The organism is Streptomyces sp. MAI_2237 (genome assembly GCF_054189285.1).
On record NZ_JAJPGQ010000009.1, the window covers coordinates 740,856 to 798,526 of the forward strand.

Here is a 57,671-nt window from a genome sequence, read left to right on the forward strand (position 1 = left end):
GTGTGTGCGGCGCTGATCCTGTCGGCGGGCGATCGCGGCCCGGGACTGGCGCAGGCGTTGGAGGACTTGTCGGGCACCGTGCGCGAGGAGGTCGCCAAGAAGCGTGCCATCGAGGCGGACCGGGCCAAGCCCCGTACCACCGTGCGGTGGATGACCCTGATCACCGTGGGCGTTGTGGTGGCCGGCTTCTTCGTCCCCTCCTACACCACGCCGTACTCCACATTCCTCGGTCAGCTCGTGCTCGCCTTCCTCACGGCCGGCTTCGTCGGCGTGCTCGCCCTGATGCGCCAGCTCGGTACCTTCCGGCGCATCCCGCGCTTCCTCATCACCGACCCGACCAGCACCGTCCGGCCGCCTACGTCTACGTCCGTACCCGACGGGCCGGCCGCCGCCCGCGAGCCGGAAGGAGTCACCTCGTGAACCTGCTCCCCGTCGTCCTGAGCGGCGGCACGATCGGCGCGGGCGTCGCCCTGCTGATGAGGGAACTGCTGCAGCCGCAGCCCGCGTTGGGGCCGGCCCTCAAGCGCAGCGTCCCGGCCGCCTTGACCGTGCCCGAGCCGGAGCTGGACCGTGAGGAGGTCTGGGGCCGGTGGCTGCTCGCCCGCCTGGGGCGCCTGCCGGGCGTGACGGTGCCGACCACGAACCTGGCCCTGCTCGGGCAGGGGCCGGGGCAGTTCATGCTGAAGAAGACCGCACTTGCCACGCTGGGGCTGCTCTGCCCGGTGATCGCGACGATTCCGTGGATCATCGCCGGGGTGGGTCTGCCGTTCTACGTGCCTGCCGGCGTCGGACTCCTCGTCGCGAGCCTGCTGTTCCTCACCCCGGATCTCGCGGTGCGGGACCAGGCCAAGCGGGCTCGGGAGGAGTTCGCGCACGCCCTGTCCGCCTACCTCGACCTGGTCGCGCTCAAGCGGGCCGCCGACGCCGGCCCCGCCGAGGCCCTGGAGAAGGCCGCAGCCGTCGGCGAGGGCTGGCCCTTCATGTATCTGCAGGGCGCTCTGCGCCGGGCGCGGCTGGAGAAGATCCCGCCGTATCAGGCGCTCACCGAACTCGCTGCCGCCTACGACCTGCCGGTCCTTACCGACGTCGCCGACATCATGCGCGGCTCGGCCACCGACGGCACCGCCGTCTACAAGGCGCTGCGGGCGCGCACCGCCGCGCTGAACGCCGAACTCCTGGCCGCCCAAGCCGCGGAAGCCAACACGGCCAGCGAAAAGATGACCGCACCCGGAGCCCTCCTCGCCGTCCTCGTCATGCTCCTGATGGCCTTCCCCGCCGTCATCCGCATGCTCACCGTCTAACCACCCCGCAACCGCCCCGTCTACCACCGACGACCGCACCCGACGCTTTTCGAAAGGCACGGATCATGAAGCACACCGCAGCCCGCACCCGCCCCGCGGAAGCCCACCCGAGCACACCCCCACACGGCGATCCATCGTTGTCCGGCACAGCAGAAGCCAGGCGTCGGGGTGGCCACAGTCGGATGCACCCCCACCGGTTAGCCCGGAGGCTGACCGGCCGCGTCCAGGAAGACCTCCCCCCGGCCGGCCGCCGCCCCGCCTCTTCTGCCGCCCTACCCGCACCCGCGGTCTCGGCCGCGCACGACAGCGCTACGGAACCCGCGCTGTCTCCCGGTCAGGAAGGGCGCACCACGGGTATGTGCGGGCCCGTCGGCCGCACGGCTGTCCGTGTGACTACCCGCCTGCGTGCGGGCGTTGACGAGGCCATGGCGCGGCCGGACCGCGGCGACATCAGCATCACCACCGTCATCATCTGGGTCGCCGCCGTCACCGGCGCCCTGCTGATCGCCGGAACCATCGCGGCCGTGATCGCCAAATACAACGGCCAGCTCAACGGCCTGTGATGTCCTTCCGCCCACGACTCCACGCCTGGTGGCGCAGCCGACGGTGGGCCGAAGACCGCGGCGACACATCCATCCAGATGGCGATCGTGTTCCCCCTCGTCCTGCTCGTCACCCTCGCCGTCATCCAGGCCTCGATGTGGTACTACGCCCGGCAGATCGCCCTGACCGCCGCCCGCGAGGGCGCCACCGCAGCCCGCGCCTACCAGGCGAGCCCGGCCGACGGTGCGGCCCGGGCACGCAGCGTCCTGGGCCGCACCGCGGGAGACAGTCTGCGCGGCTACAGCGTGGCCGCAAGCAGCGACGGGCAGCGGGTACGGCTGATCGTCACCGGCCATGCCCTCTCTCTCATTCCCGGCATCCCGGGCCTGCACATCAGCCAGTCCGCCACCGGAACGGTCGAACGGTGGACCAACCCTGGGGAGTGAACCACGTGCCAGCACACGCCAGTTGGGCCCGCAGTCGGCCTGGCGGCGATGAGGGCAGCGTCGCGATCGAAGCAGCCATCGTCCTCCCGGCCCTGATCATGTTCTTGTGCCTGGCCCTCGCGGGCGGCCGGATCGTCACCTCCGGCGCGAAGGTCGACGCAGCGGCGCAGGACGCAGCCCGGGAAGCATCCATCTCCCGCACCGCGGCCGCCGCCCAGCGCGCAGCGCAGTCGGCGGCCGCAGAGTCCCTCAAGGACCAGGGCATCAGATGCGCCTCAACATCCGTGACCATCAACACCAGCGGCCTCAGCGTGCCAGTGGGGCAGGTCGGCACCGTCACCGCGACCGTGACCTGCACCGTCAACCTCTCCGACCTCCTGCTGCCGGGCGTTGGGGGAGCCAAGACCCTCACCGCCACGGCAACGTCCGTCGTCGACGCCTACCGGCAAAGGGCGGACGGGCCGAGCACCGGCCTGCCGCGGAACCTGAACCCCGCGGCGGAGGTGGCAGGGTGAACACACGAAGGCACAGGCAGGACTACTCACGGCGCGCCGCGTGCGCGTGCGCGGGCCCGGCACACTGCTCGCGCTGCGGCCCAGACGTTTTCGAACTCTGCCGCGCCAAGGTCCTGCGGATCGTGCGGGTCCCACTCGTGGACGGCAACCTCGGCCGTGGCGCCGAAGACCGCCTCATACGCTGCGAGGTTTCCCTCCCGCCGGGCGGCCTCCCACTCCGTCAGCGAGGCCGCAGCCAGCGGCCTTTGAAGTGGTCCTTGCAGTTCGACCTGGCGCGTGACCTGGCTATCGGCGTCGGCCTCGAAATAGAACCAGGTGTCTTCCTCAGCCCAGTAGCTGCGAAACCAACGCGTCATGGCCTCATTGTCCGCGACGGCGAGACGACCGCCGGTTCACAGCTCCTGCGTCCAGATGCCGATGGGATGGTCACCGGGGTGCAGCGACAGCCGGGGCTGCAGAGCCAGCAGGCCTTCACCGCCGGGCTGCCACGGGAAGAGCCCCTCCCGATTGGGCCAGGCGACTTGCAGAAACGGGAACGGCGGCCTGCGGTAGTAGCCGATCGCCGTACCGAAAAACGCCCTATACCAGCGATAGTCGACCGCCTTAAGGACGAGAGGGACGGTGGTGAGGTCGTCGATCTCCTGTCCTGCCGCAAGCCCCGGTCCGACGACGGCCCGCCGAGCGAGGTCGTTCAGGAGTGTATGCATCAGGTGGATGTCCAGGCCGAACATGGCGAGTTCGGGCATGCGGTGGCTGTGCCACAAACCGATGGTGTAGGCCCAGCCCGGCCCCTGGTCATCGGCGGGGACCATCACCACCTGCCACCCATACTCACCGACCTTGGCGACACTCAACCGGGTACGGGCGTCCAGTTCACTGACGTCCTGGCAGATGACGCAGTGGCAGACGGCGTGAGCGGTGGGCATGACCGCGACACTACCCCGGCACACCCCCACCGCCGACCACAAGATCCCGCAACCTGCCGTGCCGGACGCCAGGACCCGGCACTCCCCCGGCCCGAGACACCCTGCACCGGACCAAAGGCCCAGATCGCAGACGGTGCCCGCGCGCTTCACAGCCTCCGCGCACGAGCTGGCCTGTACTCCCGGCACCTGGTTTCCGGCGCCGGGTCGCGCCCCGGATCGGCCGGCAGGGACGGGGCGAGGGTGTGCGAGTGTCCGGCACGGCCGCCCGAGTCAGGCGGGGCGGTGGGCATCGGGCCAGATCGTCGTGGCGTCGGCGGTCACACCGGTGAGGTCAGCGCCGTCCAGGTCGGCGTCTGTCAGATCGGCTCCGCGCAGATCGGCACCGCGCACGAGGGCCTGACGCAGGTCGGCGTGCTGCAGATGTGCGCGGCGCAGGTTTGCGTGGGTCAGCCGTGCGCCTCGCAGGTTGGCGTAGCGGAGATCGGCGTTCACCAACTCGCCGCTGTGCAGATTGCTGTCAGGCATATAGGCCCGGCTCAGATTCGAGTGCCGCAGGTTCGCGCTCTCCAGCTGCGCTTTAGACAAATGCGCGCGGCGCAGATCCACGCGCGAAAGGTACAGAGTGTGTTCCTGCCGATGCCAGGGACGACGACCCAGCACATACAGGGCGGTCTGCACGTCGGGGGCCCGGGAGGTAAGCCAGGGAAGGTGGGGCTCCATTGCCGGGGTGGGGTGCTGCGGCCCCTCAGGGGCGCCGACCGGCCACGGCGCGTGCTCCCGCACGAACACGCACAGGATGTCGGTGACTGTGGGCTGGTCATCAGGAGAGTTCTTCGCGATCCGCTCCAGGGCGTAGATGCCGCCGAGGCGGACATCGAGTGTGGGATGGCCCAGGTGATCGATGGCACGGGTGAAACGCTCGGTGATCTGCCCCTGGCGGGCCAGGCGGAACTGCTGCCAGCCCACACCTGCACCCGCAACCACGACCAGTGCTCCCATGGCCTGCAATACCTGGCCACGGAAGTCGTTTTGCACCTTCAGTTGGGCCTGCTGCAGCTCCACACGCTGCGCCTGGCCAGCCACACCGACCAACTGATCCGAAGGCAGCGGCGGATACATCAGGCGCGGCAGCCAGACAACCGCGGCCAAAGCAATCACCACACCGCCAGTGCCGAGCACACCCCGCAACCCTCGACGAGCCCGCATCGCTCCCCCGTTCGCCCGCAGTCGACACGACTCGACGCCTTACCCTGCCCACCCCCTGCCGGTACCAGTCCCCACCCGCCGGACACCTCCGCACCACCTGCCCAGCCGACCGCTCCTGGCACGTCGCGCCTGACGATGCGGGGGCAGCGATGAGCTTCCGACCCACCCGCCCACGCCGCACGCCATGGGACGACCGGGGCGGTATCACCGTCTTCGTCGCCGTGTGCGTCCTCGCCCTGCTCGGCATCATCGGCGTCGCCGTAGACGGCGGCGGCACCATGCGCGCCGTCGAGCGCGCCGACTACCTCGCCGGTGAGGCGGCTCGCGCCGGCGGGCAGGCCATCAGCCCCGCCGATGCGATTACCGGCACCGCGATCACCGTCGATCCACAGGCCGCAACCGCCGCCGCGCAGGCTTATCTTGCCGCCGCCGGCGTCACCGGCACCGTCAGCATCTCCGCGGACAACACCACCCTGACCGTCACGGTCACCGGCACCTACCAAACCGCTTTCCTGTCGGTGGCCGGGATCGACTCCCTGCCGGTGACCGGCCGCGCCCACGCCACCCTTCTGCACGGCGTCACTACGCCCGGAGATACCTGATGTCCATCGGCTCTTGCTCCACCCACACCGCCGCCCGCACCCTGGCGCGAGCCGCCAAGGCCGTGCTCAGTCTTGTGGTCCTGGCGGCCGCGGTCGGTGGGCTGCCGCTGCTGCTGGCCTGGGCTACCCCCGTCATTTGGGCCGCTACCCACGACGACGTGGCGCACCTGCTGGATAGGCAGGACACCGGCAGCGTCTTTGTGCTGCTGCTCGTCTGCCTGGGCTGGATCGGGTGGGCCCAGTTCACGTTCTGCGCCACACGGGAGCTGATCGCACAGCTTCGGGGCCGGCCCTGGCACGCCCCGCGCGGGATGAGCACCGCCCAGCGCGCCGCGGCCCTGCTGATCGGCAGCGTCCTCATCCTGCTGCCCGCCAACTCCGCTCTGGCCTCCGACGCCCACGCCGCGCCCGCCCCCACCGCAGCCCGCCACCCCGGACAGACGCCCCAGCACACCCCGCAAGCCGGCGTGGAGGGTGACCAGGCCCGCGCGGCCTCACACGCGTTCTCTGCGAGCACACCGGCCTCGCCTGCGTACACGGTCCGCGAGAGTCGTCCTGCGGAGAGTCTGTGGGCCATCGCCGAGCACGAACTGGGGGACGGCGAACGCTGGCGGGAGATAGCGGAGTTGAACGTGGGCCGCACCATGACCGACGGCACGGTCTTTACCGCCAGCAGCTTCCTTCAACCCGGCTGGCAGCTGAAGATGCCCGACACCGCCACGAACCCGCCTGCGGCCGCGGGCGGTATCCGCACAGAGCTGGAGAACCTTACTCCGGCCGACAACCAGAGCAGCGGGCACGTCGTCGCGGTCCACTCCGGCGACTACCTGTCGAAGATCGCCCAGAAGGAACTCGGCGACGGCGACGCCTGGCCGCAGTTGTTCGAGGCCAGCCGGGGCAAGCCGCAGCCGCACGGACTGCCCAAGATCACCGACCCCAACGTCATCTACGCCGGGCAGCAGGTCACCGTGCCCAACCCCCAGAGCGGCCGGCCATCATCGCCAGACCGTGACCGCGAGGAGAACCCGGAGCCGCACGACCCGGATAGGAATTCCCCGGGCACTCACCACCCCGCCACCACCCCCACGCCCGGCGCGGGCACGGGAAACACGCCGGCGCCTGCACCCAGTCAGACGCGGACACCGGCTCCGCAGTCATCGGAGCCCGGCACACCGTCGACGGATACAGCCGAGCAGCCCGGGCAGCACCCGTCTTCGTCCTCCTCCGCTCCCCCGGCGGCGCCAGCGCAGTCGTCCCCTGCTGCTGGCTCCTCTCCCACGTCTGAGGGCCCAACGACCGCTCCGGTGAGCAGCCCGGTGAACCTGCGCATCGTGCTCGGCGCCGGCGCGCTGCTCGCCGCGGCCATCACCGCAGCGCTCGCCCTGCGCCGCACCCTGCAGCGTCGGCGCCGCAAGCCCGGCGAGAAGATCGCCATCACGCCGGAAACCTCCGCCGCGGAAGCCCAGTTGGCGGCGGCCGCCGACTCCGACGGTGCCGCCCGCCTGGACGGAGCGCTGCGCACCCTGGCCCATCACGTGCTCCAGCAAGCCGACGATGCCGTCCTGCCGCCGTTGCGGGCCGCCCGGATCGGCACCCGCACCGTGGAGGTGCTGCCCGAGGACCTCGTCCAGGACCCCCTCGGGCCCTTCACCGCCGGACGGGGAGGCTGGTGGGTCCTGCCCGCTGACGCCGCCCTCCTCGACGACGACACCGCCCGCGACGTGTCGGCGCCGTACCCGGGGCTGGTCACCATCGGTCACACCCAGGCAGGCGACCTGCTCCTACTCAACCTCACAGCTGTGCCCGCGCTCCTGCTGGACGGAAACCTGGTCCACATCACCGAAGTCTGCACCTCGCTCGCCCTCGAACTCGCCATGAGCCCGTGGGGAACGGACCTTCAGATCGTCACCGTGGGCTTCGGCGAGGACCTCCCCCAGCTGTTGCCCACCGCCCGCATCTGTCACATTCGCCAGGCCGCACACGCGCTGCGCGATCTCACTGAACGGCTCCTCGAAGCCCACCAACTGCCCGATACCCAGCAGCAGCCGTATCTGCTGCTGTGCGCAGCGGCCCTGGACGAGGACACCGCCTGGCAGTTCGCCGACCTCATCGACAAAACGGCCCACACCATGCCAGTCACCCTGATCGCCCCAGCCAGCACGGCAGCCGCACACTTCCCTGAGGCGGAGATCCTCAACGCCTCCCTCAACCAGCCGCAGACCCTCGACTGCGCCGGCACGGACATCACCGTGCAACGCCTTCAACACCCCGCCTACCAGCAGATCATCACCGCACTGAAGGTGTCCGGGCAGCCTCCCCATCCAGCCGAGGGTCCCTGGGAAGACGTCCCGGACGAACCCGACAGCACACCCCCGCCCCAGCGTGCGGCGCCGCAGGAGGACACGACGGCACCCGTTGCCGCGTCGATCGTGCCGGCGCCCGCCCCGCAGGTGAGCGGCGAGGTCTTCCCCGCCCTGCTCGCTGCCAGCACCGACCCCTCCGCGCTCCACCTCTCCTCCCCCGCCCCATCGACGCGGCCCGAGGATGACACCACATCGAGCGCACAGAAGGCGGCTCCCCCTGCCTCGGCCCCGGCAGCCACCGCCGACGCCGACGAAGCAGCCCAGACGCAGGTGGGGACGACGGCAGAGGCCGACGAGGCACAGGCCAAGGCGGAGGAGTTTGTCGTGCCGCAGCAGGAAGAACACAAGACGCCGGATCCTCGCGCCCCGGAGATCCGGGTGCTGGGGCCGGTCGAAGTCGACCGGGTGGGCCATGCAGGCCACGGCCCAAGAATGGCCCAGCTCGCGACGCTGTTGTATTTCCGGCCCGGCCGTAGCGCCGACGTCCTGTGCGCCGACATGGACCCCATTCACCCCTGGTCGACCAGCACCCTCAACGCCCGCCTCCAAGGCCTGCGCAGCAGCCTGGGCAGCGACCCCGATGGCAACCCCTACGTCCCACGCCGCAAATCAGGCGAAGACCCCTACCGCTTAGCACCCGGCGTGCGCTGCGACTGGAGTCGCTTCCTGCATCTCGCCGAACGTGGTCTGCCGCTGGGTCCCGCCGGCCTGAACGACTTGGAGAAGGCCCTGGCTCTGGTGCGGGGCCGACCGTTCGGCGGCCGGCCACTGCCGTGGGCCGAGCCTATGCAGCAGGAAATGACCATCCGGATCATCGACATCGCCCACACCGTGGCCACACACCGCACCTCCCCAGGCCCCCACCACGACCTCAGCGCCGCCCGCCGGGCCATCGCCACTGGCCTCGACGCAGACCCGACCGCTGAACTCCTCTACCGGGCCTGGATGCGCCTGGAAGCAGCATGCGGCAACCGCGCCGGACTCCACACAGCCATCACCCGCATCCAGCAGGTCAACCAGGCACTGGACTGCTCACCGGAGACAGAGACCACCCAGCTCATCAACGACCTGCTCCACGCCCACCGCTCCGGCCGGACACCAGCATCATGACCACCCAGACGACGCCCCCGCCACCGTCAGCACCTACATCACAAGCCACACAGACGACGGCGACAACGCCACGGCCAGTGTCTGACACGCAGACGGTGTCGGGGCCAGAGCCGAAGCCGTCGACGTCGGGGCTCGCATCACGGTCGGAATCGGGGTCAGCGGCACAGAGCCCCTCCCCAACTGGGCCCACTAATGCCACGTCGCACCGCACCGGCACCCCGCCGCCGGTGTCCGCACCGCTCAGTCACACCGCCCAACGGTGGCTGACCGTGCTGATCACCGTCGGCACCGCAAGCGTCGCCGGCATCGGCTTCACCGGCTCCTACACAGCCCTGCGACAACTCGCCACCCGCAAGAGCTTCGGTACCTTCGCCTACCTCTTCCCCGTCGGCATCGACGCCGGTATCTGTGTCCTGCTCGCCCTGGACCTCCTCCTGACGTGGATCCGCATCCCGTTCCCGCTGCTGCGCCAGACGGCCTGGCTGCTGACGGCGGCGACGATCGCGTTCAACGGCGCGGCGGCCTGGCCGGACCCGCTGGGCGTGGGCATGCACGGGGTGATCCCGGTGCTGTTCATCGTGGCGGTGGAGGCGGCCCGGCACGCCATCGGCCGGATCGCGGACATCACGGCGGACAAGCACATGGAGGGCGTCCGGCTGACCCGCTGGCTGCTCTCCCCGGTACCGACGTTCCTGCTGTGGCGGCGGATGAAGCTGTGGGAGCTGCGCTCCTACGAGCAGGTGATCAAGCTGGAGCAGGAGCGGCTAATCTACCGGACCCGTCTGCACTCGCGGTTCGGCCGGGCCTGGCGCCGCAAGGCTCCGGTGGAGTCGCTGATGCCGCTGCGGCTGGCCCGGTACGGCGTTCCGCTGGCGGAGACGGCCCCGGCGGGCCTGGCCGCGGCGGGCATACAACCGATCCCGATCCCGCCCACATCTCAGGCGGCGGCCGGCCACACAGAGCCAGCCACCCAACGGGCTGCGAGCGCCCTTCCTGCCAAAGCGGAATCGGCTGGCTCGGAGCCCGACACCCCCGCCCCTGTGCTCTCCACTCACGCGCACGCACGAGACCTCAGTCCTTCCGCAGCCACCCAGCAAGGCGGTACTCCCGTACACGGCTTCCATCCACCAGTCCGTGAACAACGCCGCAACCTGGCAGTTGAGTTACCGCAGGCCCGGCCATATGCAGCCGCAGCCACCACCGACCACCAGCCCGCCCCCACCAACAGCGGAAGCGCTCCCCCACACCGGGCCGACACGACCCCACCTCGTCGGACACCACCAGAGAACAGCCCCGCTCGCCGGACCAACAGCCCCGGTCAGGCGAAGTTGACCGTGACCGACCGCTACTACCTCGCCTGGCAGGACTACCGCATCCACTACGGCGTCGAGCCCAGCGGCCGGGAACTCTCCACCCACCTCGCCGCCCAAGGACTCCTCGGCCGCGGCCAACAACCCGTCAGCCCGGCCAACCTACGCAGGCACTTCCTCCGCTGGCGCATCTACCACCTGTGGGCCCAGCACCGGGCGGACACTCAGGCTCCCGCTGCTGCAGACATAGCCCGCGAGTGCGCCCGCCACGGCATCACCCGCCAATACAACCAACCCGTCACAGCCGAGTACGTCGAGGGATTGACCGCCGACTTCGAACAACGCTGGCACACCCTCAACTCGGCTTCCAGATAGTAGAAACACCCACGTCCGGGCGCCGCCGCCGTCAGCAACGCCTACCGCTTCAAGAGGCGTTGTCCTCGTCGGCACGCTCGCCTTCGGGTGTGCGCCGGATACGCCACACACCGAAAGCCGCTCCAAAGCAACCACCGACCACAGCCGCCGCCCATCCCCAAGCGCTGCTACGCGATAACACCGCCGCCGACAGCGCGCTCAACAAGGCCCCCACCAGCGCATACATCACGACGATGAAGACCACAGCGACATGCCGATTCCGCAGCGGCGGCAGGCCACCACTCACGCTCGCCCTCCACCCTGGACGGCCACACGGTTCAGCCCCACCCGAACGCCTTCCCCAGGCACACCCACGGTGTGCCGGCATCGCCGCACAAACGCCTCCCCCATCCCGGCCGGCCATCTCCCCACCGTGTATCCCGACAACGGCCACGACAAGCCGACTCAACGACGCCGACCGCAGTACGGACGCCGGACGCTGACACCCCGACACCCCGACACCCCGACACGCACCGAACCAAGTTCGTCCTGGCAGCTGTTCTCCCACCCGGATAGGTCACAACTCCGTCACCACCTTTACCGTTCTCTCACATCGGGTGATTTGGCACCGGTAGTTTCATCCAGCACGTAACGACCTGGGGGGACCCGTGAGCTACTACCCGCCGCAACAGCCCATGCCGCCGCAGCGCGGACCGCAGCCTGTCCGCATCGCGCCAAAGTGGGCGCGGAAGCGGTTCGTGCTGCCCGCGCTCGGCTTCGCCTTCTTCCTCGGCATTGGCGCCGGCGCCGGCGACCCGAACACCACCAAAACGGCGGCGGCCGACACCGTCCGCCCCACCGCCACGACCACCGTCACCGCGACAGCCACAGCGACCGCGACCGCGAAGCCGACACCGGCGCCGACCGTCACCAAGACGGTCAAGGTGAAGGTGACCGTCACCGCGCACGCGGCTGCCGTCGGTTCAGGCTCAACTTCGGGGGGCTCGTCGTCCAGTGGCGGCTCGCCCTCCTCGGGCGGATCATCCTCGACCGGCAACGGTGCGACGGCACTGTGCAACGACGGGACGTACTCGTACGCGGCACACCACCAGGGAGCGTGCTCACACCACGGCGGTGTCGCCGTCTTCTACCACTGACCTTCGCCTGAACGCCCACTGACCCATCCCGCGGCCGCGTCGCGGACGGCATCGTCGCGGCCGGGGATGCGGCCATCGCCCGTCAGGCATGCCACCGCCCGCACCGGGCCCACGCGGTGCAGCAGGCGCGCGTCGAACCGTCCGTCGCGGAGGAGGGCCTCGGCGGTCCAGTCCCGTTACACCAGCCGCTTCAGCTTCCTCCACCTTGTTCTTGTCCGTCGACAAGCCCAGGGCGGCGCACAGATGGTGCGCGCGCATCGGATGCACCGCATCCGCCTACCTCCACGATGTCTCGGTATGAGGACGGCAGCACGTCCGCGTCCAGCTCGGCGGACCAGGCCGGCACCAGCCGTACTCCCACTGGCGATCCGCCTGCGGCTACCCGCTCCGCCACCGCACTCTCGCCGGTGTCGGGACCGGTCACCGACTCGTCCGAGGACAGGATCTCGCTCATCGTCTCCCGCGTGATCTCCAGCCGGGGCACCACTGCCTCCTGCTCGACAAGAAGAGCCGTCAACTCCTCTATCTGCCAACGCAGTTCAGCGATCCGCACCCGCGCGGCAGACTCCGGCCGCTCCAGTTCCTCCCGCCACGACACCATCGCCGCCTCCCAGACCCGAAACCTGGACACGACGATCCGGCAAACGATCCCCGGCAGCAACAGCCCACCAAGGCGATCTCACTGCATGAGAGCTACACCCAATTCATAAGGAGGCAGCAAGCTTCGTGCCAGCCGCCCCGGCGGCTCCTGCGCCGCGGCTCCGTTCCTTCGCATTTCCGCGTACATCCGCAAAATAACCGGCAAAATCCCTGGCCGTCCGCTCCTGCGTGTAACTGCCGAGTGCCACACTGAAGGATCGATGAGCGCCGCGGATCGGGGGCTGGGCGGGCGATGAGCAGATGGATCACTGCAGTCTTAGCAGCGCTGGCCACGTTTGTGTGTGTGACAGGGGTGTTGGGCGCTTGGGTGTTGCCGTTGCTGCTGGCCTCCGAAGCGGACCGGTGGGTAGTCGCCGCCGGTGCAGGAACAGCGGTGTCGGCGGTAGCGGTGGCGTGGGGAGAACGGCGGATGGCGGGCAGAGCCGCCGAACACGGGTTGGAGCCCGCCGCGCCGGCGCCCGCCCCGACAGCCCGGGCGTCCCGGAACCGGTCGGTGGAAGTCAAGGGTGACGTTCCGGGAGTGATCATCACCGGGAACCACGTGCACTTCAAGAAGCGGCGATGAGCCTGACGAGGCGAAGACGCCGCCGTGCGGCGGATGTCAGTGCCGAAAACGACTTTCCGCGTCGCACTTCACGATCGGTCTCGATAGGCAGGGACAACAACGGGGTCACCATCACCGGCGACCACACGAAGATCCACCACTCCCAGCCGGCGTCCTCGGCGGTCGTCATCGTGGCCTTTGTCATGACGCTGGCAGTCGTGGCGACCATTCTGTGGGGCACCCTGGACCACGGTTTCAGCAGCAGCGCGGCCAGCGACCCGCGCCAGCCCGCTGCTTCGGCAGGAAGCCTGTCACCGTCGGATGACGTGCAACCCAACGCCACATGGTGTCTGAACGGAAACTCATGCCCCGTCCGAGGAGGTGACTACTACTGGTCGGGCTCTGCCACGCAGTTGAACTCGGCTCTGACCAAGGTGACCCGTCTGGACTCCCTCCCCGGCCTGTCAGCTGTGGGGTCGGATCAGATTGTCATCACGTTCCAGTCGGCGAGCAACGAGTCGGTGCTTCTGACGGGACTGCGGGTCGTGAGCCGGAAGCCGTCACCGAATCCCCAAGCCGGCCTGATCGCCGCGCCCTCATGTGGTGGCTGCGGGGGCCAGCCCAGCGTCTATTACTTCATCACATCACTCGACGACCCCGCACCGTCGGTCCTCCGCCAGGACCCGAAGACCGGCAAGGCGATCCCCGGCAGGACGGGCTTCCCGCTGACGCTGTCCCAGACCGACGTGGACGTCCTGCTGCTGACAGTCAACGACGCACACTGCACATGCTCGTTCGACCTCGATGCGACCTGGACGATCAAAGGCAAGAAGGGGCACACCCTTCTGACCAATGGAGGTGCCCACTTCCGGATCACGGGCTCTCGGGGGTTGCCGCGCTACCACGAGATCCTTTCGGGGGAAACCCGCAACGGGTCCGTGAACAACTCCGCTCATTCAGTGATGATCCCCGGCTAGTCCCCGTCGTGGGGAGCGGCGGCGTCCGCCACTTGTCGCGGCACGTACGCCCGGGGATCACATCCACAACTGCCGGGTGAGGGAGGCGAAGCAGACATGAGGCAGATCCGATTCACACACCGACGCCTGGCCGTGTGGTGCCTCGGCATCATTCTCGTCGCGACTGCCGCCTCGATCGCCATCCGCGCCACGTCCGCGCCCGACTCCCGTAGCACGCCCACGGCAACCGGACCACGGTCGGCCACCACGACGGCACCAAGTACGCCGCGCCCGGCCCCTCGCCGAATACGAACGCTACGACCCGGCAACTGGGTAACGTCACTGGCCTTCAGCCCCAACGGCAAGCTGCTGGCCTCAGCCACGAACTACGGGACGGTGCAACTGTGGAACGTGGCCAACGGCGATCTCTTAGCCACCCTCGACAAGCTCGCCTTGGCCGACGCGGCACCGAACAAAATCACCTTCAGCCCCGACGGGAAGAAACTGGCGGTGTGCTGCGTGCCACGCTTCCAGCTGGTAGACGTGGCGAGCGGGAAGATCCTGCACAGCAGGACGTCCCCGAACACCCACGTGGCCTTCGCTCCGAACGGCAAGCAGCTCGCGCTCGGCGGGCAGTACGGCATGCAGTTCACCGACGCCGACGGGCAGTTCCGCCTCTTCCGCAACACCTACGTGGGCGAACTCGCCTACAGCCCCGACGGCAGCGTCCTGGCCAGCTCAGGTGGAGTCCGAGTCCGTGGCGGCGGGATCCAGATTTGGAACCCCGCGACGGAGTCGGTCCGCTCCGCTCTGCAGGCCCGAGGCCCAGACGATCCCCCGGACGAGGTGGAGTCCCTGGCCTTCAGCCCCGACGGGACGACAATCGCCACCGGCGGCAGCACCACCGACAACGACACCGGTTCTCTGGTCCTGTGGAAGGTAGCCACCGGTGCCACCACCCGGCTCGGCACCGCAATCGCCCATGACCCCGTCCACGGTATCGCCTACGCGCCGGACGGGCACGTCCTTGCCAGCGTCGACGACATCGGCCGACTGCGACTATGGGACACGACCACCAAGCAGCAACTCGCTGTTCTGCCGACCGCCGGCGCACTGCAGTCGGTGGCAGTCAGCCCGCACGGCGGACTACTCGCGACCGGATCCTCCGGCGGCGCCATCACCCTATGGGACGTCAGCGCCTTCATTCCCACCGGAAAGAAGCTTGCCGAGCATCCGCGGCCTCCCTCCCTCGCTCCAGGCCCCACACTGTCGGGGAGCGGCCCCGGCAGCGCCGTGGGAGCACAAACCGACTGCGGCAGCGCACAAGCCGGTTCGAGGGACGACGCATTCCACGTAGTGGTCACCTCCGGCCACGTGAGCTGCGCCGACGCCCGCCGGATCCTCAAGAACTATGCCAAGGCCCGTGGAAAACAGGGCTCAGCCGGGTTGGCCGTCATTGACGGCTGGTCCTGCGGACACAACAGTACGGTCGGACTGGCACAGACGGGTGTCTACATAGACTGCCAACGCGGAACCGACGAGTTCGACACCCAACGATCCTGACGCCCGATACGTCACCACATCCCGCGCATGCAGCAAGCGGGCAACTCCGGCGAAGACGGATGCTGTTGATGCTGTCGACTGAACGATGTCGGTCGCCCACACCATCGTGTGCGCCCACCAGCATGCCGCCGGGCAGAAACCACCTCGCCTGCTGCGCTTCACGGTGCTTGTGTGGATCGGTGCTTGTAGCAGCGGGGCAGGCCCGTGCCAGTGAAGCGGTGGCAACGAGTGCTGGGACTGCACCACTTCACTGGGAGGCGGCACTGGCCCGCTCACGACAACCGACAGAGAAACGGGTCGTGTGAACCTGCCAGTCACGCGGCCGCCCGGTTGCCGCCCTGCTGTCGGCTCGTAGCGTTCACAGTCGACGTTCGACCAACATGAAGATGAGGCCGACGGCCCCGGTGCCGGCGCCGTAGCAGGCGCCGCGCAGCAGGTGCGCGAGGGCGGTGCGTCGCCTGTGCGCGATCCAGCTCCGGGCAGTGCTGAGCCGGTTCGTGTATCGGGCGGGGCTGCGGGGATTAGGGTTCATGGCAGACGTCCCTTTCGTGATGGCGTCCTGACGGGGAGTCCGTCCGGCCGGTGGCCTCGGAACCGGTGGCCGGGTCAGGGACTCCCCGTTGTCTTCGTCGTGCGAAGGCCCTGGGTCAGCGGCGTTCGGTGAACTCCTGGAGCCGGGTGACGAGTTGTTTGTCGGGCCGGGCGACGATGACGGAGGAGTGCGGGGCGCGGGCGGCAAGCCGGTGGACCTCGCTTTCCAGGCGGCCGGTGGGCGCGTGGGCGCCGTAGCCGTTGGCGCGTACGTAGCGGGCGAAGATTTCCAGGCCGTCGAGGAAGGCGGCATCGGGCGGGGCGGTGTCGGCCATGGAGTGGGTGAGCTGGTGGAACCAGTGCCGGGCCCGCTTGGACTCGCCGAGGCTGAGGTGATGCAGGTGCAGGCAGTAGGCGGCGGCGCGGCTGCTGGCGCCGGCGGCGAGCTGCCACCAGAATTGGGCGGATTCGGGGTGTCCGGTCAGGTGCAGCAAGCAGGCGTAGACGAGGGCGCCGTCGACGTCGAGTTCATCCTCGGTCAGCGGGCCGCGGTCGGGGCCTTCAGCGATCTTGGCGACGTGGGCGGCGGCATCGGGTTCGTTGAGCACCCACCGACACACCACGCTCAGGCGCTGTCCGGCCTGGGCGGCGCGGTTGACTCCGGTGGCGGGGGTGCGGCGGGAGGCGTCGGTGGCCAGTCGACGCAGGCCGGCCGCGACGTCCGTGCCGCGGCGCGGGGTGACGGTCAGGCGGGCGTCGGCGAGGAGGGTGTCGATGGCGGCGGTCATGCTCCGGCTCCCTTCTGCTTGGGCTTCTTGGACGTGTCGGGCAGCCCCAGCTTCACGCGCAGGCGTTCCTTGGCGCGGCGCAGGTGGTGGCCGACGGTGCGGTCGTCGATGCCGATGTACCAGGCGACCTTGGCGGTGTCGTAGCCGAGGACGTAGCGCAGCACGATCACCTCGAACTGCCGGTCGGGCAGTTCGGCGATCGCCTCGTACAGGCCGCTGGACGACTCCATCTTGTGCAGCTTGTCGCGGGCGGTCACCAGCGCCTTGTTGAGGGCCTGGGCGATGGGGCCGTTGATGACGAACGCCGGCCCCCGTCCCTCCGCCTCGAGGCGGTCGTGGACGGCACGCCGCACGATCGCCCACGCGCCCTGCTCGAGGTTGCCAGCGCTCAGCAGCTGCGACCAGCCGGCATGGATCTCAAGGAAGACCTCGTGTATGACCTCCTCCGCGGCTTCGCGGGTGCCGAAGTGGACTTCCGCATAGGCGTGGAAGGCCTCCTGGTGCCCGAGGTAGAACGCCTCGAAGTCCAGCGGCAAGTCCAGAGCAACGAACATGGACTGTGACAGTCCGGAGCCGTACTCCGTCGGCGAGGCGCCCACTGGGGCGTCGTCGTGACTCACACGCAGCTCCTGTCGGCCAGAGACATGAGCAAAGATCCTCTCCATTGAGGTCATTGGGGACCGGCGCCAACTTGCCAGCTGGTAACGACTGTTGGGCCTGGCTCCTACCTAAGTGATGCGCGGGGCGGAAGACTCACGTCCCTTTGCAAAGAACACGTAGAGTGCCCAAACAAAGGCGCTGTGCAACTTTCAACAAGCAGCGCTAGTCACCCTACGTAGTCCTCTGACCAGGCGTAACCCCATCGAGGTGTCATGCGAACACTCATCCGCACACAGGCCGTGTTCTGCATCACATCACCCCGCGCACGACAGACACCTATGGATGCTCACGTGGTCCCTGACTCCTCACAGACCGCGCCCCACCCTGATGTAACTGTCGTCCGTCAAAGCCTGTTGTTCTCTCACCGAGATCGAGTACGAGCCGGAGTCGTCGATGGCGCTCCAGCCCATCGGCGATCATTGACAACGAACCTTGCCTGACGCCCGATCACGCCAGATAGCCTGACCCGCATGATTCGCGCAGTGGTCTTTGACGTCGGTGAATGCCTCGTAGACGAAACGACTGAGTACGGCACCTGGGCCGACTGGCTCGACGTACCCCGGCACACCTTCCACGCCATGTTCGGCGCGGTCATCGCCCAAGGCCGCGACTACCGCGAGACCTTCCAGGAGTTCCGTACAGGCTTCGACCTATACGAGGAGCGGGAGAAGCGGGCAGCCGCTGGGAAGCCGGAACACTTCGGCGAGGCAGACCTGTATCCAGACGTCCGCGATGCCCTGGCCACGCTTCGCTCGGATGGCCTGTGGCTGGGCATCGCTGGGAACCAGACCGTCCGAGCTGGCGGCATCCTGCGGCAGTTGTTCACGGGCGACGTCGACCTGATCGGCACCAGCGACGACTGGGGCGCGAGCAAGCCGGACCGGGCGTTCTTCGACCGAGTTGCCGAGGTGGTTCCTGCCGAGGTCAGCGAGATCCTGTACGTCGGCGACCGCGTCGACAACGACATCCGCCCCGCCGCCACCTCGGGGATGCTCACGGCGCTGGTGCGGCGCGGTCCGTGGGCGACGATCCAGTGGCGGACCGAAGAAGCGGAGAAGCTCCCGACGTTCCGGGTCGAGAGCCTCCGCGAGCTCTCCGGTCTGATCAAGCAGTTCAACGAGCGAGAGCGCTGACGGTCGTCGACCAGCCGTAGAGCCGGTCGTCGAGCTCACGGACGCAGCGTTCGTTCTGGTGCGACGTCAGGGCACGCCGCACCTCGCGGACGCGGTCCATGCCCATCGCGTACCAGGTGCGCTCCAACTGGTCGAGGGCGCGGACGGCGTACCCGCATGCTTCCTCAGGGTGGCCGGCTGCTGCTTCGACGGCTGCGAGGTCGCCGAGGACGACGGTCATCTGTTTTTCCTCAGCCGCGTCGAGGTCGTCTAGTACGCCGAGCAAGGTTTCCCGGGCCTGGGGCAGGTGCCCGGCCTTGAGTTGGGTGTTGCCCTTGAACGCACGTAGCCGGACAGCGGTGAACCAGTCGAGCCACTCGGGATTCGTGTGCTCACTGCCTCGGGCGAGGATCTCTTCGGCGTGCCCGATCAGGTGGAGCGCCGTCCTCGTGTTGCCGCAGCGGGTCTCGCACTCTGCTTCTACGGCGTCGAGCCAGGCGAGGAACTCGGCGGAGGCTGGGCCGCGGCGGGCGTAGGTACGGGCGGCCACCATGCGTTCAACGGCGGCTTCGCGGTCTCCGGCCCATGCAGGGGCGAACGCAGTGTGCGCGAGCACTGCGGCGCCGAGGAGTGCGTCGTTCGCTTCGCCGGCGGCCTGGAGCGCGCGGAGCAGGGTCTGTTGGGCGCGGTCGGCGTCGCGCATGTCGAAGAACTCGATGCGCCCGGCCAGCAGCCAGGTCTCGGCAAGGGCGGCGGCGACCAGCTGCTTGGTGTGCCCTGCGGTCTCGGGTAGGAGCGTGCAGCCGAGTGTGGCGTGGGCGAGTGCGGCGGGGTGCAGGGTGGCAGGGGCGAGGGACCAGTACAGGCGACGGTGTGCTCGGGTGATGGCTGAGTAGTCGTCGGCGACGGAGGCGGGCTGCAGTGTGACGGCTTGGGTGGGAACGGCAACGAGCCCTGTTTCGGCTGCCGGGGCGAGCGCCGTACGTCGAGCGCGGGTTGATGCCATGCCCCCTGGTGGGGTGAATCCGAGTGATTCCAGGCTTTGTCCGAGGATACGCTCGATAGCCTGACCCACGGTCGGCTGTGGCCAGGGTGGTGTGTCGGTCATCCACCTGCCGACCTGGCGGGTGCCGACGCCGATGGCTTCGGCCAGGGCCTCGTTGGTGGGGTAGCCGGCAGCTACGGCCGCGGCTTTGAGCCTCGGGTTCCCTACGCGCCGTGCCATTGTGCTCCTCCGGGTCGGGTCTTCTCCCAGTAAGTGTGGGCAGAAGTCCGGCGGAATGTCACCCGTCACTCCTTGGCGGCAGCGAAAGTCCGGTTTAGAGCCGCAAGAAGTCCGATGGAAGTCCTCGCATGAGACGCGCGCGAAGAACAGTCTTGTGGCATCCGATCACGCCACGAGGAGCCGCTGATGCAGAGCGCTGCCTTACCAACTTCGGCTGGCTGCAGCCTGATAGGCGCTGGCCAGGACTGGGACGCTATTCGTGTCCCTGTATCGCTGGGACTGGCGGCCATGTCGATCCTGGGCGCACGCTGCGGCGCGGTCCTCGAGGACCCAATCTCCTCAGCGGTCTACTACTTCGTGCCCCGCGGTACGGCCAAGCAGTGGAGTGTGCCGGGTACTGAGCCCCTCGGATCGGGCTCGAACGTAGCCGTACCGCCGCTGCGAAGGGCCACCGGCCCGGGTCCGTACTGGCGGGTCTGCCCGGGTGACGACGGCTGGGTCACGGACGCGGCCGCGTTGCAGGCGGCCCTCGAGGACTGCATGGGCTCAGGGGAGGCCGTGCCGGCATGAGCAGCGCGACAGAAGCGATCCCCGTCGAAGTCCTCGAAGCGCTGGCGATACCGGCACTAGACGGGCTGAGCGAGGAGCAGGTGGGTGGCAGGGCGTGTATCTGGTGTGCCAGCCTGCTGACGATCGAGACGGCTGTGCAGCTCGGCGAGCACCTGACCGACGCCGGTGCGTCCACCGCGGTCACCAGGATGAGGACCTCCCCAAGAGGCTGCCGCAGCTGCGTGGAAGGCCGAGCTCACCGTGGTCTGTTTGCTCACGGTTCGACGTGCGCCCTGTGCCGCGACGAGCAGACCGCCGGTGAGTGCGTAGTCGGCCGTGGCCTCTATCGGCTCGTCCGGGAGACCAGCCGGCACGTGATCTTCGCGATTCCATGCGAGCCATGCACGCTCGCCAGGATTTTCCCCAGGCAGACCCCGAAGCACGAGTGCACTGGTCTGGCTGCCCTGTCCGACGGGACCGTGCCGTGCCCCTGCTGCCGGTCGACACCACCGCCACCGTGCGCGCGCTGTCGGCGCCCGATAAAGGCAGGTGGGGAATTCGATCTGCCGCGCTATGAGCAGCAGCTGTCAGCGTCCTGGAACCTGTCCGGCCGCTCCTTGCACACGCCAAGGGCAGCCCGCACGCACGTCACCAACACCTGCCAAATCTGGCACGTGCCCCGTCAAGCCGTGGAGGGCCTGGCACTCATCACCAGCGAGCTGGCCACCAATGCGGTCGTGCACGCGCATGCCGAAGAAGTCACCGTCATGCTGGGGCTGGCCTCTCACCACGTCTGGGTCAGCGTCACTGACCGCGGCCGGCCCCGCTCCCCCGTCATCCGCCGCACCGTAGCCGCGGACGCCGAGGACGGGCGCGGGCTTTGCCTGGTCGAGGCCCTTGCCACCCGCTGGCACGCGACCACAAGCACCAGCGGCACCCACGTCTGGGCCTGTATTGCCTTACCCCGTCGCGGTGCCACCAGGGATCAAGTAGCAGCCTCTGCACCGCTAGACGATCCGGCGAACCGCGTCGCCCCCGGCCACGCAGAGGACCCGCCGCACAGGCAACTCCTCCCGTCCACCTCACCTACCCAGCGGATGCCTTGATGCCCAGGCCGTTAGCGACCAACGCCGTTCTTCCCGCCGTTCAAAGAAGCACAGAAACCCATCCAGATCTGATCGTCAGTCCGGTCGGCGCCGACATGGATCTGCGGGCCGCAATCGAGGATTTGAAGCTGGGCCGCTACCGGGCCGCGCGGGATCTTTTGGCGCGGACGGGCCCGAACTGGCCCCTGCGTACCCGCCGGAGCCAGCTGCTGGCCGCGGGATCGGGAGACGGCGGCGTCTTCAAGACATGGCTGGAGGAAGAATCCGGCAGCGCGGATGCGTCGATGATGTGGACTCGGGTCCTCACCCGGGCCGCGCTCGTCGCCCACCGCTCCGGCAGGACCAAGGACTTGGTGGCCCGGGCTGCGGGGCTGGCCCGGCAGGCTTGTATGAAGGCGATGGCGATGCGGCCGGAGTGTCCGGTGGCGTGGGTCTGCCTGCTGCAGCTGACGCAACTGCCCTTTGATCCCTACCACTTCGACCCCCAGTGGCGGTCGCGTCCGCTGCCGTGGGATCAGCTCAGGGATCCGACTATGCCGCTTCGAGGGCCGTGGCCACTGCTGGAGGAGATCAACCGGCGTGATCCCGGCAACCGGGAGGGGCATCACCGCATGCGTGAATTCTTCCTGCACCGCGGCGGGCCCACGGCCGCCATGAGCTACTCGGCATGGACTGTAGCCAGCCAGCCCACCAGCGGTGAGTTGGATCTATTGCCGCTGTACGCGATGCGTGACGTGTACGCGGCCCGGCACGGGAACGGGCACGGCAGTGCCCTGCAGTTCTGGCAGACCGCGCAGGTGTCGCACTATGCGTGCCAGGCCCGGGACCGCTGGTTCGCCTCCGTCCCTCCGGTGCATCACGGGTGGCTGTCGGTGCTGGATCTCAATCACCTCGCGCATGCTCTGGTGGCGTGTGGCGAGGACGCACGGGCGGTGTTCGAGGCGATGGGCCCGTATGCCACCCCCGAGCCGTGGCAGACGATCAACCGCAGTCTGGGCCGCAGCTACGACTGGACCACCGAATTCCTGCGCATCCGCAGCGCCGCCCTGCGCGAGCGCTCCCGTTGGTGAACCTTCCGCCCCTCCCTCGCCCCGTGCGGCGTGGTCGACGCCCCCTGCGTCTGTGTCCCTCACTCCTTCGATTGTGAAAGTGGATCTCTGGTGTTACGCAGAAGAAGCAGCACTCTTGCCCATGACGGCAGTGACGATGACGTCCTGGCCGCCCTCGGGATCAAGCCCGAACTCTCCCGGAAGATGGGCGTGTTCGGGAACTTCGCGATCTCGTTTTCGGTGATCTGCATCCTGGCCGGCGGCATGAGCCTGTTCGGCTTCGGCCTCGCCCACGGCGGGCCCGTGGTGATGCTCGGCAGCTGGATCGTCATCGGTGCGATGACCCTGCTGGTCGGCCTGTCCCTGGCGGATGTCGTCTCCGCCTACCCGACCTCGGGCGGCCCTTACTTCATGGCCGACAAACTCGGCGGGGCCCGCTGGGGCTGGATGACGGGCTGGCTGAACCTGCTCGGGCTGCTGGGTGCGATCGCCGGCATCGACTACGGCGCTGCCGTCTTCACCGGCGCGTTCGCCCAGATGCAGTGGGGCATCAGCCCCACCGGCGGCGTCACCATGACCATTTTCGGGTGCATCCTGCTGCTGCACGGCCTGCTCAACTCCGCGGGCGTGCGTCTGGTCAACGCCCTCAACGCCTTGTCCGTGTGGTGGCAACTCGCGGGCGTCGCCGTCATCGTCGGCGCGCTCACCCTCGCCCCGACCGCGCACCGGTCGCCGGCCTTCGTGTTCACCCACTTCCACAACGACACCGGCTTCACCCACCCCCTCTACGTCGCGCTCATCGGCAGCCTTCTGGCGGGCTACACCTTCTGCGGCTATGACGCCTCCGCCCACGTCGCCGAGGAGACCAGCGACGCCCAGACTGCCGCGCCCCGCGGCATCGTCCGCTCCATCTGGGTCTCGTGGGCGGCCGGCTTCGTGCTCCTGGCCGGCCTGCTGTTCGCCCTGCAGGACTACACGGCCACGCAGAACACGCCGACCGGGGTGCCGCCCGCTCAGATCTTCCTCGATGCCCTCGGCGCGAACGGAGCGAAAGCACTGCTGGCAGTCGTCGTGGTGGCGATGCTGTTCTGCGGCAACGCCGAAGTCGCCGCAGCCAGCCGCATGGTCTATGCATTCTCCCGCAGCCGCGCCCTGCCCGGCTGGCAGGCCTGGCGGCAGGTCAACGAGCGCACGAAGACGCCAACTCGAGCCGTGTGGTGCGTCATCGTCGTGCCGTTCATCCTGGCCCTGCCCGCTCTGTGGTCGCCGACCGCCTACGGCGCGATCACCGCCATCAACGCCGTCGGCATGACCCCGGCCTACGGCATCCCCGTCTACCTCGCCCTGCGCAAAGGCCGCGCCTACCAGAGCGGCCCGTGGAGCCTGGGCCGCTGGCGAAAACCCGTCAGCGTCACGGCCGTCGCCTACGTCGCCATCATCACGATCGTGTTCTGCCTGCCGCAGTCCACCCCCATCACCGCCGGCTCCTTCAACTACGCCGGGGTGACCCTGCTGGCCGCGCTGCTGCTGGCCTGGGCCACCTGGATCACCCGCGGCAAGCGGGACTACCAGCTCACCGCCGCCGCGACCGCCCAGCCCAGCGAAGCCCTGCTCAGCGAAGGTTTCTGATGAACGTCACCACCGACCCCACCGCGACACCGTGGCCCGCAGGACCGGTAACCCGCAGCTCACTGCAGCGCCTGCTCACCGACCGGGCCGTCACCGACATCATGCTGGCCGTGCCCGACCTGCACGGGCGGCTGATGGGCAAACTCTTCAACGCCTCCGTCTTCCTGAGCCGGATGACCGGCGGGGCGGAGATGTGCTCCTACATCCTGGCCACCGACGTCGACATGACCCCCCTGGACACCTTCGACGTCACCGGCTGGGACCAGGGCTTCGGAGACTTCCTCGTCATCCCCGACCTGGACCAGGTCCGCCTGCTGCCGCACCGGCCCGGCACCGCCCTCGTCTTCGGCACGCCCGTCCACGACGACGCCTCCCCCGTCGAGGTGGCGCCCCGGCACCTGCTGGCGACGCAACTCGATCGCCTGCGCGCTGTGGGATACGAGGCGAAGGTCGGCGTCGAGGCCGAGTTCGTCCTCTACACCGACGGAGCGGAGGGCCCGGTCCCGGCCTGGACGGCGAACCTGGACTACGCCCTGCAGCATCCGCCCGAGATCAGCGACTTCCTCCACCACCTGGGCCAAGCGCTGAGCGACGCCGGGATCGGCTACGAGGCCTTCAAGACCGAGGGGGCGGCCGGCCAGTGCGAGGTGACCTTCCCCTACGGGGAGGCCCTCGCCGCCTGCGACCACTACACCCTCTTCCGGCATCTCGTCGGACAGATCGCCGCCCGGTACGGGCTGACGGCCGTGTTCATGGCAGCCCCTCAGACCGGGGTCGGCAGCGGCCTGCACCTGCACCTGTCCCTGTGGAACGAGCACGCACCGGCGTTCGCCCACCGCCGCGGCCAACAACCACCACCCGCTCTGGCACAGGCCACCGCCGGCCTGATCTCCGCACTCCCCCACATGGCGCCCCTGTACGCGCCCACCGTCAACTCCTACAAGCGCTACCGGCCGCACTCGTTCGCCCCCACTCGCTTCAATTGGGGCTTCGATCACCGCGGCTGCGCCGTCCGCGTCACCGGCCACGGCCAGGGCGCCCATCTGGAGGTGCGCCTGGCCGGCGCCGACGCCAACGTCTACCTGGCCCTCGCCGCCGACACCACCGCCATCGCACACGGCATCGAGGAAAAACTGACGCTGCGGCCGGCCTGCGACGGCGACGCCTACCAGGACCAAGGCGCCATCCCGCTGTATCCCGACCTCGCCGAAGCACTCGCCTACTTCGAGCACAGCACCATCGCCCAGCTCCTGCTCGGCAAAGACGTCGTACGGCACTACGCCCACGCCGCCCAAGCCGAACTCACCTGGTACCGCCACCAGGTCACCGACCTGGAACGGCAACGCGGGATCCGCTGAGACTCCCTGCCGCCGGGTGAACTCCCCCTCGGCGGCAGGGCCCAGCTCCTCGCGGCCCCGGCCAGACGGTGACCGGGGCAGCGAGGACACGACCTTTCAAGCAGCGGCAGCGAACAGTCCGCCGCACCCTGCTGCCCCCGACGGCCGGCCAGCGCATCGCCGTCTGACACCACGCCATCCGCCCGGTACAGACACGCCATCCCACAAACCCCCGCCGCCGGCCCCAACTCCCCCGACGGCCGTACCCACCGTGAAACTCCGACTTGAGGAGACCTATGTTCGTCCACGCCGATCGCCTGCCCACAAGCCCGGCGATCCCGCAGGGAACCATCACCCCTGCCCCCTGGGGGCTCACCCGCATGGCGCCCTACCCGACCATGGCTGCAGAACACACTCGGGTAGAGCTTGACCCGAGCACTCAGACCGCCGTGTTCTTCGACCGCTCCGGCCAGGTGATGGAGATGCCCGGCCACGGCACCAGTACCGGCACCTCGCCGGCCACCGGGACCAGCCCCGACGGCAACGGATCCACTCAGGACAGCGACACGGGAAGTGACAGCGACCAGTGAGTGATCTGCGCCCGGTGCTGGTCGTCACCAGCCTGTACGACCCCACCGCCGACGTGGTGATAGCCGAGCTACACGAGAGGGGCATCCCGGTCGTGCGGTTCGACGCAGGGGACTTCCCCGCATCACTGTCGGTGGAGGCCGAGATCACTCAGGACGGCGTCCGGGGACGCCTTGCAACCCCCTCGCGCACGGCTGACCTCGGCCATGTCCGCGCTCTGTACTACCGGCGTCCGAGTGGCTTCGCTTTCCCGCACCTCGACCAGCAGGACGCACGCTTCGCCGTCACCCAGGCCCGGTACGGCCTCGGGGGCGTCATCGCATCGCTCCCGAACTGCCTGTACGTGAACCATCCGCACTACACGGGCGACGCCGAGTTCAAGCCGTCCGGTCTGGCCGCCGCCGCCAAGGCCGGCCTGCGGGTGCCACGCACGCTCATCACGTCGAATCCTGACGCTGCCAAGGCGTTCATCAAGCAGCACGGTCCCACGATCTACAAACCCCTGTGGAACCCCGTATATCGGATCGGCGACGTCTCCTCCGTGGTCAAGATCGCCGAGGTGAGCGCGGAGGACATCGACGACCGGGTTGCCGGCACTGCCCACCTGTTCCAACAGCGCATACCCAAGACGGCCGACATCCGCGCGACCGTGATGGGGCGGCACACGTTCAGCGTCCGGATCGATTCCGATCTCCTGGACTGGCGAACCGACTACAGCCGCCTGCGCTACACCCCCGTAGCGACGCCCACAGACGTCGAACTGGCCCTCCACGAGTACCTGGACCACTTCGGGCTCCACTTCGGCGCGTTCGACTTCGCCCTGGACGCAGGCGGGCAATGGTGGTTCCTGGAATGCAACCCCTCCGGCCAGTGGCACTGGCTGGAGCACGAGACCGGCCTGCCCATGTGCGCGGCCCTGGCCGACCTGCTGGAAAGGAAGCCGTGAGCGACCACGAACAGCACCTCAGGCAGCTCATCGACACCATGACCGCCGGTGGTTCGCTGCGATCACAACCGTGGAAGGAGGCCGCGGCGGCCGTACCGAGGCACGAGTTCCTCCGCAACGGCTTCTTCCGCATGGTGCCCGGCACGTCACCGACCGCCTGGATGCCCATCTGCGAGGACGGCGAAGGATGGCTCGAGGCCTGTTATGCCGATGAATCCCTGGTCACGCAGATCGCGGGCACGATCAAGCCGACCGACATCCGCGGCGAGATCATGCGGGAACCGACCAGCTCGAGCACACTGCCCTCTCTCGTCCTGCGCATGCTCGAAGACCTCGAAGTCCAGCCCGGAATGAAGGTCTTGGAGATCGGCACCGGCACCGGCTACTCCACCGCGGTGCTCTGCGCGCGCCTGGGCGACCACAACGTCACCTCGATCGAGTACGACGAAAAAGTCGCCTTGCAGGCCCGGGAGGCGCTCGGCCGACTCGGTATGTATCCCCACCTGTTGACCGGCGACGGACTCCAAGGAGGAGGCCCCGGCGCACTGTACGACCGGATCATCGCCACGTGCGCCGTACGCACCGTGCCCGCAGCCTGGCTGCAGCAGACCCGGCCAGGCGGGCAGATCCTGACCACCATCGGCGGCTGGCTGAACGCCTCCGAGCTGGTGCGTCTGACCGTCCACGAAGACGGCACAGCCTCCGGGCCAGCGCTGGGCGGGCAAGTCAGTTTCATGCTCGCCCGACCTCACCAGGCGCCCTCACTTGGCCTGCTTCCGGACCTCGGCGCGGGCAGACAGCGCGAGGCCATCATCGGCGGCGATGGACTGGATGATTGGGCGAGCCGGTTCGTCGCACAGTTCGCCGTACCGAGCGCACAGCGTCTGAAACTGCGCGACGGCCAGCACAACACCGACGTCCTCATCGACACCGAGACCGGATCATTCGCGGCGCTGTACAAGGAGTACGGCCGCTGGATCGTCCGGCAGGGCGGCCCTGAACCGCTCTGGGACGCCGTCGAGGATCAACTCAGCCGCTGGCATGCAGCAGGCGCACCGGCACTGGAAGAGGCCACCATTCACGTGACATCGGCAGGCCAGAGCATCCACTGGTAGACGGACCGGCGTCGCGATGGTCAAACTGGCCTGCGCTCCGCAGGCTGTCCTCTCTCCCCTCTCCCTTTTCCCGCAGGAGCCGCAGGACGTCGTCCTCGCCTGTGACGAGGATGCGCTCCTCGCCGATGCCCTTCCCGGCCGCGGCGCCCCGTACCACGAGAGACCCATCCCGCCGAGGGCCGCGATCAATCGTGGCCCCGGCACCACCCCCGCGCGAAAGGCCCCACCATGTCCACGCAGCGGCTCACCGAACTGCCCAACGCCGTACTGCGACTGATCGAAAAGGCCAGCGGCAGCCCCGTCGTCGACATCGCCATGATCCGCGCAGGCCTGAACAGCGCCATCGCCGCCCGCGTGACCACCGCCAGCCGCACCATGTTCGTCAAGGGCCCGCCCCGCGCCTGCTGTGGCATTGCGAGGCCGACGGCTGGAGCCTACTGGCCTTCGAATACCTCCAAGGACACCACGCCGACTACACTCCCGCCTCCCCCGACCTGCCCGCCGTCATGGCCAGCATGATCCAGCTCTCCCACATCCCAGCCCCGGCCCTTGACCTGAAAACCATGCCGCACCGTCTGCGCGGCTACGTGGACGACCCCGCAGACCTGGCCTGGTTCGCCGGCAACCACCTCCTGCACACCGAATGGAACCCCCACAACATCCTCGTCACCGGACACCACGCCCGGCTCGTGGATTGGGGCTGGGCCTCCACCGGCGCCCCCTGGATCGACCCCGCCCTTTGGCTGCTCTGGCTCATCGCCCACGGCCACACCCCCGAACAAGCCGAACAAGCCGCCGCCACACACCCCGCCTGGCAGCAAGCCCCCAACGAAGGCCTCAACGCCCTCGCCCGCACCCAACGACGCCTCTGGGACTCCATCGCCGCCCAAAGCTCCGACAACTGGGCCACACCCATGCAAGAGGCAGCCATCTCCTGGGAGGAATACCGCAGCTGATCTGACGCCGGCCCCTCCGGCAGAGCAAGGCCGGCGGTGTCGACCGCATCGCCCGCACACCGGACTTCACCGCCAGACTTCGCCAGGTCCTCATCTCCCAAAGCCCGAAACCCTCCGCCATACTGCGGCTGCCGGTCGACCGCTCCGCTGGTGAAGGCCCGCGGTCGACTTATGGGTTGCCCCGTAACCGGCGGTGTCCCCTCTCAATGAGGTTCAGTCGAGGCCGTGAAGAGCGAGGGAGTGCTGAGCTACATAAACGAGGTCGACGTAGGTCACTGCGTTAGTCGATCATGCGTTCATGCCCCTGCGAGAGACCCTTGCCCGAGTCGATGCGGACCTGGCCGCCAGCCGGGTTCCCGTCGCGCGCCAGCGCCTGCGCGGTCTCATCTCGTCCTTTCCGCACGATCTGACGCTCCGCCGTCGCCTGGCCGAGGTGTACCGGCTCTACGGCGATGCCGCCGAGGCTGGACGCTGGATGTACCTCGAAGAGGACCGGTACGTCGACGAGACCGCTGCCTTCGAGGCGCGGTACGGGTCTCCCAGGCGGCGGATGAGGGCCCTCGCCTGGCACGGCCCCGAGGCGGGGGCTGCCACCGCTTTCGCACAGGAGCAACTGGTCGCGGTGCGGACCGCCTGCGCCGAGCAACTGGGACACCCCGTCGACTGGGACGATCCCGTCTCCTACCGGGACGGCCCGGGAGGGGACTACGAGGCGGCCTCCGAGCCGTGGTCGGTCGGCGGCGTGCTGGCGGCCGTCGGCTGCCTGGTGACGGCCCTTGTGTTCCTCGCGATCTGGGTGAATGGGCTCGTTGCCCTCTTCGACTGACTCACAACACCGGGGCTTGTGAGGAGCACCGTTGAAGGTTCGGTAAGACTCCAACGGCCGTAAGCGGGACCGACCCCTCGGCGGCGCGGCTCGCGCCCCCATCCCACCGCGCCGGCTCACGGGCCTCGCGCGCTCCCGGCGATGCGGGGCCCGCCGTCCGCGGTGGCCGCCGAGGCCCCAGACCGTCCCGGCGCCGCCCCACACGCCCAGTACGCGTCCCCGCAGGTGGGCGGGCGGATCGGTCTGCAGGACGGCCGTGCACGGGCCTGTCTGCTCCGATGGCATGTCGTGGACTGGATAGGGCGTCGGGCTGCGGCGCGCATGCCCAGCCGTGGACCGGTCGATGCGGTGCTGCTGTGACCGCTCCCGAGTCAGCCGCGGCCTGTCAGGGGCGGTGGAGCGATTGCCGACGGTCTGACACGGAGTGCACGAGCGGTGTGAACAGCCGGCACGGGGGACGTCTGTTACTCACTTTCAGGTGAACGCTGTCGTCGTGCCGGGGTGGCGGGAGCTGGCGGTTGGTCGGCTCAGGCGCGAGATTTCAAGGAATCCCTCGACGGAATGCCGTCAACTTGGTGCATTCAGCATGTAGATGGTCGTTACATGCGAGAGTTGCAGGAATATGGTGGATGCGTAATCTCCTTCGCATTTCCTTCAAATCGTGAGGGATTGGGGTGCAAGGTGTGGCTGTGCGGTCAACCGGCCGCACACCAGCACAACCCACCCGGCTGACCAGCAGCTTTCGCTGTATCGGCGGGGTGTGGGCATCCGTGAAGGGGGACTTCGTGTCCGTTTCTTCTTCCGTCCGTCGCCTGACCGCCGTCACCGCTGTCGCGGCCGCTGCCGTGGGGGCCGTAGCGCTGCCGGCCGCGGCCGTCGACCACCACTCCAGCTACCCCCGCCACGCGGCGGTGTACATCAGCGGTGTGCAGGCCGACTCCCCGGGTTGGGATGATCGCTCCAACCGGTCGCTGAACCGGGAATGGGTGGACATCACCAACAGCACCCGCCGGGCGGTGAACCTCAGCGGCTGGACGCTCTCGGACGAGGATGGCCACACCTACACCTTCCGCCACGTGTGGCTGGACGGCCGGTCCACGGTCCGCGTGCACACCGGAATCGGCCGGGACGTGGAGTCCGACGTGTACCAGGACCGCCAGGCGTACGTATGGGACAACAACAGCGACACCGCCACCCTGCGCAACGACCACGGCCGCTTCATCGACGCCGTCTCCTGGGGGCGCCTCGACCGCGACCACCGCGGCGGACACCACCACTGGCACGCCGCTGACGGTGCATGACGCCGGACCGCACACCAAACGTGGCGGGCCGGGAACAGTTCGGGTGAGTTGACCGTTCATCAACACGTGGCTGCGGAGGGAACAGTGTCCCTGGGCCTCACCTTCCGCCCATGGGGACGATCGTCCGGCTGAAGCCCCATGGAGCACCCCGCCGAAAGGCGACCGCCCTCCGCACGCCACCACCTACGGCCCCGGCTGGTCTCCCCCGTCCAGCCGGGGCCTTTCCCGCACCTGCCGTCCCGCGCCCAACCGGACGCGTTTGAGACGTGGGTGTGGCGCTCCCGAACTCTGGTTCAGCCGAGGTGGAGGGTGGTCAGGGCGGTGTTCCAGTCCGTGACGATCGCCTGCTGCGCGGCGGCGAGGGTGATCTGGCCGGCGCACACCGCGGTGTGCAGCTTGGTCTCCACCGGGTCCTTCCGGTTGTTCACCCCGGCACCCTTCCGGTGACCGGGGTCAGCGGGCTCCACCCACAAGTTGCGCGGATCGTTGGGATCACCGCCGAGCTGCAGGCTGATGAGGTGGTCGTACTCTGCATCCGCCATGCGGCCCGTGTAGCCGTAGGAGGCCGCATTGAGCCTCTTCTCCTTGCCCGTGATGTAGGCGGAGGGGCGGATGCCGGAGGTGTAGCCGCCCTTGCGGCAGATCGTCGACTTCAGATTCGCCTGCGTCACCGCCGGGGAGATCGCGCCCGGCGTGCAGGCGCGGTCCTCGAGCGGTTCGCCGTGCTCGTAGCGGTAATGGCAGCTGCCGGCGGGCGGCTGCTGCTGGACGGTGTAGTGCTTCTGAGGGCCGGCGCCCACTGCGATCGCCTTCCCCCCGCCAGCCGGCGCGGCCGTGGCTGGAGCCCCGGCGGCGGGACTGTTGCGGGCGGATGCAGTCGGGTTGCCGAGCTGGACGGACGAACAGCCCGCCAGCAGCAGGCAGACGAGCACGACGGGCGGTACAACACGATGGGCAGGACTCATGACGATCCCTCACGGGCAGGCGATGGCTGAGCAGATGCTCCCCCACGACCGTCCGGTCCTACCGTGCGGGGTATCGCGCACGGGAGCACAACCACCCCCTTGCAAGGGACAGACCAGACCAAAACGGTGCGAGCCTCATCCCAGTGACGGTGGGATGAGGCTCGTCCAGCGGAGCGCCGGGCAGGCGCATGTTCGATAACCCAGAGTCGGGTGATCGACTCAAGATCGATCATAGCGTCCTCGTGGTGATCGGTGACCGAACAACGGGAGCCGCCCGCGACACGGCAAGAAGGCGGACGCCTGCGGCGCGGCTCCGCCCGCGTAGGCCCATCAAGTCAGAGGTGCCCGGCCACCCTACGTGGGGTGCCTGACCGGCCGGACAGCCTCGTCGCCGGCCCGGTCGCACTCCGCCAGGGTGCCGTCGAGCAGCTTTTGTCACAGGTCGTAATGGTCCGCGGCGGTAGCTCCACGTGACGAACGTAACCAACACGGACGAGTTCATGAGAAGACGATGCAGAACCAGGTCAAAGACGTACCAAACGTGCCCTCCAGGCCGAACCTGACCTGCCCCACCTCTCAGGTTCCATTTCTGGTGGCTAACTGACAGCCCTTCACGGAAGGCTGGCAGTCACGCCTCGTCCCTATCCTCCGGAATTCCGGGCGCGTGCCATCGCGCTGGTCCGCGCAGGCAAGCAGGCCAAACAGACGGCGATGGAACTCGGCATCCATCCCGTCACGCTGTCGAAGTGGTTGCGGCAAGACGACATCGACAACGGGCGGCGACCGGGAACGCCGTCGAGCGAGTCTGCCGAGTTGCGGGCCGCTCGCCAGCGGATCCATGAGCTGGAAACCGAGCTGGCGATCGTCCGGCAGACGGCGAAGTTCCTCGGCGAGGACAAACCCCGCCCAAAAGGCCTACCCGGTGATCGACCGACTCGTCGATGCCGGGGCACCGGTCAACAGGTGCTGCCGGATCCTTGGCGTCGCCCGGCAGAACTACTACAAGCACAAGCGCACACCGACCACTCCACGGCAGCTACGACGGGACTGGCTGACCGGACTGATCCGAGAGGTTCACGTCGCTTCCCGCGGCACCTACGGCTACCGTCGCATCCACGCCGAGCTCACCCTGGGCATGGGCATCCAGGTCTGTTCCAGGACCGTGTCGGTGCTGATGCCACAGGCGTCTACCCCTCCCCCGGCGCCAGCCCGCTGGACTTCCTGCCCTACGCCACCTCCGGGCGTCCAGCCCATGCTCTGGGCCGTCGACCTCATGGAACAGGGCCACAACCCCGCCCGCCACATCAAAGACGGCGACGCCCCCCTCGACGAAGGCGAGTAGGCCCGTGCCCGACACCAGCCCGCCGCACAAGACCAGGTTGCCGCCGGCCGACACCAGCGGCCAAGACCCCACCATCGAGAAGTCAAAGAGCGCCTAGAAGTAGGAAGCCACCAGGTCGCGGTCCACGGTGATGTTGTCGCGATCCAGTGCGGGCAGCCCCAGGTAGTCGCAGATCAGCTGGGTCAGCTGCTCCTCATAGGTATCGCTCTGATGGTCCAGTCCGGCCGCCGTGATGAGGGGGGCCATCTTGTTGGGCCAGTATTCGCCGATGTGCTCAGGGTCTTCGTAGTCGATGCAGGACGAGGTCTGGCCGTCCTTGTAGTGGTAGGCCTTGGGTCCGTGGGCCTTGGCCACGCACGGATTGGGAACGAACACCATCAGCTCAGCGCCCCGGGGGCACAGCCTGCGGTAGTCGACCCCGTCGTAGTCCTCGTGGGCAGGGTTGGACATGTGGTGCACGATCACGCCCCAGCCGCCCGGTGTTGTGTCGTTGCCGTAGGCGAACGGCGGCCGGCGCTGCGCAGACAGGCCTTCGGCCATGGCGGCCAGGGTGGTCCCCTTGAAGTAGACCAGGACAGTCTCGTCGTCCCTGTACCGGCCGTCTTCCATCCACGCCATCACGCCACACTCGATCCAACGTGTCATGCCCAGCAACATAACCGGCGCCACTGACACACCAGCACACAAAGCCGCCCCGCGACACCAAAGGCGCTCAGACACACCCAACCGCCGAAACCCGCGCCACTGCAGACCTCCAGCAGGTTGCTCACCACGGGCCAACAGGTGGGCGAGGGGGAGAGTTGGGATCACTTCGGTGGGGCGGCGAGAAAATCGGTTCTGTTGCGGCCGCTTGTTCTACCGGGCGTGTCCAGCGGGAGGCGTCTGCCGCCGCCTGGATCGACCCCGCCCTGTGGCTGCTCTGGCTCATCGCCCACGGCCACACCAGCGAGCAGGCCGAACAAACCGCCGCCGCACACCCCGCCTGGCAACAAGCCCCCAACCAAGGCCTCAACGCCCTCGCCCACGCCCAACGACGACTATGGGACTCCATCGCCGCCCAAAGCCCCGACAACTGGGCCACGCCCATGCAACAGTCCGCCGTCTCCTGGGAGGAATCCCGCGGGCAATGACCTGACGTCCCCTGTCCTGGAATCCCATTTCGGACGCAGCGCCCGGCATCACGGCCGACTCGTGATGCCGACCGGATGCTCGCCTTCCAGCCCGGGGCACTCGAGGGGACTCCGCGTTTCGGCCAAGATCGTTCTCATCTCGGGCCAGTCCGGGCAAGGGTCGTTGCATCCCACACGCCCCGCCGTCCCCGTCCTTTGGCGAAGTGAGCGCGTCTTAAAAACGTGCGTTCGAAGACCCTTCCGTCTCGTTGAGCCAGACGCACTCGAACTATCACGCGACAGGCACAGGAGGAGCCGTTGGCCCCGGTACAGGACAGCACACCGGAACCCGCGAGGGGTCCGGCCGATCCCGCCTCGCCCGGAGCAGCAGCCCCAGCACTCGCGTCGCAGCGCATCGTTCAAGAGACGGGCACAGCGCGGGAGGCTATGGTCGCCCGGCTGGAGGAGGCCGGCGTGCTGCGGCCCGGCCCGGTGCGCAACGCCCTTCTCGCGATCCGGCGCGAGGTGCTGATGCCCCAGGCCTATGTGCGGCGCAGTCAGCCCGGCGAGGAGCCGCCACGGTGGGAACTGCTGGACTGGGCGGAGCCGGCCCACCGCGACGAGCTGCTCGCCCTGCTGTACGGCGGGGAGAGCGTACTCGTCCAGCACGCCGGCGAACGGCTCCTCGGTCGTGTCCCAGGTCCGAGGTCCGGGGGAGCAATCACGTCGATGTCGAGCGTGGTGGGCATGACGGCCGGGCTCCTACAGAGCCTGGACCTCCAGCCGGGGCAGCGGGTGTTGGATATCGGCACCGGCGCTGCCGTGACCGCGGCAGTCGCTTGTTGGATCTGCGGCGATCGGACCGTGGTCACGCTGGATCGCGATGTACATCTCACCGAGGCAGCGCAGGCGCGGCTGGCCGGTCTCGGCTACCGACCAAGGGCGGTGACCGGGGACGGGGCGGACGGCTGGCCAGCCGGCGGCCCGTACGAGCGGATTTTCGTCTCGTACGCCGTCCCCAGGGTGCCGCCGGCCTGGATTGACCAACTCGCCCCGGGCGGGCAGGCGATGGCGACCCTCAGCGGCACGTCGGCGTCGTGGCCCGGCCTGGCGATCATCACCGCTACGTCCGGCGGCCGCGTACAAGGGGAACTACGTCCGGTGGAGTTCGGGCATCGGCCCGGCCATGGATTCGAGCGGCTATGCATTTCGCGGGAGTTCCTCGACCGGATAGAGGCCGGGGACGGGACCCGCGTCGTGCACACCAGCACGGCGCCTCCAGCGGACGGGGCCCGCGGATTCTGGCTTGCTCTCGATCACTTGCGGCCCGGGCTGGTCCGCAACTGGTCTGCCGACCACCTGGTCATCGGGGCGCCGGCCTGTGGTTCATGGCTCACCGCCCGGACTACTGGAGTCGACCGCTGGAGCCTGACGGCCTGTGGGCCTCGCGACATCTGGGGAGAAATCCAGGATGTCGCCGGTCTCTGGCGAGCTGCAGGCGAGCCGTCTACCTACCAGCTGCACCTCGAGGACACCCAGCAGTGGGTCACCGCTGGCGCTGCCACCGCAGAACTCTCCTGGTTGCTTCCCGACACCGACATCAAAGGCGTCCGGGAGCAATGACCGCTCACGGAACTGGCTCCTACCGCCCTGCTCCAGGAGCGAGCTCCTGCTCGCGGACCGAAACGACGACTGCTCTGGCTCGTTCGGCCCGTGCCCCGCATCTACCAGGGCCTGGGTGCTCCGAGGATCTCCCGAGGGATGCGAAGCGAGGGCTCGGACACGGCGCCCGCCCATATCTGTTCCCCGACCTTCGAGAGATGCTGACATGCCACCCGCCCGATCCGACATCAACGCTCTCGTGCAGATGTACCTGACGCGCCACCCCACCGAACGCGGCTCCATGGAGCCGTTGTTGGTGCTGCTCGAAGGAGCGGAGGATCCGACGAGCCGTGCGACGATGCCGGCGCACATCACGTGCAGTGCCGTGCTGATCGACCGGGACCGGCGCGTGCTGCACATCCTTCATAGGGCGAGCGGTCCGGCCCTCGTCCCCGGCGGTCATCCCGAGCCGGGGGATCGCACGTTGCGCGCCGCGGCGGTGCGCAAGGTGGGCGAGGAGACCGGGATCACGGCAGGCGATCTGTGCCTCACCCCGCAGCTTCTCGGTATCCCGATCGATATTGACGTTCACGACATCCAGGCCCGCCCGAACAAGGGAGAACCGCCGCACCGGCACTACGACGTACGGTTCGCCTTCTACCTGGTCGGGGAGCATCCCGAGCTCGTTCTGCAGGATGCGGAGGTCGCAGGAGCCGAGTGGCGCGGATTCGACGCGGTCAGCTCCCCGACACTGCGCGCCAAGCTGCTGGCTTCGGGGCTCGACGGCCGGCTGGAGGCGGTGAACGCCTCGGCTCTGATCTTCGACGACGCCGGCCGGTATCTGCTTCATCTGCGCGACGACCTGCTGGATATTTGGGAGCCCGGGGCATTTGCCTTGCTCGGCGGCGGCAGCGAGCCGGAGGACGTGACGCTCGAAGACACGGTCCGGCGCGAACTCGGCGAAGAAGTGCCGGATCTTGTCATCCCAAGCCTGGAGCCCTTCGCCGTGGAGAGGGCCACCGGCACCGACGGACTGTGCGTACCGATCCAGGTATTCGCCGGCCGCTGGAACGGCGACCCCGATCGTCTGCGCCTCACCGAGGGCGTCTTGTTGCGCTGGTTCGCGCCCGAGATGCTGCACCGGCTGCGTCTGAGCCCGGGAACACGCGACCTGCTGCTCCGGCACGCGGCACACCGCTCCGCCCTCCTCGGCCAAGACCCCCGCTACGAGCAGCCAAACGACAGCGGCCTTCTCGTCGCCGACCATGCCGTGGGCGCCCCCGTGCCGGGTCCCCGCACGGGAGGAGTGCCGCGTCTGGCAGTTCCGGCCGATGCGGGCGAGATCGCCCGTCTGAGGTCCGAACTCATCTTGTCTGAGCCGCTGGATGAGGACTGGCTGTCCATCTGCCGCAATCACCTCGCCGCGCGCCTTGTCCCGGGCGGGGACGCCCGGGCCTACGTCGTCGACGCCCCGGAGGGCGGGCTCGCCTGCTGTGCTCTCGCCCTTGTCGACGCCGTGCTCCCCGCTCCCCGGTACCCCAAAGGGCTGGCCGCGCGGATCCAGGCCGTCGCCACAGTTCCCGGTTACCGCCGCCGCGGCTACGCCAAGGCCGCGCTGACCGCGCTGCTCGCGCATCTGGAAGGGGACGGCGTGACGCTTTACGAGCTGCATGCCTCCGACGAGTCCGCCCCCTTGTACGCCGCCCTCGGTTTCGCCAGGGACCCGGCCCTGATGCGGATGACCCGGATCCCGTCCTCCGCTCACGCAACCGCGCACGGGACCTGATCGGCGCCGAACCGGAGCATCACAGCGAAAACCCATCACCACCCCATCCGATCAGGAGCAGCTACGTGGCTTACGTCCGCCGGGACCAGTGGGACCAGCACTACGCCGAGGACCGGGGCTTTCGCCGGGTCGGTCATGCCGAGAGGGCCCTGCTGGCCGAGCACGTTCCCGCGCCGGCCAACGGCCGGGCGCTGGACGCAGGTTGTGGAACCGGGGAATTGGCCGCCTACCTGAGCGAACTCGACTACCTCGTCGATGCCGTCGACTTCGCCGACAGCGCTCTGGCGCGGGCCCGGGCCGAGTGGGCGGACACGGTGGGCGTGCGCTGGCTGTGCCTGGACATCGCTCACGACGACCGGGCCGAACTGAGCCAGGACGGATACGACCTCATCACCCTGCGCCTGGTGTATCCCTTCGTCGGCGACCGCCAGCGGGTCATGCACGCGCTCGCCGGGCGGCTACGCCCGGGCGGCGCGATCGTGGTGATCACTCCCCTGGATGCCGGCACCCCCGCCGACCGGCGCGACATCGCGCTGGACGAGGACGAGATCCGGGTGCTGACCGAGAGCTGGCAGACCGTAGAGCGGTTCGACGCCGACGGCCTGGCGGTGCTCATCCTGCACGACGCCCGCCGAAAGTTCACCGCGGTGGAGAAGGAGGGGGCACCATCGGCGCAGGCCGTCGCCGGCGCGTGCATGGTGGTCACCGACGCCTTCGGACGGGTGCTACTCGGGCGCTCATGCGACGGTATGTGGGAGTTCCCCGGCGGCGGGGTGGAGCCCGGCGAGGACTTCCCTACGGCGGCCGTGCGCGAACTGGCCGAGGAGGCCGGGCTGAGCTGTCGTGTCCAGGACGCCCATCTGGTGGCCGTCCTCCAGGACGACCGGGGCCTGCTGCGGCGTCTGTCCGGTGTGGTGCGCGCCGTCGCCTGGTTGGGTGAACCGGCCGTCGCTGACCAGGAGTGCCACCGGTTCGAGCGGTGGGAGTGGCACGATCTGCACTCGCTGGCCGCGCTCGGCCCGATTTTCTCGCCGACCGCCCAAGCGCTGAATTTCGTGTGGCCGGGCGTGCTGCCGGGCCTGCCGCCCGTGCACGCCTACCCGGTGGCCGGCCGGCGGCCGCCGGTCGACGGCGAACCGCCGCAGGCGGCACGGCTGCGGCACGCGATGACCGACCAGATCCTTAGGCGCAGCTACCGTCTGCCGGAACCGGTCCTTGAAGCGCTGCGGTGTGTGCCGCGCCACCGGTACGCGCCCGAGGTCCCCTTGGAGACGGCGTACGACGACGACCTCGCAGTTGTCACCCTCAGGAACACGGAGGGGCGGGCGCTCAGCAGTGTCTCCGCCTCGTGGTTGCAGGGCGTCATGATCGACGCTCTGCGCCCGCAGCCCGGGATGACGATGCTGGAGGTCGGCTCGGGCGGCTGCAACGCCGAGCTCCTCGCCCACGTCGTCGGCCGGCATGGGCGCGTGGTCACGGTCGACCTCGACCCGTATGTGGTGCACCGCACCCAGCAGTTGACGGCCGAGGCGGGCAGCGGCCGCGTCACCGCGATCCTCGGCGACGGGGCCCTGGGCGCACCGGCCCACGTCCCCGCGGACGGCTTCGACGGCATTGTGGTCACCTACAACGTGTGGGACCTCTCATCCGCGTGGCGCGAGCAGCTCGCCGAGGGCGGCTACCTCGTCCTGCCGCTGGAAATGCACGGCTACACCCGCGCGATCGCTCTGCGAAAGTGCGGGAGCGTGCTGGAGGCGGGCCCCGACGATTGGACGTTCTGCGGGTTCATCCGCGACCGCGGTTCCACCGCCCGCACCACCCCCACCGTCGATCTGCCCGGCGGCCTCCAACTCCGCTTCGAGGACGGGATCCCCGCCGACACCTCCGGCCTGGAGCAGGCGGTACTAGGGCCTCGCTTCGCACTCGGCACAGGCGTGAGTGTGGCCGGGGGCGAGTCGTTCGAGACCCTGCAACTGCTCCTGGCCACCACGCTAGAGGGGTTCTGCCGACTCGCGATGGACGGCGAGCGCGACGACGGTCTGGCGGCCGTGCCGCCCGGCGCGGACGCGGCCGCCCTGGTCAGTGAAGGGTCTCTGGCGTACCTGACCCACGTCCTGGTCAAGAACAGGAACACTTCTGCCGAGCGGTGCAGCGAGTTCATCGTCCATGCCTTCGGTCCCGCTGGCGAAGGCCTCGCCCAGCAGATGGCCGTGCGGGTCCGCGATTGGGAGAGCACAGTCCGTGCCGCGGGCTACCCCCGCTTGACCGTGCACCCGGCCGGCACGACGGACCAGGAGTTGTCCGAGGGCCACGTGCTGGACAAGGCGGATTCACGGCTGGTCTTCCACTGGCCCGTCCTGGGCAGCGACACCCCGCTCACGCCAACAGCACAGGACCTGACGTGCTCCGCAGATTTCCGGTGATCACATGAGTCACCCTCGTGCGGTCACGTACTGCCTCCACGCCAACGGCCACGTCATCCGCACCACCGGTCTCCCCCACAGCCTCTCACTTCCGTACTCGACCGACTCGGCTCCCCGACCCGTACTGCCTGAAGGAGACACCACACTGTGCACGACACCGTCTGGGCCACAATCCACCGTCTCGCCCGCCGCTTCAACGAACACGACGCCGCGCTCGGCCTGAACCAAGCCGAGCAGTGGAGCCTGCAAGTCCTCAAGATCGCCGAAGAGACCGGGGAAGCCTCACAGGCGGTCATCGGCGCCCGCGGCACCAACCCCCGCAAAGAGACCGCTCCGTGGGAGGATGCTCATGCGGAAGTGGCGGATGTGGCCATCACGGCTCTGGTCGCCCTGGCCCGCATGCGCCCCGACGACGCCGCGGAGTACCTCGACCGGCATCTGGCTGCCAAGTCGGCGAAATTCCTTCTCTCCGGTCCCGCGTCAGTCCCGGCCCCGGCGGAGCCAGCCTGAGCAACTGCCGCAGAGATATCAGTCTGCGTGCTTTGGCAGGATGCTACGAAGTGTGTTGCGGGAGTGGCCTGAGAGTTGAGCGATTTCGACCTCGCTCAACCCCGATCTCTTCGCCTCGAGGACCAGGGAATCTCGAGTGGCACAGATACGCCGGTACTTCTCAAGTTTCTCCCGCGCAGCGTGTGCGTTGTCGGGTGGCGGTGCGTACGAGACGCCCGTCCTCTCGATCTTGTATGCGCGGTGCGATCGGGCGTCGCGCCGGTTCCTCTTGGCCCAACCCGAAGTGCCCCTGGCCTGAGCGGACTCCGCCCGTGATGGCTTCGTCGGCTGACCAAGGCCGTCAGGGACCGGTCCGCCGTTGCGCCACCGGCATCCCGCCCGGTGGGGATGCGGGCCGCTTCAGGCGGTATCCGGCTGGCACAGGGGTGCTGCGCTGAGAATGACGGGCCTCATCGCAGCCCGCACCATCTCATCCGCGGTCTGCTGTCTGCGGTCGACGGTCACGAAAGCGGCGCGTGCCGAAGTCCTCCCCCATCGGCGGCACTCCGTTCGGACGCGAGGTGGCGGAGCGGAGCCGGATGCGGGCGTCGAGGCCGGTGCCGGGGGCTGGGTGGAGGGTGATGGTGCCGCCGGAGGCATCGACGAGGTGGCGGACGATGGGCAGGCCGAGGCCCGTGCCGTCGTGGTGGGAGTCGGAGGAGCGCCAGAAGCGGTCGAAGGCACGTTCACGGTCGGCCTCGTTCATGCCCGGGCCCTGGTCGATGATGTGGAGTTCGGTGCCGGGGGCGCGGTGGAGGGTGATGGTGGTGCTGGGCGGGGTGACGCGCAGTGCGTTGGCGAGGAGGTTGTCGATGATCTGCTCCAGGGCGCCGGGGATCGCCCACACGTGGCCGGCGGGTGGGCCGGTGATGGTGAGGGTGACGTATTGCTCGGCGGCCAGCGGCTCCCACATCGCCACCCGGTCGGCAAGTACGGCGTCCAGGTCGACGGGTTCGGGGGTGGTGGCGGTGTTCTCCAGGCGGGCCAGGGCGAGCAGGCCCTGGACCATGCGGCCGAGGCGTTCGACCTCGCCCACGGCTTCCTCCAGGCTGGGGTGGGCGCTCGGGTCGAGGTAGGGCTCGAAGTTCTCCAGCCGCAGGCGCAGCCCGGTGAGCGGGGTTTTGAGCTGGTGGGAGGCTTCCGAGGCGAATGCCTGCTGGGCTTTGAGCAGGTGCTGGAGCCGGGTGGCGGTGCGGGTGAACGCCGCGGCGAGCCGCCGCAGTTCGGGCGGGCCGGCGGTGGCGTCGGGCGGGGTGGTGAGCTGTCCTTCGGCGAGCTGGGTGGTCGCGGCCTCCAGGGTCCGCAGCGGCCGGGTGATCCACCGGGCGAGCGTGAAGGCGACCAGGGCGACCGCGGCAAGGATGCAAAGTCCGCCCAACGCCAGGGCGCCCCAGATGTGGTGCACCCGGGTGCTGACCTGGTCCAGGGGATATGTCAGGCGCAGGGTGCCGCGGATGAGGGTGCCGGAGGAGCCGGGCGTGGTCGCGGACAGCACGTCTCGGCCGTCGCCGTCGGTCGTGGTGATGATGGTGGGCTGGTTGTTCAGCGCGCGGGCGATGTCCGGCTGCACGGCGAGGCTGATACCGGTTTGGCCGGCGGGGTCTGAGTCGGCCAGGACGATGCCCCGGTTGTCGGTGACGATGACGTGGCCGCCGGTACGGGTGGCGTAGTCGCCGACGACGTCGGGAAGCGCGTCGAGCTGACCCTTTTCGATGTTCTCCTCGGTGACCTCGGCGAGCATGGAGGCGTCGCGTTCCACGCTTTGGGAGGCGCGGGAGGTCTCGCCGCGGGCGTAGAGGTAGCCGAGTGGGATCTCCAGGCCGGCCAGCACCAGCAGGGCCAGGGCGAGGTAGCTGAGCAGCAGGCGGCGGGTCATCCGACCTCCTCGGCGGCGGTGTGGTCGCCGGGGACGGTGAGGCGGAAGCCGACACCGCGGGCGGTAGTGATCCAGCCTGGATCGCCCAGCTTGCGGCGCAGGGCGGCCACGTGGGCGTCCAGGGTTTTGGTGGGGCCGAAGAAGTGCGGGTCCCACACCGTGTCCATGATCTGCTGCCGCGAGTACACCGTCCCGGGGTCGTCAGCGAGGAAGGCGAGCAGGTCGAACTCTCTTGGTGTCAGGGCGATGTGACGGCCATCGAGGTGGACCTCGCGGGTGCGGCGGTTGAGGATCAGTGGGCCCAGCGTCTGGCCGCCGGAAGCGGATTGATGTGCCTGCGGAGGCTGCGCTGGCTCGGTCGGTGTGTAGGCGGGCGCTGCGGCGCGGCGGGTGACCGCGCGGATGCGGGCTATCAGTTCCCGAACGCCGAAGGGCTTGGGGAGGTAGTCGTCGGCGCCCAGCTCCAGCCCAACGATGCGGTCGGCTTCCTCGCCCCGCGCGGTAATCATGATGATGGGGACGGCGGAGCGGGCACGCAGGCTGCGGCAGACGTCCAGGCCGTCCATATCGGGCAGGCCGAGATCGAGCAGGACCAGATCCGGTGCGATGGGGGTGGCGGCGAGGCCGGCGGTGCCGGTGCGGACGTGGTCCACGATGAAGCCGTAGCGTCCCAGGCCCTCCGTGAGGGGTCTAGCGATTCGGTCGTCGTCTTCGATGAGCAGCAGCCGCATGGCGCCAGGCTCGCACAGCTGTGCCTGTGGAGTTGGAGGGTTCATGGGAAGCCGCCTGAGACCGGGGAGACGTGGGCGACGACGGTGGACCAACCCGTCCGGCTGACGGGGCGGCCAGACGGCGGTGGCGGGGTGTCGGGCAGCGCCGAGCGGGGAGTCAGCCGTCGGCGTCGTCGCCGTCTTGGGGTCCCCGGTTCTCCCGCTCATTCTTCTGGTCATGGTCGAGGTCCTGGCCGGTACCCGTCGGCAAACTCGTATGCGGTGGTGCGGCGGCCGGGCTCGTGGCGCCGCTCGGCGGCTTGGTGGTGGCCGGCGCAGACGGCGGAAGCGGCTGCGCGGTCTGCGCCTTCGGCACTAAGACCTGGGCGGTGCCGCCCGGGGTGGGTGGGGAGGTGACCGTGTCGCTGACGGTGGACAAAGCGAACCCGAGACCGCCCAGGACCACGAGCGCGGCGGCCGCCGTCATGAGTGCTCGCGGCCCCACGGCCGTCCGTCGCCCGCCGGCCGTGCTCCCCACGGCCCTTCTTCCGGGCCCGCGGTGCCCGACAGGATCCTGCGGCACAGCGACCGGTTTCACCGGCGCCCGTCGGGCCGGGTCGGCAGACCAGGGGTGCGCGGTCGACGAAGGGTAGTCGAAGGCGTCCTCCGCGAAGCGGTCGCGGTAGCCACACGGCGCCGGGGCGCCAGGTTCTGTATCCAGGATCGTCGTCTGTTTGGCATCCGTGGACAAAGAGGAGGTCTGCTCGGGCTCGGGCGGCATCGAGTTTCTCCCTTCCACAGGTCAGGCCCCCGGCCGTCAGCGGGTGTCCTCGGTCTCCTCGGTGCCTTCCTTCTTGGTGTCGGTGACCTTGAAGGACTTGTCGAGGTAGATCTCGATCGAGGTGCCGTCCGACTGCTTCACCTCCACCGCGTACATGCCTGGCTTCTCTGCGTCCTCCTCGGACTTCACCACCGTGCCCGGGTACGCGGCGACCGCGGCGGCCTCGGCCTTCTGCTTGATGTCCCCGGTCAGCGGCGGCTCCTTCTTGTCGTCGGTGTCGCCTCCGGCCTGGTCCGCCGCCTCAGTGTCACCGGCGCTCTGGGCCTGCTGCTGGGGGTCCGCGCCCTGGGAGCTGTCGGAGCCGGAGTCGGATCCGCCGCAGGCAACCAGCGCAAACGCCAGCACGGCGACCGGAGCGGCAAGCAGAGCACGACGACGGGGCAGAGCACGCATCGGGTATCTCCAAACACTGGGCGATCACACGTTCGAAGGCCGTGGGAGCCGGCCTCCGGGGACGACAACGACCCTAGGAACCCGCCGTCGAGAGGCAGCCCAGTAGATGGAAAGAGACAGCCCAGCAAACCGCCAATCTTTCACCACACCACACTGCCAACTCCCGTACACCAGGCATCGATTGCCGCGACCATCCGCCGTCACCCACAGTGCCGATCTTGAGGTTTCTCCCAGGCACCGATCCCGATTAGGCCTGCCACACCACCACGGCCACCAGCAGCACCGTGCGGTTGCCCTGCGCCAGCTGTGCACCCTGGGCCGTCTTCAGCCGCACCGGCTCGGGCGCCTTGTCCTGGCCCAGCTGAAGGAATCGCACCATGGGTCAGCCTCGGAAGAATGCTCCAATCACCGTGCAGTTCCCAGGAATTCATGGCCAATCACGGCCGAGTTCACGTAAGGCCCCGGACAGCCAATGGCAGGTTCACGCCATTCACGGCGTCGACAGAGTGCAGTGCATGTGTGACCAGCCTTTTCAGAGAAGAACCTTCAACCCTTTCGGCCAATCCATTCGTTATAGGTTCCTCTGCCAGCCCCTCAGCCAAAGATCCCTTCGCCTGGCCATTCACGGCTCAACTACAGGGGATCCATGACTCACACACGAACACGAAGACTTGTCATAGCCGTCTTGACCCTTGCTCTGATGACCGTCGGAGGCATCACGCCTTCGGCGGCTCTTGCAGACAGGCCCGTGGCTTCGAATCCGGCGTTTGCGACAGGCTCCAGGACGGCAGCCGACCTCCCGAAACCGCCAAAGTCCATGACTCTGGCAGAGCGGCGAAAGCAGGTAAAACAGGCGCAGGATGACCTGTCCCCCATGCGGGGCTTCCTGCATGCCCCCTCCCGGAAACCCTCAGGGAAACCGCACCCTCGACCGACAAAACGACCGAAGAGCGGCCCGGCTGCTCAGAATACGCTGAGCAGCACCACGAGCGCTGCAGCGTCGGCGCCGGATCCGGCTTGGGTGTCGGCGACCACGTCGGCCTACCCGGGATACCTCTCCATCGGCGGGCAGTTGAAGTTCGGCTCCGGCACGGCCGCCTCGTACTCCGGGATGTGGCTCTACGTCCTCGACTCGGCGGGCAACTTCGTCATCCAGCAGGAGATCAAGAAGTCCACGGGAGACCCATCGGGCCGGTTCCTGGAGACGGGGGCCTGGTGCTACGGCTGGTGGCCAGCCAACTCTTACCCGGCGGACCAGTGCTTCTGGTGGACGTCGAACCAGCTCGGCGGTGCACTGCAGGACGGCAAGAAGTACTACGCCTGGATCTTCATGGAGGGGACCGACGGCAGCGCCAGCCCAAACGGGACCACATCTCCGCTGGTGGAGGCGTTCTACACGCCGGACATCCCTGGCGCCCAGGCGGGTATCTGCACCTGCTACGCGCAGGCGCACCGCGCCGACCCGATCAACACCGCGACCGGCGTGTTCTTCGAGCAGCTGACGGACGCGAAGCTGGTCGGACCTGGCATCCCGTTGTCTCTGGAGCGCAGTTACCGCTCGGACTCGACCACGACCGGTCTGCTGGGGCGCGGTTGGTCCACGCCCTTCGACTCGAGCCTGGCGATCGCGTCCGGCAAGGTCACCTACCAGGCGGACGACGGGGCGAAGTTCGTCTTCACACAGGCGAGTGACGGCACGTACACCGCACCGGCCGGTTCGACGGCGAAGCTGGCCAAGAGCGGCAGCACCTACACCCTGACCACCCTGGACCACACCAAGCGGACGTTCGACAGTGCAGGTCATCTCACGGCGATGGTCGATGGCACCGGACAGGGTCTGAGCCTGACGTACGCCTCCGGCAAGCTCGCCTCGGTGAAGGACGCGTCGGGACGCACCACCGACTTCACGCTGGACTCCGCCGGCCTGCTGTCCAAAGCGAGCCTGCCGGACGGCACGTCGGTGACGTACGGCTACGACGGCGGCCTGCTGACCTCGGTCACCGATCCGGCGGGCAAGACCTCGTCCTACGCCTACGGCACGGACAAGCGACTGTCCTCCTACACGGACCCGGCCGGCGGCAAGGTCGTGAACACCTACGACACCACCGGGCGGATCAAGACCCAGACCGACCAGAACAACAGGACCACCAACTTCACCTGGGACGGCAGCCGCGAGTCGCACACCACCGCCCCCGACGGCGGCATCTGGACCGACGTCTATGCCGGCAATGTGCTGATGGAGAGCATCGACCCGTACGGCAAGAGCATCTCCTACGACTACGACCGTTACCTGCACCCCGTCGACATCACCGACCAGCGCGGCAACACCACGACGATGACGTACGACAGCGCCGGGAACATGCTCTCCCGCAGCGCACCCGCGTCGCTCGGCTACTCCGAGAGTTGGACCTACGACAGCGCGGGCAACGTCACCAGCCACACCGACGGCCGCGGCAACAAGACGCTGTACACCTACAACACCAGCAACCAGCTCAGCACCACCACCGACCCGCTGGGCGGCAAGACCGTCTACACGTACACCGCCCTCGGCGCGCTGGAGAGCGTCACCACGCCGCGCGGCAAGAAGACGGTCTACGGCTACGACACGGCCGGCAACCGAACCTCGGTGACCACCCCGCTGGGTGAGAAGACCACCTTCACCTACGACGGTGCGGGCCGCATCCTGACCAAGACCGACCCGCGCGGCAACGTCACGGGCGCCGACCCGGCCGCCTACACCACGAAGTACGCCTACGACGGCCGCGGGCCTGCTCAGCTCCGCCACGGATCCGCTGGGCCGTACCACCGTCTACGGCTACAACGGCGCCGAACAGCTCACCTCGATCAAGGACCCCGCGGGCAATACCACCCGCTACGCGTACGACGACGCCGGCAACCTCACCAAGACCACCGACGCCTCCGGCCAGTCGGTCACCCGGACCTTCGACGCCCACGGCAACGTCACCTCCGAGACCGACCCGCTGGGCGACAAGACGACGCACACCTACGACAAGGTCGGCAGGCTGCTGAGCACGGTGTCGCCGCGCGGCAACGTCTCTGGGGCCAATGCGGCCGCCTACACGACGAGTTACATCTACGACGCGGCAGGCAACCGGACGAAGGTCACCGGGCCAACGGGTGCGTCCGTAAGCACCGAGTACGACGACGTCAACCGGCCGGCCAAGGTCACCGATCCGCTCGGCAACGCCACCACCTACGCCTACGACGCGGTCGACAACGTCACCAAGGTCACCGACGCCCTCGGCAAGAGCGTCAGCTCCGCCTACGACAAGAACAACCGCCTGAGCACCACGACCAACCAGCTCACCAAGACCACCACCTACGCCTACGACGCCGACGGCAATCTGCTCAGCCGCACCACCCCGCTGGGCAACAAGGAGAGCTGGACCTACGACGGCGACGGCCGCCAGGCCACGGCCGTGGACCCGCGCGGAAACGCCACCGGCGCCGACCCTGCGCAGTACACCACGACCAACGGCTACGACCCGGCGGGCAACCTCACCACGGTCACCGACCCACTCGGCGGGATAACGATCACGGTCTATGACGCGGCCGGCAACGTCACCAAGCGCACCGACGCCGACAAGCACTCCACCGGCTTCGGCTACGACAAACTCGACCAACTCACCACGGTGACCGCCCCCGACGGCGGCCAGACCTCCTACACCTACGACGCGGTCGGCAACGTCCTCACCCGCACCGACGCCAACACCCACGTCACCACCTACGGCTACGACACCGCCCGCCACCTCACCACGGTCACCGACCCGCTGAACCGCGTCACGTCCTACGACTACGACGCCGACGGCAACCTGGCCAAGAAGACCACGCCGCGCGGTTCGACCTCCTACACCTACGACCCCCGCTCGCTGCTCACGGCGATCGACTATTCGGACTCCACCCCCGACGTCTCGTACGGCTACAACGCCGCCGGGCAGATGACCTCACGGGCGAACTCCAAGATCTCCGAGGACTTCGGCTACGACGACGTCGGCAACCTGACCAAGACCCGGGGCTTCTCCTACACCTACGACGGCGCCGGGCAGATGCTCACCCGCAAGTACGCCGACGGCAACACCGTCTCCTACGCCTACGACAACGACGGCCGGACGTCCTCGATGACCGCCGACAACGTCACCACGACCTACACCTGGGACGCGGCCGGCAATCTGACCCGCTCGAGCCTGCCCAACACCGAGACCGAGGACCGCGCCTACGACCCCGCCGGCCGGCTGACGGCGGTCACCTCCGCCAAGTCCGGCACCACGGTCACCAAGACCGCACTCACCCTCTCCCCCGCCGGGCTGCCCACCCACGTCGACGTCACCCGGGCCAGTGTCGGCACCGGCGGGTACGACCTCACCTACGACATCGCAGGCCGCCTCACCTCAGGCTGCGCCCCGCAGCCCTGGGTCACCGGCTGCGCGTCGGGCCGCACCACCTCCTACACCTACGACAAGGTCGGCAACCGCCTGACCTCCACCCTCGGCACCACCAGCACCGGCTACACCTACGACGACGCCGACCAGCTGAAGTCCACCACCACCGGCACCGCGACCACCGCCTACGACTACGACTACGACGGCGAGGGCAACCAGACCAAGGCAGGCGCCGACACCTACACCTACGACCTGGCCGGACAGATCTCCGCCGCCACCATCGCCGGCAGCAACTACACCTACGACCACGACGCCAGCGGCAACCAGGTCACCGTCGCAAAAGACGGCACCGTCACCAACCGCACCCAGTGGGACCCCAACGCACCCCTGCCCCTCCTGGCCACCGAATACGACAGCGCCTGGACCCTCAAGCAGTCCTACCGCTACGACCCCCTCGGCCAGCCGGCAGCGACCAAGAACACCGCGGGCGCACTCTTCTACTACCACCACGACACCCAAGGCTCCCCCGTCGACGTCACGGGCAGCACCGGCACCCTCTACCAGCGCTGGGCCTACGACCCGTACGGCACCCGCACCCTGAACACCGTCACCAGCGGCGCCCCCGCGAACACCCCGTCCTACACGGGCGCCCGCTACGAGACCACGACAGGCAACCTCGACCTCCACGCCCGCCAGTACAGTCCCACAACCGGCCGCTTCAACCGCCCCGACCCCGCCACCCCCGACCACAGCAGCCCCTACGTCACGACATACGCCTACGCCAACAACACCCCCACCCTCTACACCGACCCCAGCGGGCCTGAGCCCCGACGACCCCAACAACGGGCATATCGACAGCCTCGGCGAGGGCCTGAAGATCTTCGGTGACGGCTTTCTCCAAGGCCTCAAGGCCCCCTTCGAATTCCTCGGGGACACCTACGACGCCGCCACCGGCCAGAACGGCGGCGCCGGAGCCTTCGTCGACAAATATCTCCCCATCCGCCCCGCCTACCGCCTCTACCGCGCCGAATACATGCTCCGCCAGCAGGGCTGCGACGCACTCGCCGACCTGTATGGGGAAGCAGCCGACGAACTCACCCAGCAGATCGCCGTCACCGGCGTCGGCGGGCTCACCGGATGGCGACGAGAGGCTGCCGATCCCGCAGGAGGCGCTGGTCGCTGGTGGGGCCCTGAGAAGAACACTCTCACTGGCCTGCCCTACAGCTCCCCAACCACTGAAAGTGCGGCTTCCCGGATCAATCCCGAGGGTGGAACCCATAACTGCGGCCTGTGCGCTGTAGCCGGAGACGAAATGCTGGCTGGAAAGAAGCCGGTGCCGGTCCCGGGTGCGGCTCACGTCCTGACCTTGCAGGAAGTCGCCAACATGGTCGGGGGAGCCTTCTTCAAGAAGAACGGCTTGTCGGCGGTGGTAAGTGAGGTACTCAAGTGGGGTGACGGGGCGCGCGGCATCGTCTTCAAAGGCCCGCAGGTAGGTATCGGACACTACTTCAACGTGGTCAACGACCAAGGCAAGGTAGTGTTCTTCGACTTCCAGAGAGGACGGGCAACGCCTGAGGGCGGCCATAACTACTACCTGATGAGGACGAACTGACGTGTTGAACGCGACGGAGGCTCTGGAGAAGGCCAAGGTGTTCCTGTCAGAGCGGAGTCTGGGCATGACGCCTCATCCTGTACGCGTAGCAGAGGAAGCCAGCTTCATCGACGGCGACCGTCTTATCGCCCTGTGGGACACAGTGGAGTTCTTGGACGGGGGCAACGACATGATGCGTCTCGGAGGCAACATGCCCATCTCGGTCTCGCTGCGGACCGGAGAGTGCATCTTCCTGACGTGGGAAGAGGCAGAGGACCTCATGGAACGCGGCCTTTTCTGAGTCGACCTCCCGTAACCAGCTCCACAATCGTTCCAAAGAAACCGAAGGGGGCCGGTCGGCCGGCTCCCTTCGGTGTTCTCAGTGACCAGCCTGGTCGGGCATGACGGCTTAGTTGTCACCTTCACAAGGCACGGGGTAATCCCATGACATACCAACCGGAGAACCTGAACTACCTTTGGGACGGATCCGAAGACGGCTGGGTCGTCTTCACATCCGACCTCGGACTCGGCACCATCTACAACATCCATACGCGTATGGCGCTGCTCCACTCCCTCAGTGCCTGGAGCACACGGCTACCCTGTGGACAGCGGCCTGTGCTCCGAGCCCAAGTCGAGAGCGGCCACGCGGTGTAGAAAAGGGCACCAGACGGGGGGTTTGGTGACAAGCGCACGTGCGCGGCCACCAGCCCTGCCGACCGGCCAGCGATGCGGCCGGTGCGCGATTCACCCGCTGCTCCCGACCCACGCGGCACATGTACCCCTACCCGGTTCATTGCCGCGAGAGACGCGCGACCGACACGAGTGGGCTCCCCAATTCACCTGCCGATCGGTCATGGTCATGCCTCCGGGGTGAGCGCGATGCGGCCGTCGAGATCGCGGTTTTCCATGCGCTGGTGGGCGGTGACGGCCTGGCTGAACGGCAGTACCTCGACGTCGGTGTTCGCCAGGCCGGCGGCGGCCACCTCGACGGCCGCGGCGAGGGCGGCGGGAACGACCTGTGGATGGGCGGGCAGGAACGCGCCGGCGTTGTAGCCGCTGACGGTGATACTTCGGAACCAGAGCTGGTTGGTGTCCACTTGGTGGCCCCAGTCGTCAGACGCGTTGCCCGCAGCGATGAGACGGCTGCCCGGGATCATCACGTCGAGGCTCTGGGTGCGCAGTGCTCCGCCGACGGGGTCGATGACCACGTCGAACTTCTCCTCACCGAGCGCGCTGTGCAGGTCTGTGGAGTCCACGATCCGGTCGTAGGGAAGCTTCGTCGCCTCAGCTCCCGGCATCGGGTCGTCGCAGTCGACCAGGGCGGTCACGGCGCCAGTGAACGGCACCCGCAGGACCGTTCGCGCGCCGCCTACGTCGCCGATGTCGTCGCGGTGCTGGAGCAACTGGACCTCCGCCAGGCCGTCCTGATCGGCCAGTCGCTGGCGGTCATACCGCGATGCTGACCGCCGCCGGGCATCCCGACCTCGTGCGCGGGCTCGTCCTTGTGGAAGCCGGGCCGGGACAGGAAGGTCCGGATATTCCCGCTGAGGTCGGCCGATGGCTCGATGCATGGCCGGTCCCCTTCCCGCCGCAAGAGGCCGCGGCAGCGTTCCTTGGCGGTGGCCCGGTCGGTGAGGGCTGGGCCGCCGGACTTGAGGAACGGGGCGGCGCATGGTGGCCCCGCTTCGACCGCGACGTGATGGTCGACTCCCTGGCTGAGAACACCCAGCGTTCCTACTGGGACGAGTGGACAACCCGCACCTGCCCGACGCTGGTCCTCCTCGGCCAGGCCGGCATCATCGCTCCGCAGAGCACCTCCACCCAAGAAGACCCCTCTTCGTAGTGGAACTCATCGCTCGATGCCGCCTCGGGAGTGGCCCTCCGCGGCTGCGAGTCACAGGTGGCCTGAACACAACCCGGCGAACCTATGCGATCACAGCACTAGCCAGCACCCGCACTGCGCACTCGGACGGGTGAAGTCGCAGCCCGCGCAGAACTCCGCCCGGGTCTGGTACGTCATGCCGGTCATGAGGCCGATCCACGATGCGCATGTCGCCGAGCCGGGACTGGCCGTGCTCGAGGTCGCGGCCTATGACGACGCCACCGCCTTCGCCGTCCAGGAACTGCTCGCCGCACGGTGCGCGATCACCCATGCAGACCGTACGATCCGCGAGCCGGGCAAACCCGGCGTCCGGCTGCGCTGCTTCCTAGACCTGCGCCAGGAACCCGACATGTGATCAGCCACCGGGCGCCCAGCCGGCGTGGCCGGGACATGCCGTGGCCCCGGGCGCCATAGCGCTGGGGCCACGGATGCAGGCTGCGGTGGGGAAGGACGGGTCTCCTGCGCGGCGAAGGGCCCTGAAGGGCTTCAGCCGAACGTTCGACGTTGCGTGGACCGTGCACGGCATGAGCGGATCGCACACTGCTGCGCGACGAAGCCGAGGCCAGTCCAGCGTCCCGGCGACAGCGATGCCGTGCGGCTGGCGGGCCTGGCATCCCTGTCGGTCACCGGGCCGTCAGTTGCGCTGGACCCGTACGTCCCATCGGCATGCACCTGGCCGGCGTCGGCAGTCGCTCAGCGTTCCTCGTCATGGACGAGACCTCCGGCGTACCTTCGTCGCCGTTGAACGCAGCTTGCTGAGCGAGTCTTTTCCCAAGGCCGGCAGCGGTGAGCGGTCCCGGCAGAGATCGCCACACTGGGCGGCCTAGGAGTTGTCTTCAATTGTCACGCCCACATCAGGAGCGAGGCGAGGGTGACGGCTGCCTGGTAGGACTCGGCGGTCTTCTCGTAGCGGGTCGCGATGCCGCGCCACTGCTTGAGGCGGTTGAAGCACCGTTCCACGACGTTGCGCCGCTTGTAGAGCTGCTTGTCGAAGGCCGGCGGACGCCCGCCGCGGCTGCCGCGGCGGAGCCGGTTGCGGACCTGGTCGGCCCGCTCGGGAATGGTGTGTGGGATGCCCCGGTGCCGCAGCCAAAACCGTATGGCGCGGGAGCTGTAGCCCTTGTCGCCCAGAACGTGCGCGGGCCGCACCCGGGGCCGCCCCACCCCCATGCGGGGCACGCGGATCGCCTCCATCACGGCGGTGAACTGCGTGCAGTCGTTGGTGTTCCCGCCCGTGACCACGAAGGCCAGCGGGCGCCCGAAGGCATCGCAGGCCAGGTGTATTTTGCTGGTCAGGCCGCCCCGGGAGCGTCCGAGCCCCGGGCTGCGCGGCCCCCTTTTCGGGCCCCCGCCGCATGCTGGTGGGCTCGCACGACGGTGGAGTCGACCGACACCAGCCAATCGATGTCCCCAGCGGCGTCCGCCCTGGCCTGCGCGGTCCGCAGCATCCGCTCAAAGGTTCCATCCAGAGCCCACCGACGGAAGCGGGTGTGCAGTGTCTGCCACGGCCCGTACCGCTCGGGCACATCCCGCCAGGCCGTACCGGTGCGGAACTTCCACACGATCCCGTTGAGGACCCTTCGGTCGTCCAACCGCTTCCGGCCACGTAGGGACGCGGGCAACAGCGGTCGGACGAACTCCCACTCCGCATCGGACAGTTCATGGCGACGAATCACCCGACCATGATCCACCAAGCAAGATCAATTGAAGACACGACCTAGGCGTCGCAGGCAGGTGAACGTTGGTGTTCCCGCGGGGGGTTGTGGGTCGGCTTTAGTTCAGCGCGTCGAGCGCGGAAAGGATGTCGGCCGGTTCGGCGCGGGTGGTGTAGTCGGCGTGGACGAAGGCCCAGTGGATCTCTCCGTCGCGGTCGATGACGTAGGTGGCGGGCAGCGGGAGAGTGCGCGGGTGGCCGCCGTTGACGCGCTGGAGGTCGAAGCCGAGCTTGTCGTAGACGGCGGCGAGGTCGTCGGGGAGGTCGAAGGCGAGACCGTACTGCTTGGCGGTGTCGGAGCCGATGTCGCTCAGGACGTCGAAGGCGAGTGCGTGCTTCTGGGTCAGGGTGAGGGACTCGTCGGGGATCTGCGGGGAGACGGCCACCAGGCGCGCACCGCGGGCGGTGATCGCCTCGTGGTGCTGCTGGAGGGAGTGCAGGGCGATGTTGCAGTACGGGCACCAGGCGCCGCGGTAGAAGGTCAGCACGACGGGGCCGTCGGTGAGCAGGTCGTCCAGGGCCAGGGTCTGTCCGGTCGCGGTGGGGAGGCTGAAGCGCGGTGCCTGGGCGCCGACGGTCAGGGCGCGGTCGGTCTGGCCGGAGTCGGCGAGTTCCTGGCCGGCTCGCTGCATGATCTGCCGGATCTCGGCGGGGATCTGCTGCTGACGGGCTTCGTAGAAGGTGCGCAGTTCGGCGTTGAGGCTGGTCATGGTGCTGGTTCCTCCTGGTTGGCGACTGGAGCGGGACCCATCGATCTTGAAATGACCGTTCCAAGATAAGGGTGCGCGTGGTCCCGCGCCAGTCGTGCGGGGGTGTCGGTGGGTCAGAGGCTGGTGAACGGACGGTGGTCGGCGAGGGCGAGCGCCTTGAGGAATGCGGCGAGATGGACGGCGCGACGGGCGAGGTAGCGCCACAGGCGCGGGGTCCGTGACCCATAGGCGGCCGCCCAGAGGGCTGGAATGCGATTCATGGGGGCATGGTCAGGGTGAGCGGTACCCCTGGGGCGAATCATGGATGAACCTGGACGACTTCGCGTCGGTGAGGGTCCGTCCCGCGGTGCAGTTGTCACAACCTTTGCCGCGTACTGAACTGGGAGTATCTTGGAATCCTCATTTCAGGATGGTGGGTGGACCATGCCAGACGTCAAGCACTTCGATCCGGACGCCGCCCTGGAGACCGTGGTGCGGCTGTTCTGGCGCCAAGGCGTGGCGTCGACCGGGATTCAGGATGTGGTGACCGCGACCGGGCTCAACCGCTCCAGCCTGTACGCCACGTTCGGCGGCAAGCAGGACCTGTACCGCGCCGCGCTGCGCCGCTACCTGGAACAGCGGTCCCAGCCGATGTTCCGGCGCCTGGCCGAGGACGAGCGGGGCCTGCCCGCGGTCTCCGAGTTCTTCGGCGGCCTGATCGAGGCCCGCTGCTCGGGCGAGTATGCGCGCTGGGGCTGCATGGTCTCCAACGCGTACGCCGGGACGGAGAACACCGACCCGGCGGTGCGCGCCGTGCTGGACCAGCACCACCAGGAGTTGCGCGAGGCGCTGTACGCCGCCCTGGTCACCGCCGACCGCCAGGGGCAGCTGTCGCCCGGTGCCGATCCGGGCGCCTCCGCGGACCTGCTGGCGCTGCTCGCCTACGGCGTCAACCTGCGCTCCCGCGCCGGTGCGGACGCTGCGTCCCTGCGCACGACGGTGGCCGCCGCCCTGGACTCGATCGGAGCCCGGACAGCGGCCTAGACGTGCGCTGCTCCGGCTCTCAACGGGGATGGGGGGCAGGTGCTGTGCCCGGACGCAGGAGGGGGGCCTCGGCTGCTTCCCCTTGTCCCCCATCCGCCGAGTAGTCCCCGGGCGAGGTGGCATCGATGCCCTCGGGGGCCTTCACGGCCTTCACGGCGACGGTCACGACCACCGTCACCGCCACGTTCAGCACGAACGCGGTCAGGCCGATGTAGCCGATCTCGCCGGTGCCCGGGATCTGCTTGGCCGAGCCGCCGAAGTGCGGCTGGGTGGGCGAGGCGACGCCGTAGGCGGCGAGGGTGCCGTAGACCATGCCGACCGCCCAGCCCGCCAGCAGCGCCCAGCGGTGGAACCAGCGGGTGAACAGGCCGCCGACCAGGGACCGGAAGGTCTGCAGGATTGAGATGCCGCCCAGCAGCTGGAAGTTGATGGCGACCGTCTTGTCCATGCTCAGCACGAAGACCAGCGCGCCGACCTTCACCAGCAGCGACACCAGCTTGGAGACGTGCGTCTCCTGCTTCGCCGTGGCATCGGGCTTGAGGAAGTCCTTGTAGATGTTGCGGGTGAAGAGGTTGGCCGCGGCGATCGACATGACCGCCGCCGGCACCAGCGCGCCGATACCGATCGCTGCGAAGGCCACGCCTGCGAACCAGGCCGGGAACATGTCCTCGAACAGCTGAGGGATCGCCAGCTGGCCATTGGTGACCTTGACGCCGGCCGCGATCGCCATGAAGCCCAGCAGAGCCAGCAGAGCCAGCAGAGCCAGCAGAGCCAGCAGAGCCAGCAGAGCCAGCAGGCCCAGCATCAGGGTGTAGAGGGGCATCACCGTGGTGCTGCGCCGGATCACGTCGCGGCTGCGGGAAGACAGCGTCGCCGTGATCGAGTGCGGGTACATGAACTTGGCCGTCGCGGAGCCGAGCGCCAGCGTTGCGTACGTCCACTGGGCGTTGGGGTCGCTGACCAGGGCGCCGCGTGGCTTGCCTGTGGCGGGGCTGGTCTGGCTGTACGCCTGGCCGGCCTTGGCAAAGATGTCGTCGAAGCCGCCCAGTCTGATCGGGATGTAGATGATCGCCACGATGATGACCAGGTAGATCAGCGTGTCCTTGACGAAGGCGATCATGGCGGGGGCACGCAGACCGGAGGAGTAGGTGTACGCGGCCAGCACGCCGAAGGCGATCAGCAGCGGCAGGTCCTTGACGTACCAGTGGGTGTTCTCGCCGCCGCCGACGCCCAAGACGTCCAGTACGGCCTGGATGCCGACGAGTTGGAGTGCGATGTAGGGCATCGTGGCCAGGATGCCGGTGAAGGCCACGGCGAGCGACAGGCTCTTGGATCCGAAGCGGCCGCGGACGAAGTCGGCGGTGGTGACGTACCCGTGGCGGTGGCACACCGGCCACAGGCGGGGCAGGAACGTGAAGATCAGCGGGTAGACCAGGATGGTGTACGGCACGGCGAAGAAGCCGGCCGCTCCGGCCGCGTAGA

General features: G+C 68.5%; 50 protein-coding genes and 5 pseudogenes (2 of these 55 cut by a window edge). 35 read left to right on the top strand and 20 right to left on the bottom strand.

Annotated features, from left to right (window positions below):
- The 5 genes from LN251_RS38775 to LN251_RS38795 all read left to right on the top strand — a co-directional run.
- Positions 1-420, top strand: partial view of a type II secretion system F family protein gene (locus tag LN251_RS38775; protein WP_458248841.1) — the end only. The gene continues 534 nt to the left of window position 1, outside the view; only the last 420 of its 954 coding nucleotides appear in the window; its start codon lies beyond the left edge, outside the window; it ends in the stop codon at positions 418-420.
- Positions 417-1,301, top strand: coding sequence for a type II secretion system F family protein (locus tag LN251_RS38780; protein WP_458248842.1), 885 nt, complete (start codon positions 417-419; stop codon positions 1,299-1,301). Before LN251_RS38775 ends, LN251_RS38780 begins: the two co-directional genes overlap by 4 nt.
- A 356-nt stretch (positions 1,302-1,657) precedes the next feature.
- The gene (locus LN251_RS38785) at positions 1,658-1,864 is read left to right on the top strand and encodes a hypothetical protein (protein WP_458248843.1); all 207 of its coding nucleotides are present in this window, start codon (positions 1,658-1,660) and stop codon (positions 1,862-1,864) included.
- On the top strand, positions 1,864-2,289 hold the full coding sequence (locus LN251_RS38790) for a TadE family protein (RefSeq protein ID WP_458248844.1): 426 nt from the start codon (positions 1,864-1,866) through the stop codon (positions 2,287-2,289). Before LN251_RS38785 ends, LN251_RS38790 begins: the two co-directional genes overlap by 1 nt.
- A 5-nt stretch (positions 2,290-2,294) precedes the next feature.
- Entirely contained in the window at positions 2,295-2,804 is a 510-nt protein-coding gene (locus LN251_RS38795) for a TadE family protein (protein WP_458248845.1), read from the top strand.
- A gap of 26 nt (positions 2,805-2,830) precedes the next feature.
- Here LN251_RS38795 and LN251_RS38800 read toward each other — a convergent pair whose 3' ends face one another.
- The 3 genes from LN251_RS38800 to LN251_RS38810 all read right to left on the bottom strand — a co-directional run bounded on the left by LN251_RS38800 (position 2,831) and on the right by LN251_RS38810 (position 4,909).
- A complete protein-coding gene (locus tag LN251_RS38800) occupies positions 2,831-3,160 on the bottom strand; it encodes a hypothetical protein (protein WP_458248846.1) in 330 nt (109 codons plus the stop codon).
- 36 nt (positions 3,161-3,196) lie between these two features.
- Positions 3,197-3,730, bottom strand: a complete 534-nt coding sequence (locus LN251_RS38805) for a DUF4262 domain-containing protein (protein WP_458248847.1) — start codon at positions 3,728-3,730, stop codon at positions 3,197-3,199.
- Positions 3,731-4,000: 270 nt separating this feature from the next.
- Complete coding sequence (locus LN251_RS38810) at positions 4,001-4,909, bottom strand: pentapeptide repeat-containing protein (RefSeq protein WP_458248848.1); 909 nt, start codon at positions 4,907-4,909, stop codon at positions 4,001-4,003.
- A 176-nt stretch (positions 4,910-5,085) separates the two neighbouring features.
- Here LN251_RS38810 and LN251_RS38815 point away from each other — a divergent pair, with 176 nt between their 5' ends.
- The 3 genes from LN251_RS38815 to LN251_RS38825 all read left to right on the top strand — a co-directional run bounded on the left by LN251_RS38815 (position 5,086) and on the right by LN251_RS38825 (position 10,696).
- A complete protein-coding gene (locus LN251_RS38815) occupies positions 5,086-5,538 on the top strand; it encodes a TadE/TadG family type IV pilus assembly protein (protein ID WP_458248849.1) in 453 nt (150 codons plus the stop codon).
- Entirely contained in the window at positions 5,538-9,011 is a 3,474-nt protein-coding gene (locus LN251_RS38820) for a LysM peptidoglycan-binding domain-containing protein (RefSeq protein WP_458248850.1), read from the top strand. Before LN251_RS38815 ends, LN251_RS38820 begins: the two co-directional genes overlap by 1 nt.
- A 263-nt stretch (positions 9,012-9,274) precedes the next feature.
- Positions 9,275-10,696 carry a DUF2637 domain-containing protein gene (locus LN251_RS38825; protein ID WP_458249519.1) on the top strand — a complete coding sequence of 474 codons (1,422 nt, stop codon included), beginning with the start codon at positions 9,275-9,277 and terminating at the stop codon, positions 10,694-10,696.
- 49 nt (positions 10,697-10,745) lie between these two features.
- Here LN251_RS38825 and LN251_RS38830 read toward each other — a convergent pair whose 3' ends face one another.
- Positions 10,746-10,982, bottom strand: coding sequence for a hypothetical protein (locus LN251_RS38830; protein ID WP_458248851.1), 237 nt, complete (start codon positions 10,980-10,982; stop codon positions 10,746-10,748).
- Positions 10,983-11,343: 361 nt separating this feature from the next.
- On the opposite strand from LN251_RS38830, the gene LN251_RS38835 reads away from it, so the two are divergent.
- On the top strand, positions 11,344-11,832 hold the full coding sequence (locus tag LN251_RS38835; RefSeq protein ID WP_458248852.1) for a DUF3761 domain-containing protein: 489 nt from the start codon (positions 11,344-11,346) through the stop codon (positions 11,830-11,832).
- A 190-nt stretch (positions 11,833-12,022) separates the two neighbouring features.
- Here the strand turns inward: LN251_RS38835 and LN251_RS38840 are convergent, their stop codons facing one another.
- On the bottom strand, positions 12,023-12,493 hold the full coding sequence (locus LN251_RS38840) for a hypothetical protein (protein ID WP_458248853.1): 471 nt from the start codon (positions 12,491-12,493) through the stop codon (positions 12,023-12,025).
- Between the two features lie 560 nt (positions 12,494-13,053).
- Between LN251_RS38840 and LN251_RS38845 the strand changes: the two genes are divergently transcribed.
- Positions 13,054-14,013, top strand: coding sequence for a hypothetical protein (locus LN251_RS38845; RefSeq protein ID WP_458248854.1), 960 nt, complete (start codon positions 13,054-13,056; stop codon positions 14,011-14,013).
- Positions 14,014-14,109: 96 nt separating this feature from the next.
- A complete protein-coding gene (locus tag LN251_RS38850) occupies positions 14,110-15,555 on the top strand; it encodes a WD40 repeat domain-containing protein (protein WP_458248855.1) in 1,446 nt (481 codons plus the stop codon).
- Positions 15,556-16,202: 647 nt separating this feature from the next.
- Here the strand turns inward: LN251_RS38850 and LN251_RS38855 are convergent.
- Both LN251_RS38855 and LN251_RS38860 read right to left on the bottom strand, forming a co-directional pair.
- Complete coding sequence (locus tag LN251_RS38855; protein WP_458248856.1) at positions 16,203-16,874, bottom strand: hypothetical protein; 672 nt, start codon at positions 16,872-16,874, stop codon at positions 16,203-16,205.
- Positions 16,871-17,494, bottom strand: a complete 624-nt coding sequence (locus LN251_RS38860; RefSeq protein ID WP_458248857.1) for an RNA polymerase sigma factor — start codon at positions 17,492-17,494, stop codon at positions 16,871-16,873. Before LN251_RS38860 ends, LN251_RS38855 begins: the two co-directional genes overlap by 4 nt.
- A gap of 510 nt (positions 17,495-18,004) precedes the next feature.
- On the opposite strand from LN251_RS38860, the gene LN251_RS38865 reads away from it, so the two are divergent.
- Positions 18,005-18,667 carry an HAD family hydrolase gene (locus tag LN251_RS38865; protein ID WP_458248858.1) on the top strand — a complete coding sequence of 221 codons (663 nt, stop codon included), beginning with the start codon at positions 18,005-18,007 and terminating at the stop codon, positions 18,665-18,667.
- Here the strand turns inward: LN251_RS38865 and LN251_RS38870 are convergent.
- Positions 18,648-19,871 (bottom strand): transcriptional regulator, encoded by a 1,224-nt coding sequence (locus LN251_RS38870; RefSeq protein WP_458248859.1) that lies wholly within the window; start codon positions 19,869-19,871, stop codon positions 18,648-18,650. The genes LN251_RS38865 and LN251_RS38870 overlap by 20 nt on opposite strands.
- A gap of 566 nt (positions 19,872-20,437) precedes the next feature.
- On the opposite strand from LN251_RS38870, the gene LN251_RS38875 reads away from it, so the two are divergent.
- The 11 genes from LN251_RS38875 to LN251_RS38925 all read left to right on the top strand — a co-directional run bounded on the left by LN251_RS38875 (position 20,438) and on the right by LN251_RS38925 (position 31,273).
- Complete coding sequence (locus tag LN251_RS38875) at positions 20,438-21,526, top strand: ATP-binding protein (protein WP_458248860.1); 1,089 nt, start codon at positions 20,438-20,440, stop codon at positions 21,524-21,526.
- On the top strand, positions 21,526-22,596 hold the full coding sequence (locus LN251_RS38880; RefSeq protein WP_458248861.1) for a hypothetical protein: 1,071 nt from the start codon (positions 21,526-21,528) through the stop codon (positions 22,594-22,596). The genes LN251_RS38875 and LN251_RS38880 overlap by 1 nt, the downstream gene beginning before the upstream one ends.
- A gap of 90 nt (positions 22,597-22,686) precedes the next feature.
- Complete coding sequence (locus tag LN251_RS38885; RefSeq protein WP_458248862.1) at positions 22,687-24,204, top strand: amino acid permease; 1,518 nt, start codon at positions 22,687-22,689, stop codon at positions 24,202-24,204.
- Entirely contained in the window at positions 24,204-25,562 is a 1,359-nt protein-coding gene (locus LN251_RS38890; RefSeq protein ID WP_458248863.1) for a glutamine synthetase family protein, read from the top strand. The genes LN251_RS38885 and LN251_RS38890 overlap by 1 nt, the downstream gene beginning before the upstream one ends.
- 275 nt (positions 25,563-25,837) lie before the next feature.
- A complete protein-coding gene (gene tgmA, locus LN251_RS38895) occupies positions 25,838-26,131 on the top strand; it encodes a putative ATP-grasp-modified RiPP (RefSeq protein ID WP_458248864.1) in 294 nt (97 codons plus the stop codon).
- Positions 26,128-27,075 (top strand): ATP-grasp ribosomal peptide maturase, encoded by a 948-nt coding sequence (tgmB, locus tag LN251_RS38900; protein WP_458248865.1) that lies wholly within the window; start codon positions 26,128-26,130, stop codon positions 27,073-27,075. The genes tgmA and tgmB overlap by 4 nt, the downstream gene beginning before the upstream one ends.
- Positions 27,072-28,190 carry an ATP-grasp peptide maturase system methyltransferase gene (gene tgmC / locus LN251_RS38905; protein ID WP_458248866.1) on the top strand — a complete coding sequence of 373 codons (1,119 nt, stop codon included), beginning with the start codon at positions 27,072-27,074 and terminating at the stop codon, positions 28,188-28,190. The genes tgmB and tgmC overlap by 4 nt, the downstream gene beginning before the upstream one ends.
- Before the next feature lie 228 nt (positions 28,191-28,418).
- On the top strand, positions 28,419-28,709 hold the full coding sequence (locus LN251_RS38910) for a hypothetical protein (protein WP_458248867.1): 291 nt from the start codon (positions 28,419-28,421) through the stop codon (positions 28,707-28,709).
- A gap of 44 nt (positions 28,710-28,753) precedes the next feature.
- Positions 28,754-29,146, top strand: a complete 393-nt coding sequence (locus LN251_RS38915; RefSeq protein WP_458248868.1) for a hypothetical protein — start codon at positions 28,754-28,756, stop codon at positions 29,144-29,146.
- Between the two features lie 298 nt (positions 29,147-29,444).
- Entirely contained in the window at positions 29,445-29,972 is a 528-nt protein-coding gene (locus LN251_RS38920) for a DUF6584 family protein (RefSeq protein ID WP_458248869.1), read from the top strand.
- 785 nt (positions 29,973-30,757) lie between these two features.
- A complete protein-coding gene (locus LN251_RS38925) occupies positions 30,758-31,273 on the top strand; it encodes a lamin tail domain-containing protein (protein WP_458248870.1) in 516 nt (171 codons plus the stop codon).
- 293 nt (positions 31,274-31,566) lie between these two features.
- On the opposite strand, the gene LN251_RS38930 is transcribed toward LN251_RS38925, so the two are convergent.
- Complete coding sequence (locus LN251_RS38930) at positions 31,567-32,238, bottom strand: hypothetical protein (protein WP_458248871.1); 672 nt, start codon at positions 32,236-32,238, stop codon at positions 31,567-31,569.
- A gap of 621 nt (positions 32,239-32,859) precedes the next feature.
- Between LN251_RS38930 and LN251_RS38935 the strand changes: the two are divergent.
- Both LN251_RS38935 and LN251_RS38940 read left to right on the top strand, forming a co-directional pair.
- A pseudogene (locus tag LN251_RS38935) lies at positions 32,860-33,451 on the top strand (transposase); the annotation flags it as partial.
- Positions 33,385-33,580 (top strand): annotated as a pseudogene (locus tag LN251_RS38940) (hypothetical protein); the annotation flags it as partial. The pseudogenes LN251_RS38935 and LN251_RS38940, both read left to right, overlap by 67 nt.
- Before the next feature lie 93 nt (positions 33,581-33,673).
- Here the strand turns inward: LN251_RS38940 and LN251_RS38945 are convergent.
- Positions 33,674-34,225: a hypothetical protein gene (locus LN251_RS38945; protein WP_458248872.1), complete on the bottom strand. Its 552-nt coding sequence runs from the start codon at positions 34,223-34,225 to the stop codon at positions 33,674-33,676.
- Positions 34,226-34,380: 155 nt separating this feature from the next.
- On the opposite strand from LN251_RS38945, the gene LN251_RS38950 reads away from it, so the two are divergent.
- From LN251_RS38950 to LN251_RS38970, 5 genes are all read left to right on the top strand, one after another.
- Positions 34,381-34,710 (top strand): hypothetical protein, encoded by a 330-nt coding sequence (locus LN251_RS38950; protein ID WP_458248873.1) that lies wholly within the window; start codon positions 34,381-34,383, stop codon positions 34,708-34,710.
- 426 nt (positions 34,711-35,136) lie between these two features.
- Positions 35,137-36,312: a protein-L-isoaspartate O-methyltransferase family protein gene (locus LN251_RS38955; RefSeq protein WP_458248874.1), complete on the top strand. Its 1,176-nt coding sequence runs from the start codon at positions 35,137-35,139 to the stop codon at positions 36,310-36,312.
- 244 nt (positions 36,313-36,556) lie between these two features.
- Positions 36,557-38,077, top strand: coding sequence for a GNAT family N-acetyltransferase (locus tag LN251_RS38960; protein ID WP_458249520.1), 1,521 nt, complete (start codon positions 36,557-36,559; stop codon positions 38,075-38,077).
- A 65-nt stretch (positions 38,078-38,142) separates the two neighbouring features.
- The gene (gene fxlM / locus LN251_RS38965; protein WP_458248875.1) at positions 38,143-40,500 is read left to right on the top strand and encodes a methyltransferase, FxLD system; all 2,358 of its coding nucleotides are present in this window, start codon (positions 38,143-38,145) and stop codon (positions 40,498-40,500) included.
- A gap of 147 nt (positions 40,501-40,647) precedes the next feature.
- Entirely contained in the window at positions 40,648-41,010 is a 363-nt protein-coding gene (locus LN251_RS38970; protein ID WP_458248876.1) for a MazG-like family protein, read from the top strand.
- A 469-nt stretch (positions 41,011-41,479) separates the two neighbouring features.
- On the opposite strand, the gene LN251_RS38975 is transcribed toward LN251_RS38970, so the two are convergent.
- From LN251_RS38975 to LN251_RS38995, 5 genes are all read right to left on the bottom strand, one after another.
- Positions 41,480-42,925, bottom strand: coding sequence for a sensor histidine kinase (locus tag LN251_RS38975; protein WP_458248877.1), 1,446 nt, complete (start codon positions 42,923-42,925; stop codon positions 41,480-41,482).
- Positions 42,922-43,656 (bottom strand): response regulator transcription factor, encoded by a 735-nt coding sequence (locus LN251_RS38980; RefSeq protein ID WP_458248878.1) that lies wholly within the window; start codon positions 43,654-43,656, stop codon positions 42,922-42,924. Before LN251_RS38980 ends, LN251_RS38975 begins: the two co-directional genes overlap by 4 nt.
- Before the next feature lie 157 nt (positions 43,657-43,813).
- A complete protein-coding gene (locus LN251_RS38985) occupies positions 43,814-44,122 on the bottom strand; it encodes a hypothetical protein (RefSeq protein ID WP_458248879.1) in 309 nt (102 codons plus the stop codon).
- A 330-nt stretch (positions 44,123-44,452) separates the two neighbouring features.
- Positions 44,453-44,869 (bottom strand): PepSY domain-containing protein, encoded by a 417-nt coding sequence (locus tag LN251_RS38990; protein WP_458248880.1) that lies wholly within the window; start codon positions 44,867-44,869, stop codon positions 44,453-44,455.
- Positions 44,870-45,116: 247 nt separating this feature from the next.
- Positions 45,117-45,248, bottom strand: a complete 132-nt coding sequence (locus tag LN251_RS38995) for a hypothetical protein (protein ID WP_458248881.1) — start codon at positions 45,246-45,248, stop codon at positions 45,117-45,119.
- A gap of 438 nt (positions 45,249-45,686) precedes the next feature.
- Here LN251_RS38995 and LN251_RS39000 point away from each other — a divergent pair.
- Both LN251_RS39000 and LN251_RS39005 read left to right on the top strand, forming a co-directional pair.
- A pseudogene (locus tag LN251_RS39000) lies at positions 45,687-50,881 on the top strand (DUF6531 domain-containing protein).
- A gap of 1 nt (position 50,882) precedes the next feature.
- Positions 50,883-51,161, top strand: coding sequence for a hypothetical protein (locus LN251_RS39005; protein ID WP_458248882.1), 279 nt, complete (start codon positions 50,883-50,885; stop codon positions 51,159-51,161).
- 556 nt (positions 51,162-51,717) lie between these two features.
- Here the strand turns inward: LN251_RS39005 and LN251_RS39010 are convergent.
- Positions 51,718-52,158 carry a zinc-binding dehydrogenase gene (locus LN251_RS39010; RefSeq protein ID WP_458248883.1) on the bottom strand — a complete coding sequence of 147 codons (441 nt, stop codon included), beginning with the start codon at positions 52,156-52,158 and terminating at the stop codon, positions 51,718-51,720.
- Here LN251_RS39010 and LN251_RS39015 point away from each other — a divergent pair.
- Positions 52,096-52,670 (top strand): annotated as a pseudogene (locus LN251_RS39015) (alpha/beta fold hydrolase); the annotation flags it as partial. The gene LN251_RS39010 and the pseudogene LN251_RS39015 sit on opposite strands and share 63 nt — an antisense overlap.
- Before the next feature lie 163 nt (positions 52,671-52,833).
- Positions 52,834-53,097, top strand: a complete 264-nt coding sequence (locus LN251_RS39020; RefSeq protein ID WP_458248884.1) for a DUF6207 family protein — start codon at positions 52,834-52,836, stop codon at positions 53,095-53,097.
- Positions 53,098-53,585: 488 nt separating this feature from the next.
- Here LN251_RS39020 and LN251_RS39025 read toward each other — a convergent pair.
- The 3 genes and pseudogenes from LN251_RS39025 to LN251_RS39035 all read right to left on the bottom strand — a co-directional run bounded on the left by LN251_RS39025 (position 53,586) and on the right by LN251_RS39035 (position 55,426).
- Positions 53,586-54,415 (bottom strand): annotated as a pseudogene (locus tag LN251_RS39025) (IS5 family transposase).
- Positions 54,416-54,515: 100 nt separating this feature from the next.
- Entirely contained in the window at positions 54,516-55,166 is a 651-nt protein-coding gene (locus LN251_RS39030) for a peroxiredoxin-like family protein (RefSeq protein WP_458248885.1), read from the bottom strand.
- A gap of 113 nt (positions 55,167-55,279) precedes the next feature.
- The gene (locus LN251_RS39035) at positions 55,280-55,426 is read right to left on the bottom strand and encodes a hypothetical protein (RefSeq protein WP_458248886.1); all 147 of its coding nucleotides are present in this window, start codon (positions 55,424-55,426) and stop codon (positions 55,280-55,282) included.
- A 163-nt stretch (positions 55,427-55,589) separates the two neighbouring features.
- Between LN251_RS39035 and LN251_RS39040 the strand changes: the two genes are divergently transcribed.
- On the top strand, positions 55,590-56,189 hold the full coding sequence (locus LN251_RS39040; protein WP_458248887.1) for a TetR/AcrR family transcriptional regulator: 600 nt from the start codon (positions 55,590-55,592) through the stop codon (positions 56,187-56,189).
- A gap of 19 nt (positions 56,190-56,208) precedes the next feature.
- On the opposite strand, the gene LN251_RS39045 is transcribed toward LN251_RS39040, so the two are convergent.
- A protein-coding gene (locus LN251_RS39045; RefSeq protein WP_458248888.1) for a sodium:solute symporter family protein crosses the window boundary here: on the bottom strand, positions 56,209-57,671 show its 3' portion. 196 nt of this gene lie beyond the right edge of the window; 1,463 of the gene's 1,659 nt are visible here — the last part of the coding sequence; its start codon lies off the right edge, out of view — the gene reads right to left on this strand; its stop codon occupies positions 56,209-56,211.

Bases quoted from the DNA above. Each gene is read 5' to 3' on its own strand.
- LN251_RS38865 (WP_458248858.1), top strand. From the start codon at position 18,005: ATGATTCGCGCAGTGGTCTTTGACGTCGGTGAATGCCTCGTAGACGAA.
- LN251_RS38870 (WP_458248859.1), bottom strand. From the start codon at position 19,871: ATGGCACGGCGCGTAGGGAACCCGAGGCTCAAAGCCGCGGCCGTAGCT.
- LN251_RS38975 (WP_458248877.1), bottom strand. From the start codon at position 42,925: ATGACCCGCCGCCTGCTGCTCAGCTACCTCGCCCTGGCCCTGCTGGTG.
- LN251_RS38960 (WP_458249520.1), top strand. From the start codon at position 36,557: ATGTACCTGACGCGCCACCCCACCGAACGCGGCTCCATGGAGCCGTTG.
- LN251_RS38985 (WP_458248879.1), bottom strand. From the start codon at position 44,122: ATGACGGCGGCCGCCGCGCTCGTGGTCCTGGGCGGTCTCGGGTTCGCT.
- LN251_RS38980 (WP_458248878.1), bottom strand. From the start codon at position 43,656: ATGCGGCTGCTGCTCATCGAAGACGACGACCGAATCGCTAGACCCCTC.
- LN251_RS38845 (WP_458248854.1), top strand. From the start codon at position 13,054: ATGAGCCTGACGAGGCGAAGACGCCGCCGTGCGGCGGATGTCAGTGCC.
- LN251_RS38920 (WP_458248869.1), top strand. From the start codon at position 29,445: ATGCCCCTGCGAGAGACCCTTGCCCGAGTCGATGCGGACCTGGCCGCC.
- LN251_RS38955 (WP_458248874.1), top strand. From the start codon at position 35,137: ATGGTCGCCCGGCTGGAGGAGGCCGGCGTGCTGCGGCCCGGCCCGGTG.
- LN251_RS38815 (WP_458248849.1), top strand. From the start codon at position 5,086: ATGAGCTTCCGACCCACCCGCCCACGCCGCACGCCATGGGACGACCGG.
- LN251_RS38930 (WP_458248871.1), bottom strand. From the start codon at position 32,238: ATGAGTCCTGCCCATCGTGTTGTACCGCCCGTCGTGCTCGTCTGCCTG.
- tgmA (WP_458248864.1), top strand. From the start codon at position 25,838: ATGTTCGTCCACGCCGATCGCCTGCCCACAAGCCCGGCGATCCCGCAG.
- LN251_RS39030 (WP_458248885.1), bottom strand. From the start codon at position 55,166: ATGACCAGCCTCAACGCCGAACTGCGCACCTTCTACGAAGCCCGTCAG.
- LN251_RS39010 (WP_458248883.1), bottom strand. From the start codon at position 52,158: ATGCCGGGAGCTGAGGCGACGAAGCTTCCCTACGACCGGATCGTGGAC.
- LN251_RS38855 (WP_458248856.1), bottom strand. From the start codon at position 16,874: ATGACCGCCGCCATCGACACCCTCCTCGCCGACGCCCGCCTGACCGTC.
- LN251_RS38910 (WP_458248867.1), top strand. From the start codon at position 28,419: ATGTCCACGCAGCGGCTCACCGAACTGCCCAACGCCGTACTGCGACTG.
- LN251_RS38915 (WP_458248868.1), top strand. From the start codon at position 28,754: ATGCCGCACCGTCTGCGCGGCTACGTGGACGACCCCGCAGACCTGGCC.
- LN251_RS39040 (WP_458248887.1), top strand. From the start codon at position 55,590: ATGCCAGACGTCAAGCACTTCGATCCGGACGCCGCCCTGGAGACCGTG.
- LN251_RS39035 (WP_458248886.1), bottom strand. From the start codon at position 55,426: ATGAATCGCATTCCAGCCCTCTGGGCGGCCGCCTATGGGTCACGGACC.
- LN251_RS38850 (WP_458248855.1), top strand. From the start codon at position 14,110: ATGAGGCAGATCCGATTCACACACCGACGCCTGGCCGTGTGGTGCCTC.
- LN251_RS38875 (WP_458248860.1), top strand. From the start codon at position 20,438: ATGAGCAGCGCGACAGAAGCGATCCCCGTCGAAGTCCTCGAAGCGCTG.
- LN251_RS38820 (WP_458248850.1), top strand. From the start codon at position 5,538: ATGTCCATCGGCTCTTGCTCCACCCACACCGCCGCCCGCACCCTGGCG.
- LN251_RS38880 (WP_458248861.1), top strand. From the start codon at position 21,526: ATGCCCAGGCCGTTAGCGACCAACGCCGTTCTTCCCGCCGTTCAAAGA.
- LN251_RS38785 (WP_458248843.1), top strand. From the start codon at position 1,658: ATGTGCGGGCCCGTCGGCCGCACGGCTGTCCGTGTGACTACCCGCCTG.
- LN251_RS38995 (WP_458248881.1), bottom strand. From the start codon at position 45,248: ATGGTGCGATTCCTTCAGCTGGGCCAGGACAAGGCGCCCGAGCCGGTG.
- LN251_RS38800 (WP_458248846.1), bottom strand. From the start codon at position 3,160: ATGACGCGTTGGTTTCGCAGCTACTGGGCTGAGGAAGACACCTGGTTC.
- LN251_RS38945 (WP_458248872.1), bottom strand. From the start codon at position 34,225: ATGACACGTTGGATCGAGTGTGGCGTGATGGCGTGGATGGAAGACGGC.
- LN251_RS38790 (WP_458248844.1), top strand. From the start codon at position 1,864: ATGTCCTTCCGCCCACGACTCCACGCCTGGTGGCGCAGCCGACGGTGG.
- LN251_RS38990 (WP_458248880.1), bottom strand. From the start codon at position 44,869: ATGCGTGCTCTGCCCCGTCGTCGTGCTCTGCTTGCCGCTCCGGTCGCC.
- LN251_RS38805 (WP_458248847.1), bottom strand. From the start codon at position 3,730: ATGCCCACCGCTCACGCCGTCTGCCACTGCGTCATCTGCCAGGACGTC.
- LN251_RS38890 (WP_458248863.1), top strand. From the start codon at position 24,204: ATGAACGTCACCACCGACCCCACCGCGACACCGTGGCCCGCAGGACCG.